Consider the following 57,671-nt stretch of genomic DNA (forward strand, 5'->3'; position numbering starts at 1 on the left):
AACTTCGAGAAGAACGTGTCGGCAGTCAGTTGCAGTTCGTCGGTCGGCTTCCACGCCACGGTACCCAGGTAGCCGGTACGGCGCTCTTCGCCGCCGTTCTGCTGGACCTGCACACCCTCGGGCAGGTATGCCTGCTGCGGGCTGTTCTTGTTGAGCTGGTAGAGACCGCCGTCGGAAGCCTCGCCCACGAACTGCTCAGCGACGTGCGGCTGATACATCTGGGCAAAACCCACGCCCACGCCCAAGGTGTTGTCGAGGAACTTGCCTTGATACGCCACGCTCAGGCGATAGCCGAGCGGATCGGCACGCGGCACGTCGTTGGCCTGGCCGTCCCAGCTGCCGCGCGCATCGACATTGAGCGTCTGGTCCTTGGTGTTTTCCAGCGGATTGGCCGTCTCCATGGCGATGGTGCCGGCCACGCCGCCTTCGATCAGCGATGCCTGCGAGGATTTGTACACCGTCGCCATGTTGATCAGTTCCGAGGGGTACTGATCGAACGCGGTGTAGTTGGTACCAGTGGTCGACGGCTGCTCGCGGCCGTCGAGCGTGGTGAGAATGAAGTCGCCCGACAGACCGCGGATATTGATCTGCGAAGCCTGGCCGGCGATGCGCTCGGCGGAAACGCCGGGCAGATGCGTGAGCGAGTCCGCAATGGACTGATCGGGCAGGCCGCCGATGTCGGCCGCCGTCACCACGTTCTGGATGGTATCGGCGTAGCGCTGGTAGTCGATCGACTTTTCCACGCTGCCGTTGAAGCCGGTCACCGTCACCGTGGACAGGCTCTTGGCCAATTGCTGCTGGCTCTTCGGGCTGCCGCTGGTCTGGTTTGCGCTGGTGGTGCTGGTCGTGCTGGTACCCGTTGTGTTGGTACCCGTCTGCTGCGTGGTGGTCTGTGCAGCGGCAACCTGCACACCAAAAGCCATGCAAAGGCCGGACGCCAATGCCACGGCAAGCACATTACGCTTGAGTTTCACGATTACTCCCCTCCCCCAAAAAATAATTGGTTATTGCGTCGTTCTTGATCGCCGGAGGTCCGTTTCCGCGCTTGGTGCAAGCGGGTTGCCCTGCACGCACGTGGCACTGCCATCGGCGTGAGTGGATGGTAGGGCGCGCATTTCAGCGCAAACCACATCGTGCATACGTATTCATAACAAGCCCCCGGAGCTGCTTATCGCAATGCAACATAACGCCCGGCCGAACTCGCAGCGGCGCCCTGAATGGCGCAAAAAAGTGCTTAATTTTAGCATTTTCATCAAACCAAAACAAAGTTGTGCGCAACGCAGCTCCGCGTATTTGCATCGATGCAATGACGCATGCGCAGCACGAATGAATACGTATGCAGGGCCCTGCGATCCGACGCAACCCAAAGGCTAAGCTGCACACCGTTCGCAGCGCAGGGCTATGGAAGTTCTGCGCCTACAGGCGGGGTTTTCAATGATCGATGCATCCTGGTGGCGCGGCGCCGTCATCTACCAGATATATCCACGCAGTTTCCTCGACACCAACGGCGATGGTGTGGGCGACCTGCCCGGCATCATCCAACGGCTGGACTATGTCGCCAGCCTGGGTGTCGATGCGATCTGGGTTGCACCGTTTTTCCGCTCACCGATGGCCGATTTTGGCTATGACATTGCCGACTATCGCGACGTCGATCCGCTGTTCGGCACGCTCGACGACTTCGATCGCCTGCTGGCCAAGGCGCACGGCCTTGGCCTGAAAGTGATGATCGACCAGGTGCTCAGCCATACTTCCGACCAGCATGCCTGGTTCAAGGAAAGCCGCGAAAGCCAGGACAACCCCAAGGCCGACTGGTACGTGTGGGCGGATGCCAAGCCAGACGGCAGCGCGCCGAACAACTGGCTGTCGCTGTTCGGCGGTTCCGCCTGGCAGTGGGAGCCGCGCCGCGGCCAGTATTACCTGCACAACTTCCTGGCATCGCAGCCGGATCTGAATTTCCATCATCCGGAAGTGCGCGCCGCAACCCTGGATAACGTGCGTTTCTGGCTGGAAAAAGGCGTCGACGGCTTTCGCCTGGATGCGATCAATTTCTGCTTCCACGACCCGTTGCTGCGCGACAACCCGCCCAAGCCGAAGGAAAAGCGCGTAGGTCGCGGCTTCAGCCCGGACAATCCGTACGCATTCCAGTATCACCACTACAACAACACGCAACCGGAAAATCTGCCGTTCCTGGGCGAGCTGCGCAGCCTGCTCGATCGCCATCCGGCCGCCGTGACGCTGGGTGAAATCTCTTCCGAGGATTCGCTCGCCACCATGGCGGAATACACGCGCAGCGGCCGCCTGCACATGGGCTACAGCTTCGAGTTGCTCAGCAGCGACTTCAGCGCGTCGTATATCCGCCACACGGTTGAGCAGCTCGAGGCGCAGGTCGACGAAGGCTGGCCGTGCTGGGCCATCTCCAACCACGACGTGGAACGCGTACTCACCCGCTGGGGCAACGGCAGCGCCTCGCCGCGGTTGGCCAACCTGCTTACCGCCATGCTGTGCTCGTTGCGCGGGTCGGTCTGCGTCTACCAAGGCGAAGAGCTTGGCCTGACCGAAGCGGAGGTGCCGTTCGAGTCCCTGCGCGACCCCTACGGCATCACGTTCTGGCCGAACTTCAAAGGCCGCGACGGTTGCCGCACACCCATGCCATGGGACGACAATCCCCACGCAGGTTTCAGCACGGCCATGCCGTGGCTGCCGATCGACGAAGCGCACAAGCTGCTCACCGTGGCGCGACAGGAAGCCGATCCGGAATCGGTACTTCACGGTTTCCGCCGTTTCATGCAGTGGCGCGCCACGCAACCCGCGCTGCGTCTGGGCAGCATCCGCTTTCTCGATGCACCGGAGCCGGTGCTGGCGTTCGTGCGCGAGCACGCTGGCGAACGGGTATTGGCGGCTTTCAACCTGGGCAAGCATTCGCAGTCGCTGAGCCTGTCGGTGGAAGGCGCTGCGTTGCCACCGCTGGAAGGCCATGGCCTGCCGCAGGGGACGCTGGCCGACGGCATACTGCAATTGCCGGGGCACGGCGTGCTGTTCGCGCGGCTCGCCTGAATCCACCGGATTTTTGAATGGGACGGACGTTTAGACGTCCCATCCACGGCAACTGGCCCGACCGCCGGCAAATATTGCCAAAGCAAACACTTACGCCTCCTCAGCAACCCTGTCGCCCCCAGCGGGAAAGAAGGGTTAAAATCCTGTAGTTCCGGCAGGGCGCACCGCATGATCCCCCATCGGACGGTTTTCGACGGCCGACTGCGACCCTGAAATCCGGCATACGACGCGCTCCCCCACGGCCACGTATCGTGCACGCCAACGCGTGCAGGGCTTAAGGTCGTGAGGGCGCCGGCGTCGCCCCCGCAATTACCGAGGAACACAGGTTTTGAACACAGCGAACGAGACGGCAGCACAGCAACGCAACCCCGGCGTCAGCGGCATGAGCCTGTATGTCCCCCAGCCCCGCGTCCCCCTGCAGGCCTGGTGCGAATGGACCGGCAATTCCTGGGACAAGGTGCAAGCCGTGGTCGGTCGCAGCTTCCGCCGGCCCGCCCCGTATGAAGACGCGTACACCATGGCGGCCACGGCCGTGCTGCGCCTGATTCGCCAATACAACCTCGATCCGCGCAACATCGGGCAGCTGGCACTCGGTACCGAAAGCAGCAAAGACAATTCCGCCGGCGCGGTGATCGTGCGCGGCATGGTTGATCGCGAACTGCAACGCATGGGCCTCCCGCGACTGTCGCGCCAGCTCGAGGTGCCCGAGTTCAAGCATGCCTGCCTTGGTGGCGTGTATGCGCTCAAGAGCGCGCTGCGCTACGTTGCTTTCGACGCCAAGGGCAAGCAGGCGATTGTGGTGTGCAGCGATATCGCCGAATACGAGCGTGGCTCCAGCGGCGAGCAGACCCAGGGGGCCGGTGCGGTGGCCATGCTGGTGGAAGCCGATCCCAAGCTGTTCGAGGTGGACCTGGCCCACGCCGGCAGCGCCTCGGATTATCGCGGCCCGGATTTCCGCAAGCCGTTCGCCCGCCATTTCGACCAGGACTATGGCCAGCGCAGCAAGCGCGCGCACGATTTCCCGGTATTCAGCGGCAAATACTCCACCTTCGCCTATCTCGACGAAACCGGCCAGGCCGTGGATGCGATGCTCGAACGCCTGGGCATCTCCGACCTCGATTTCATCAACGGCGCCGAGGGCCTGTTCTTCCACCGTCCGTACCACATGATGCCGCTGCAGGCGCTGGCCTTCATTTACGCCCGCGCCCTGGCTCGTGCACCGCAGCCCAACGCCGAATTCCAGGCCTTGTGCGGACAGGGGGGCGTCTCGCCCGAAGGCGTGGTCGAAGAATGCCGCAACAAGCCGGACCTGTTCGGCGAATTCGTGCGCCTCGGCGCCGGCGCCGACGCTGCGCAGGAGCCGCATCCGTTGACCACCAAGCTGTCCGGCGTGGTGCGCAAGAGTCCCGCCTTCCAGCAGTTGCTGGCCACCCGCGTAAAGCTGGGCACCGACTGGGCGATGGAGCTGGGCAACCTGTATACCGCTGCACTGCCGGCCTGGATTGCCGCCGGTTTCGAGCAAGCGCTGGAAAACGGCGTGGAACTGGCCAACGCCAAGCTCTATGCCATCGGCTACGGCAGCGGCGATGCTTCGGAGGCGATTCCGCTCAAAGCAGTGCCGCACTGGCGCGAGGCGGCTGGAAAGATCGGCTTCCGCAAATCCCTGGCCGCGGCCACCGACCTGTCGCAGCAGCAATACGAAGATCTGCACGATGGCAAGCACGACGTGGTGCTGGATTGCCCGCCGAGCGACCAGTTCAAGATTGCGCGCACTGGCAGCACCTATGAAGCCAGCTTCCAGGATCTGGGCGTGGACTACTACGAGTTCGTGCCCTGATTCCCCGGCCGGGACCGCCATGGCGGTCCCGGCATACACGCCCCTCCATGCGCCGGGGTGTGTCAGCCCCGGGCGCCTTTCGCTAGGGCCTGTTAGCACTATTTTCGTGGCCCGCGCCGGGAGCTGTTTGCGCGCCAGCCAAGGAAGAGTGAGGGAGTGTACGTCCGTACACGACCGAGCGATGACGTAGGATGACGGGCAAACAGACCCGGCCCGAAGGGTTGCCGTTGAGTGGCCGCCATGCGGCAGCGCGCGACACCGGCTTGGCAGCCAGCCAAGTCAGTGCCGCGCACTACCACCTGACGGCCACTCAACGACAACGCGGGCTACGAAAATAGTGCTAACAGGCTCTAGACTCCGCTCGCCACGCAAACCACGGGCCGCGCGCATCATGTTCAAACTCAAGGGCATGCTTTCGCTTCAATCCGGCGACCAGACCCTGGGCGGCGCCGACCGCATCGCCCTGCTGGCGAAAATTGCCGAGACCGGATCGATCACCGCCGCCGCGCGCGCCGTCGGCATGAGCTACAAAGGTGCCTGGGATGCGATCGACGCCATGAACAATCTGGCCGACGAGCCCCTGGTGATGCGTGCTGCCGGCGGCAAGGGCGGCGGCGGCACGCACCTGACCGAGCGCGGTCAGCGCCTGATTGAAACGTTCGCCGCACTCGAAAGCGTGCACCGGCAATTTCTCGCCCATTTCGAATCGCTGGCCGATGCTTCAGCCACCGACATCACGCTGATAAGGAGCCTCATGTTCCGCACCAGTGCACGCAATCAGCTGTCGGGCCGCGTGGTGGCGATACGCAAAGGCGTCATCAACGACACCGTCGAACTGGAACTGCCCGGCGGCGAACGCGTAGTCGCCACGCTCACCAGCGAAAGCACGCTCGATCTCGGCCTCGAAGTGGGCACCGAGGCGATCGCGCTGATCAAGGCCTCTTCGGTGCTGGTGGGGCTTCCCGATCACCGCGTGCGCCTGTCCGCGCGCAATCAATTTCCCGGCACGGTCATCCAGGTCACGCTGGGACCGGTGAATGCGGACGTGCGCATCCGCCTGGCCGGCGGCAGCGTGATGAGCGCCGTGGTCACCGTGGAAAGCGCGACGGCGCTGGAGTTGCAAGAAGGCCTGGCCGTGATGGCCATCGTCAAGGCTTCGAGTGTGATTCTCGGCACGAGTCGCTAAGGCTTCGCGGCAAAATGCCCGGCATTCGTCACGGTTATCCCCCGAAAATCGTCATATACTCGACTACATAACGCCTGCAAATGGCGCGGGGATCGTCAAGCAGATGCTTTGGGGTCGTGGATGCACCTCCATCCCGCGATGGAGCAAGCAGTATCGGCACCTGGCAGGAATCGCCTTCCTGCTGCTCGGGCTCGCGTTGCCGGTTTCCTTCGTCCGCGCACAGGCCGCTCCCACCCCGGCCAGCATTCGCGTGATGGTGGAAGGCAAGCCGCCGATGATCCTCGATCGCCACGTGTTGGCCGCGATGCCGCGCGCCAGCGTCGACACAGCAGCCATCCATCACGAACCGCCTGCGCATTGGCAAGGCGTGAATCTCGAGGATGTTCTTCAGCGTGCTGGCGCGCCAAGTGGCGAGTCCCTGCGCGGACACGGCCTGGCCACCATCGTGCGCGTCACCGCCACCGATCACTACCAGGTGGTTTTCAGCCTGGGCGAACTCGACCCGATGCTCGGCAACCAGCAGGTGCTGCTGGTCGATACGCAGGATGGCCATCCGCTGGCCAAGAACGGGCCGTTTCGCCTGGTCGTGCCCAACGACAAGCGTCCGGCGCGCTGGATTCACGACGTCTCCACCATCGAAGTCATCGATAGCCGCACCGCTACACCCTGATCCACCCGCCTTACTGCTGCGCCAACAGTGAACGTGATGTGCCATCCATTCACCGGGAGAGCCTTGCATGCGAAAGAATTGGATCATCGCCCTGGCCGCGACAGGCCTGGTCGCCACCAGCGCCGTGGCACAAGCCGACGATAGCTACGGCCTGGACAATATCTTCACCGACGGCCACGTCGACGGCGACCTGCGCCTCTACAACTTCAACCGTTGGTACGACAGCAAGACCACGCCCAACGCCAGCGCATTTTCTGTCGCGGCCTTGGTGAACGCGCAAACGGGCACCTTCTTCGGCGGCTTCAGCATCGGCGGTTCGTTCGTCACCTCCAACTCGCTGGGCACGCATTCGGACGAACTGGCCAAGATCGATACCACGCTGGCCGGCCCCAACAACTCCATCGGCGCCTTCAGCCAGGCCTACCTGCAATTCAAGCGCGACATGTTCCTGTTTCGCGGCGGCTATCAATACCTGGCCGACGACCCGTGGATGGGCAACAACGATTCGCGCATCATCCCTTCCTCGTACAACGCCTTGCTCGTGCAGGTCACGCCGCTGACCGGATGGAATCTGTTCGCCGTGCGCGAATACAGCTGGAAGAGTCGCACCTCCTACGGCATGTACCCCGACAACTTGTATTACCCGTCGAAATTCGACGGCGATTCGATGTACGGCAACAATGGCTCATTGCCGCTCCAGGCACGCACGGCACCGGGAACCTGGGAAGGCGGCACCACCTACGTAAACGGCGGCCTCAGCGCACAATTGCGCTATTACGATTTCATGAACTTTGCGCGTACCTTCTACACCGTAGACAGCTACGTGTTCCGCACCGACACGGGCTTCGATCCGGTAATCGGCGCGCAGTACCTCAGCCAGAACTACGGCTCTGACAATCGCTTCAGCGAGAACGACACCAAACTGTTCGGCATTGCCGGTGATCGCGTAAAAAGCCAGGCCATCGGCGGCGACCTTGGCGTGATGATCCCCAACGGCCGCTTCGACATTTACTACAACAAGCTCGCACGCGAAGACGGTGCGGTGGGCGGCGGCGCGCTGATCTCGCCCTTCACCACCAACTACGGCACCGACCCGCTGTTCACCACGTCGATGATCCGCGGCCTGGTCGAAGCCGGCCCCGGTCGCGCATGGAAAGGCAAATTCACCTACGACCTGTTCGACAAGAAGCTGGAACTCACGGCCGCCTATGCGAAGTACCTCACCGATTACCGCGGGCACAGCCACGATCTGTACTTCGACGTGATCTATCATCTGGACGGCTATCTGCGCGGACTGACCTTGCGCGACCGCTGGGAGCTCTCCAATGGCGGCATCGACAATCTCAACCCGACCAACCAGACCTTCGTCTATAACCGCGTGATGATCGACTACAAGTTCTAGGAAAGGCTGCGGGCCATCATGAAATTCCGCTGAGGAAGCGCGGCGAAGGCATGCCTCGCCACCTTCCCTCGATCGGATCTCGCGCCTATGATCGGCGCAATCATTTTGCGGAGTTCTTCATGCGCGCCATCCTCTTCATCATCGGCGTAGCGCTGCTGGTCGGCGGCTTGTGGGTGGTTTTCGGCCACGGCGGCTACACCCAGACCGACACCGTCTTCCAGCTCGGCTCGGCCAAGCTCACCGCCACCCATCAGAAAGCCTTTCCGGAATGGATGGGCATTGCGGGCATCGTGGTAGGCGCATTGCTCGCATTGGGCGGCATCTTCTCCAAGCGCTGACAGCTCGCCTCCGCTATCTGAAGGGGCGTGAAGGAGATGCATGGCCGCCCAGCGGCTACAATGCGCACGATGGATGTCTCCTACCTGATCGATTCGCTCAACGATGCGCAGCGCGAAGCCGTCTGCGCGCCGCCCGGCCACTATCTGGTCCTCGCCGGTGCCGGCTCCGGCAAGACGCGCGTGCTCACACACCGTATCGGTTGGCTCAACCAGGTCGAGCGCGTGCCGCCGTGGGGCATTCTCGCGGTAACGTTCACCAACAAGGCCGCCGGCGAAATGCGCGCGCGCCTGGACAACCTGATTCCGGGGGGCATCCAGGGGCTTACCGTAGGCACGTTCCACGGCATCGCGCACCGCCTGCTGCGCCGGCATTGGCGCGAAGCGGGATTGCCGGAAAGCTTCCAGATTCTGGATGCCGACGACCAGCAGCGCCTGGTCAAGCGCGTGGTCGCAGGGCTCGGCCTGGACGAAGCACGCTTTCCGCCGCGCCAGGCCACCTGGCAGATCAACAGCTGGAAAGACGAAGGCAAGCGCGCGGAAAACATCGAGCACGGCCAGCACCCGGTCACCCGCACCCTGGTGCAGATCTACCAGGCCTATGAAGATGCCTGCCGCCGTGCCGGCCTGGTCGACTTCGCCGAACTGCTGTTGCGCGCGCACGAACTTTGGTTGAAGCAGCCGGCCATCCTGGAGCATTACCAGCAACGCTGGCGCCACGTACTGGTCGACGAATTCCAGGACACCAACGCCTTGCAATATGCCTGGATCCGCGTGCTGGCCGGCCAGACCAGCCAGGTGTTCGTGGTGGGGGACGACGATCAGTCGATCTACGGCTGGCGCGGGGCCAAAGTAGAGAACGTGCAGCAGTTTCTGCGCGACTTTCCCGGCGCACGCACCATCAAGCTGGAACAGAACTACCGCTCCACCTCGAACATTCTCAAAGCCGCCAACAGCGTCATCGAGCGCAACGGCAATCGTCTCGGCAAACAATTGTGGACGGCCGGCGACGAAGGCGAGCGCATCGCCGTGTATGCCGCGTACAACGAACAAGATGAAGCGCGGTTCGTCGTCGAACGCATTCGCGAATACATCGCCGAGCATGGCGAAGCCAAGGACTGCGCGATCCTGTATCGCTCCAACGCCCAGTCGCGCAATTTCGAAGAACAGCTGATCCAGCACGATATTCCTTATCGCGTATACGGCGGACTGCGCTTTTTCGAGCGTGCGGAAATCAAGGATGCCCTCTCCTACCTTCGCCTCACCGCCAATCGTCACGACGACGCGGCCTTCGAGCGCGCCGTGAATACGCCGCCTCGCGGCATCGGCGACCGCACGCTGGATGTATTGCGCCGGCGTGCACGCGGCGAAGGCATTTCGATGTGGGAGGCTGCATTGAACGAGCTTTCCAGCAGCAACGAGCTGGCAGGGCGCGCCAAGAATGCGGTGAAAGGCTTTCTTGGCATGATCGACGGGATGGCGCGGACTTTTGCTCCCGCTTCGCAGCAGGAAGAGGGTTGGACTGAAGGGTCGCTGTTGCCCGAAGCCCCCACTTCGAACGCTCCCTCACCCAACCCTCTCCCCAGAGGGGAGAGGGCTTCAAACGCGCTGCCACTATCCGAACAGATCGATCACGCCATCGTGCAATCGGGCCTGCGCGACTTCTACGAAAAGGACAGCCGCGGCAACGCCGAATCGCGCGTGGAAAATCTCGACGAACTGGTCAACGTAGCCAGCCGCTTCGAGATGACGCCCGACGATATCGAAGCGGGCCTGAGCGAGCTCTCCGCGTTCCTGTCGCACGCCGCGCTGGAAGCCGGCGAAGGCCAGGGCGAATCGTGGGACAACTGCGTGCAGTTGATGACCTTGCATTCGGCCAAGGGACTGGAATTTCCGCTGGTTTTCCTGGTCGGCCTGGAAGAAGGCCTGTTTCCCAGCCAACGCTCGGTGGAAGACGAAGGGCGCCTGGAGGAAGAGCGCAGGCTCGCCTACGTCGGCATCACCCGCGCGCGCGAACGCCTGGTGATCACTCACGCCGAATCGCGCCGCATGCACGGCACCGAGATGCTGGCGCGCCCCTCGCGCTTCCTCGGCGAAGTGCCGCCATCGCTGATCGACGAAGTGCGTCCGCGCGTGCAGGTAAGCCGGCCGCTGTACGCCGGTCGTTTCGCCGAACCGGCACCATCGCTCAAGGAAGACCTGCCGGTGAAGCTGGGGCAGCGCGTCAACCACCCCACGTTCGGCGAAGGCGTGGTGATCAGCGCCGAAGGCAGCGGCGCGCATACCCGGCTGCAGGTGAACTTCGAAGGTGCCGGCAGCAAGTGGCTGGTTGCCGCTTACGCCAACCTCACTCCGCTATAGGAAGGGATACCGATGAGCAAGCGACACCCCATCCGCGAGAGCGCGCGACAGCTCAGCTACGTGCAGCAACAACTGGTGCAGCTCTACAAGGGCATGCCCTGGGGCCATCGCCTGCTGAAGGGCTTGTCGATGGGGCTGCAGGCCTTGGCAGGTGCCAGCCTCGGCTACGGGCTGGGGTTGCTGCTCCACACGCAGCAGGCGTTCTGGGCCGCGTTGACCGCCATCTCGGTGACCCAGCAGACGTACCTGGATACGCGCAATTCCTCCCGCGACCAGGTGATCGGCGCCGCGATCGGCGCGGCGGTCGCCATCGCGGCTACGTATCTGATCGGCGACAGCTATCTGTGCTACGGCGGCACCATGGTGGCCGTCATCATGCTGTGCTGGTGCTTCAACGTCGGCAACGCCGGCAAGCTGAGCGCCACCACCGCCACTATCGTCATGCTGGTGCCGCACGAAGGCGCGTTCTGGACAGTGGCGCTGACCCGCCTGGGCGAAGTCACCCTGGGAATCGGCTGTGCCCTGGTCGTTACCGGGGCAGCCAACTGGATCGAGCGTCGCTGGCTCAATCACTGGACTGCCGGCGACGCCTGAGGACCTGTTCAGTGTCTCGGCCCGGTCCCCTATGATGGCCCGCGTAGCCCAGACCCGAGCAGGGACCGCAATCGATGGCGAAACTGATCCCCTCCCGCAATAGCAGCCTGGCGCAGATGCAGGCGGGCGAGAAGCGCTTTTCCGAGCGTCTGGAACAGAAGCTCGAAGACGACTACCTGCTCTGGTACGACGTACCGATCGGCCCGCGCCAGACCCGGCCCGATTTCGTGGTGTTCCATCCGCGCCGCGGCCTGCTGGTGCTGGAAGTAAAGGACTGGAAGCAGGACACCATCAGCGCCGCCGACAAGACCCAGTTCACCCTGATCACCAGCCAAGGCGCCGTCAGGCAACACAATCCGCTGCTCCAGGCGCGCGCTTACGCGCTGGAAATCAAGGTGATGCTGGAGCGCGATCCAGCCCTGCGCCATCCCGCCGGACACCGGCACGAAGGCCACGTGATCATGCCCTGGGCCCATGGCGTGGTGTTGAGCAACATCAGCCGCAAGCAATTCGAAGACGGCAACCTGCAGGAAGTGATTCCCGCGCACCTGGTGATCTGCCGTGACGAAATGGTCGACACGGTCGATGCGGAAACCTTCCAGGAACGACTGTGGGCGATGTTCACGCAGGTGTTTCCCTGCGCGCTGACGCTGCCGCAGATCGATCGCATCCGTTGGCACATGTTTCCGGAGTTGCGCGTGGAATGGGGCGAAGGCCAGTTCGGCCTGCCCTATGGCGAAGACACCGATGAAAAAAAGGTCATCGCCATTCCCGACCTGATCCGCGTGATGGATACGCAACAGGAACAGCTGGCACGCTCGCTCGGCGACGAACACCGCATCATTCACGGCGTGGCCGGTTCCGGCAAGACCATGATCCTGGGTTATCGCGCCATCCATCTGGCACGCAAGCTGGCCAAGCCGATCCTGGTGCTCTGCTACAACAAGACCCTGGCCGCGCGCCTGGACCAATTGATGGGCGAGCGCGGCCTCAGCGACAAGGTGCAGGTCTACAACTTCCACAAGTGGTGCCGGAAGATGCTAGAGGCCTACCACGAACCGCTGCCGCCAGAGGGCGAGGGCTTCTTCGAGGCCATGGTCGAGCGCGTGATGGCCGCGGTGGAAGCGGGCCGCATTCCGCGTTTCCAATATGGTGCGGTGCTGATCGACGAAGGCCACGACTTCGAGCCGGAATGGTATCAGCTGATCGTGCAGATGGTCGATCCGGATACCAACGCCCTGCTCGTGCTCTACGACGATGCGCAGAACATCTACGGCAAGGCCGATCGGGCCAAATTCACCTGGAAAAGCGTGGGCGTTCAGGCGCAGGGACGCACCACCATCCTGCGCATCAACTACCGCAATACGCTGGAAATTCTCTCGGTAGCCCGCCGCTTCGCCCACGAGCTGCTCGACGAACGCGAGGGCGACAACGATGGCGTGCCGCTGATTGCGCCGGAAAGCGCCGGCCGTCGCGGTGCAGTACCCGAGTTGATCCGCACCGAAAATGCCAATGCCGAATTGCGCACCTTGATCGAGCGGCTGCGCAGCGCACGGGAACGCGGTCGCAAGCTTTCGGATGCGGCAGTGATCTTCCGCCACAAGTGGGAGGGCGAGAAAATCCAACAGGCGCTGCAAGAGGCGGGAATCGCCTGTCGCCTGGCGGACAGCATCGGCAAGCGCTCGCTGTACAGTGCCGAGGACAGCGTCAAGCTGGTCAGCATGCATTCCAGCAAGGGCCTGGAATTTCCGCTGGTGATCATTCCTTACGTGGGCGGCATGCCCAAGCCGGACCAGGATGAAGCACTTGAGGCGCGATTGCTGTATGTCGCCATGACCCGTGCCACCGAACAACTCGTGTTGATTCATCACGAGGAATCGGTATTCACTGCGCGCATTCGCGGATCGATCAACGACATCCAGCAGCAACTTGCCCCACCGCAACTGTCGGGCGCCATTTCGTAGGTCGGGTTAGCGCAGCGTAACCCGCCCTCCATGGGCAACGTTTCCACAATCAAAGCTAAACGCAGGCTCTTGCCGTGAAACCCGGCTGCCGCGAGCCGGTCCATCACTGTCGATACCCCTGTGTTTCGACAAATCATGAACAACGACGCGGAAACTCAGCCTCAGCTGCTCGATCACGACATTTGTACGCACATCTTTACCGCCTCGGCCGCCATGGTGGGCGTGTGCCTCACGGTGATCGGCATCCTTCGCGCGGTGGTTTCGCTGCGGCACACGGATGTGTTGGGTGACGATCTGCTGGCCATCAACGCCATGGCCTACCTCGCCGCCTGCCTGATGTCCTATTGGGCGCTGCGCACCCGCAGCCTGGGGCGCAATCATCGGCTGGAACGCATCGCCGATGTATTGTTTCTGGCTGCCCTGACCCTGACCGCGGTGAACGCGGCCTTCATTACCTGGGCAGTGTCCGCGTTCCACTGATCTTCCGCCGCCCTGGCCGACGCAGGGAGGGCGAAGGCCTGGAAAGCGTCGAGCGGTGACGCCCTTTCCGTCGGGCAGGTTCCCGGCCGCGTAAAAAATTTACGCGTTCTATACGCCCGCAGGGTTTTTCGCTACCCGCTTCTTATGCCCCGATCCTTACAGTGCGCAGCTGTGAGGCATTGAGTGACACCCATGGACGTTATCTACCTGCTTTTCGGCTTCGTGCTGGCTGCGGCCACGCTGGGCTTCCTGCTGCTCTGCGACCGACTGGGGCCACGCAGCTGAGCGGTCCTGCCGGACCGTGACTCTCTAACGGAGCAAATCCCATGAACTTCTTCTATGGACTGGCCGCCGTGATCGCGGTGGCGCTGACGGTCTATTTGTGCGTGGCGCTGTTGAAACCGGAGTGGTTCGAATGACTTTCAACGACTTCATCCAGATCGGCATCTATCTGGTCGTCCTGTTGCTGCTCATCAAGCCGATGGGCCGCTACATGGCGCACGTGTATGCCGACGAACCCAACCGCATCCACCGCGTGGGTGGCGGGCTGGAGCGGCTCATCTATCGCCTTTGCGGCATTCAGGCCGACGAAGAGATGGGCTGGAAGCGCTACGCGATTTCCATGCTGCTGTTCAACGTGTTCGGCATGGTGCTGACCTATGCCTTCCTCCGCCTGCATCAGTGGCTGCCGCTGAATCCGCAGCATTTCCCGGCGCTGAGCCCGGACCTGTCGATCAACACGGCGGTCAGCTTCGTCACCAATACCAATTGGCAGGCCTATTCCGGCGAATCGACGATGAGCTACCTGAGCCAGATGGCGGCTTTGGCAGTGCAGAACTTCGTCTCGGCAGCCATGGGTATTGCCGTACTGGTGGCGGTGGTGCGTGGCTTTGCCCGCAAGACCGCAAAGACCATCGGCAACTTCTGGGTGGACCTCACCCGCACCCTGCTGTACGTGCTGCTGCCGGTGTCGTTTGTGCTGGCCATGCTGCTGGTATCCCAGGGCGTGATCCAGAACTTCAAGCCGTACGTGGACGTGCCGGTGGTGCAGACCACGACGTACGCCAACCCGGTCACCGATGCGGCTGGCAATCCGGTCAAGGATGCCCAAGGCAATGCCGTCACCAAGCCGGCACAGCTCACCACGGAAACCCTGCCGATGGGCCCGGCGGCTTCGCAGATCGCGATCAAGATGCTCGGCACGAACGGTGGCGGCTTCTTCGGTGCCAACTCGGCGCATCCGTATGAAAACCCCACGCCGTTCTCCAACTTCCTGGAAATGCTGGCGATCTTCCTGATCCCGGGCGCGCTGTGCATCACCTTCGGTGAGATGGTGGGCGACCGCCGCCAGGGTTGGGCAATTCTTGCCGCCATGCTGGTGATCTTCATTCCGCTCACCATTGGTGTGACCGCCGCCGAGCAGGCCGGCAACCCGATCCTGCATGGCCTGTCGATCGACCAGCACGCCTCGGCGCTGCAATCGGGCGGCAACATGGAAGGCAAGGAAACCCGTTTCGGCATCGCTGCCAGCAGCCTGTTCACGGCCGTCACCACCGCCGCTTCCTGCGGCGCGGTGAACAACATGCACGACTCGCTCACCCCGCTGGGCGGCCTGGTGCCGATGTGGCTGATGCAGTTGGGCGAAGTGATCTTCGGCGGCGTCGGTTGCGGTCTGTACGGCATGCTCGCTTTCGCAGTGGTCGCAGTGTTCATTGCCGGTCTGATGGTGGGCCGCACACCCGAATACCTGGGCAAGAAGATCGAAGCGTACGAGATGAAAATGGCGAGCCTCGCCGTGCTGATTCCCTGCGCGCTGGTCGTGATCTGCACCGCCATTGCCGTGATGACACCCTCGGCCGTCGCCACCGTGGGCAACCCGGGCGCGCACAGCTTCAGCGAAATCCTCTACACGGTGACGTCTGCCACCAATAACAACGGCAGTGCTTTCGGCGGCCTGAACGCGAACATCCCCTTCTGGAACGTGATGCTGAGCGTGTGCATGTTCCTGGCGCGCTACACCCTGGCGATCGCGATGCTGGCGCTGGCGGGTTCCGTGGCCGCGAAGAAGCACGTGCCCGAATCGTCCGGCACGCTGCCCACGCACACGCCGTTGTTCGTGACGCTGCTTGCCAGCGTGGTGATCATCGTCGGCGCACTTACCTTTTTGCCCGCCCTGGCACTCGGCCCTATTGCCGAATACCTGATGTCGGCGCACTGATTTTTCGGCTGCTTTTATTAGGAATGTCGATTCCATGACTTCGCATACACACGCCGTCAGCTCATTCGATCGCGCATTGATCTGGAAGGCCGTCGGAGACTCGTTCCGCAAACTTCACCCGCGCTTGCAGTTCCGCAACCCGGTGATGTTCGTGGTGTTCGTCTGCAGCATCCTGACCACCCTGCTGTGGGTGCAGGCGCTGACCGGCCACGGCGAAGCGCCGACCGGTTTCATTTTCTGGGTCAGCATCTGGCTGTGGTTCACACTGCTGTTCGCCAACTTCGCCGAAGCCCTCGCCGAGGGTCGCGGCAAGGCGCAGGCAGCCGCCTTGCGCAGCTCGCGCAAGGATGTGATCGCCAAAAAACTGGCCGAGCCCAAGCGCGACGCTACCATCGTATTCACCCCGTCCAGCGAACTGCGCGCCGGCCACTTCGTGCTGGTGGAAGCGAACGAGCAGGTGCCGGGCGACGGTGAAGTGCTGGTCGGCGCCGCGAGCGTCGACGAAAGCGCCATCACCGGCGAATCCGCGCCGGTGATTCGCGAAGCCGGTGGCGACCGCAGCGCGGTGACCGGCGGCACGCGCGTACTGTCGGACTGGCTGGTGATGAAGATCACCAAGAACCCGGGCGAAAGCTTCCTCGATCGCATGATCGCGATGGTAGAAGGCGCCGCACGCCGCAAGACGCCGAACGAGATCGCGCTGACCATCCTGCTGGCCAAGTTCACGCTGATCTTCCTGCTGGCTTGCTCCACCCTGCTGCCCTACTCCATCTACAGCGTGCAGGTGGCCGGCAAGGGCAACCCGATCACCCTGACCGTGCTGATCGCGCTGCTGGTGTGCCTGATTCCGACCACCATCGGTGCGTTGCTTTCGGCGATCGGTATTGCCGGCATGGATCGCATGATCCGCGCCAATGTGATTGCCACTTCGGGCCGTGCCGTGGAAGCTGCCGGCGACGTGGACGTGCTGCTGCTGGACAAGACCGGCACCATCACGCTCGGCAATCGCCAGGCGGTGGCTTTCCATCCCGCACCGGGTATCGAAGAGCGCACGCTGGCCGATACCGCGCAGTTGGCCTCCTTGGCCGACGAAACGCCGGAAGGTCGCAGCGTGGTGGTGCTGGCGAAAGAGAAGTTCGGCCTGCGCGAACGCGAACTGGAATCCCTGCATGCCGAGTTCGTGCCGTTCACCGCACAGACCCGCATGAGCGGTGTGGACATGGGCGAGCGCCGCATCCGCAAGGGCGCGCTGGATGCGGTGGAACGTTATCTGGATGGCCAGGGCAGCCATTTGCCGCCTGCCGTCAAGCGCATGGCCGAAGACATCGCCCGCCGCGGCGCCACGCCGCTGATCGTGACCGAAGGCGACCGCGCCCTCGGCGTGATCGAACTGAAGGACATCGTGAAGGGCGGCATCAAGGAGCGTTTCGCCGAACTGCGCCGCATGGGCATCAAGACCGTGATGGTGACCGGCGACAACCCGCTCACTGCTGCCGCCATTGCTGCCGAAGCGGGCGTGGACGACTTCCTCGCCGAAGCCACGCCGGAGGCCAAGCTCAAGCTCATTCGGCAGATGCAGTCGCAAAGCCGCCTGGTGGCGATGTGCGGCGACGGCACCAACGATGCGCCGGCGCTGGCCCAGGCCGACGTGGCGGTGGCGATGAACACCGGCACACAGGCAGCGAAAGAGGCCGGCAACATGGTCGATCTGGATTCCAACCCGACCAAGCTGATCGAGGTGGTGGAGATCGGCAAGCAGATGCTGATCACGCGCGGCTCGCTGACCACGTTCTCGATCTCCAACGACGTGGCCAAGTATTTCGCCATCATTCCGGCCGCGTTCGCGACCACCTACCCTGCCCTGAATGCGCTGAACGTGATGAAGCTGGCCACCCCGCAGAGCGCCATCCTGTCGGCGGTGATCTTCAACGCGCTGATCATCATTTTTCTCATTCCGTTGGCATTGAAGGGCGTGAAATACCGCGCACTCGGTGCCGGTGCACTGCTGCGCCGGAACTTGCTGATCTACGGCCTTGGCGGCATCGTGGTGCCGTTCCTCGGCATCAAGCTCATCGACATGCTGCTCGTCTTGTTTGGACTCGCCTGAGGAGGCGTTGCGCTATGCAAACCCTGAAACTGAGTGTCTCGCTACCCGATGCTGATCACCCGCAAATGGAATTACGCGTCTCGTCCAACGATTCCGACTGCGACGTAGTGATCGAGCTACCCGTACGCGGCCAGTCCAGGGGGGAAGCCGGCAGGGCGCCTGATGCGCCCAGGACGGCGGAAGACGAATACGTGCTTGGCGGTTACGCCGGCATCTGACCAACAAAATCGGCGTCGCTTAGAGCCTGTTTGATGTCTCAGCGTAGTTCGCCTAGTTGTTGAGTCATTGCCAGGTGGTCGTGCGTGGCGCAGCGCCAGACTGGCTGTCTGGTCAAGTCACGCGCGGCCGCATGGCAATCACTCAGCAGCCAGGCGGGCTGCGGGGAGACATTAAACAGGCTCTTATCGGGCGATGCCGCCCAGTAACGCCCCGTTTGAGAGGAAGGTATGTTTTACAAGAAGGCTCTTGTCGCTTCCATTTTGCTAGCCGTCGCGCCGATGTCGCAGGTATTGGCCCAGTCGACCAACGTCAGCAGCCAGCCCGTCAGCGCTCCGCCGGCTGCGTCCGTCGTCGCGGAAAGCGGCGATTGCAGCAAAGGTTTCTTGTCGCGTTTTGCCGCTGCCTACCGCGAGGATGCGCAGCCAGCTGATCCGAATACACCTTCGCCGGCACGCCGTGCGATGGACGCCCCGCTGGACTCTCCGCCCTTCCCAAGTGCCGAATGGCAGCTGGGCGGTGTCGCGAACCCGATCGGTGTACCCGATGGAAACGACACTTATCCGCTGGAAAAAGCCCTCGGTTGCACCAAGCTGGGCAACTGGATGCAGCGTAACCACATCGAAGTCTTCGGCTGGGTCACGCCGGCGGCGAACCTGAGTACGTCCAACTCGTCCAACGCACCGCTCTCCTATAACACGCGCGCCAACCGCATCGAACTCGACCAGTTCGTCGCCACCATCACGCGCGTGGAAGATACCGTGCAGACCGATCACATCGATTGGGGTTTCGATATCTCCAATCTTTACGGCTACGACTATCACTACACCGTGACCAAGGGCGTTTTCAGCAACCAGCTGCTGAACAATCCCGCGCCGACCCAGCCGAGCAACGGCAAAATCTACGGCGACGATCCCATGCTGTTCTACGGCGACATCTATATTCCATGGGTGGCCGAGGGCATGGTGATCCGCATCGGCCGCTATCTGTCATTGCCGGATATCGAAGCTCAGTTCTCGCCGCAAAACTATCTGATGACTCACTCGATCCTCTACACCGAGGACCCGTACACCCAGACCGGCATCATGACCACGACCCGGCTGAATCAGCAGTGGACCTTCCAGATCGGCGTGAACGCCAGCAATGACACGGCGCCCTGGAACAGCTCGGCGCGACCGTCACTACAGACCTGCTTGCGCTGGGTGTCCGCCGACAATAACGACATGCTCTACCCCTGCGTGAACAATTGGAATAAATCGGACGTCAATTACAACAACGTGCAGATGTATGTGGCCACCTGGGGCCACAAGTTCAGCAAGCGCGTGCACATGCAGACCGAAGCCTATCGCCTGTACGGCCGCAACATTCCCGGTTTCGGGCCGGGCGGCACGCGAGGCGTCGCCGGCTCTTCCGAATTTGCCGGAACGGCAGGCACGTTCGGCGTTGTGAACTATCTGAACTTCGAGCTGGACAGCAACAACATGCTGTCGTTCCGCAACGAGTTCTACAACGACGAAAAGGGATACAAGACCGGCTACGCCACGCGCTACAGCAGCCACACGCTTGGCATTACGCACTACGTGACACAGGATCTGGAGATCCAGCCGGAAATCCGCTACGAGCATTCGTATGACGCCAATGCCTACAACGGCGGCAATCGCGACTATCAGTTCGTCGCCCTGCTCGACGCGATCATTCACTACTGAGGTAACCGCCATGAGCCGGTTGATTCGCAATGCCCTTTCCATGCTGATCGTGATGACCGTCATCACCGGCCTGGTCTATCCGCTGGTTGCCACCGGTGTGGCGCAAGTGCTGTTTCCGCACCAGGCCAACGGCAGCCTGATCATGCGTGACGGCAAGCCGATCGGTTCGGAACTGATCGGCCAGAGCTTCGACGACCCCAAGTATTTCTGGGGTCGTCCGTCGGCCACTTCGCCACAGCCGGACAACGGTACCGCCTCCAACGGTTCCAACCAGGGCCCGAGCAATCCGGCCCTGAGCGATGCGGTGAAGCAGCGTATCGATGCGCTGCAGAAGGCCGATCCGGATAATCACGCCGCGATACCGGCTGACCTGGTGACGGCTTCGGGCAGCGGCCTCGATCCGGAAATCAGTCCGGCTGCCGCGCAGTACCAGATTGCCCGCGTGGCACGCGTGCGCAAGTTAGGCACTGACCAGGTGCAACAACTGGTGGCGCAGTACACGCAGGGCCGTCAACTGGGTTTGCTAGGCGAGCCACGCGTGAACGTGCTGCAGTTGAATCTGGCACTGGACAAGTTGCAGGCACGTTGATTCGCTCTTCCTGCTTTTCCCTGCGAGGAGAGGATTGAGGTGAGTAGCCAATCTTGCGAAGGCGCTGCTTCAAAGCGTTTTTCCAGTCAGCGTCATCGCGAGATTGTCCCCTCATCCCAACCTTCTCCCCGGAGGGGAGAAGGAGTAAACGCAAAGAGCCCATTCATTCCCTCTCCCCGAGGGAGAGGGAGCTAAGATGTGAGCATGACCGAAGCCTCCCGTGACGCACGCGCCGACGCCCTGCTCGATGTCGTGCAGGAAGACAGCAGCCGCCGCCTGAAGATTTTCCTGGGTGCCGCACCTGGCGTGGGCAAGACCTACGCCATGCTGTCTGCCGCGCGCGAACTCAAGCGCCAGGGCATTGACGTAGTGGTCGGGCTGGTGGAAACGCACGGCCGCGCCGAAACGGCCGCCATGCTCGAAGGACTGGAGGTGTTGCCGCGGCTCACCTTGAATTACCAGGGGCGCGATTTCACCGAGTTCGATGTCGATGCGGCGCTGGCGCGCAAACCGGCAATCCTGCTGGTGGACGAACTGGCTCATCGCAATGTTCCTGGCAGCCGCCACGAACGCCGTTGGCAGGATATCGCCGAGCTGCTCGACGCGGGCATCGAGGTCTATACCGCGCTCAACGTGCAGCACCTGGAAAGCCTCAACGACCAGGTGCGCCGCATCACCGGCATCACCGTGCGCGAAACCGTGCCGGACGCGTTCCTCGATCGCGCACGCGACATCGTGCTGATCGATCTGCCGCCACGCGAACTGATCGGCCGCCTGCGACAAGGCAAGGTCTACGTACCGGAAACTGCCGCCGCCGCGCTCGATGCCTTCTTCTCGCCCACCAACCTGGGCGCCTTGCGCGAGCTGGCGGTGGACACCGTCGCTGGCCACGTCGACAGCGATCTGCGCGAGCACATGCTGGCGCGCGGCAGCGCAATGCCGGTGCGCCGGCGTGTCATGGCGGCCATCGACGGATATGCTCAAAGCGAATACCTGGTGCGCATCGCGCGCCGCATTGCAGAACGGCGCAGTGCGCCGTGGAGTGTCGTGTTCGTCGATACGGGGGCGCCGCTGGATAACGCGCGGCGCGAACGCGTCGACACCGCCATGCGCCTGGCACGCCGTCTTGGCGGCGACGCCACCGTACTGCGCGGCCATGCGATTGCCGACGAATTGCTGGTACACGCCGATCGCGAAGGCGTCGGCCAGATCATTTTGGGGCGCACGCGCGAGCGCCTGCTTGCCCGCATATTCGGCCGCTCGTTGACGCAGCAATTGCTGCGCCGGGGCGCCCATCTGGAATTGACCATTATCGCCACACCGGCGGAGCGCGTACGCGCACGCCGGCGATTGCGCCTGATGCCGGCGCGCGGGCGACGCGACGAATACATTTTCGCCACCGTGGTCACTGCGCTGGCGATCGGCCTGGCGTTCATCGCCGATCGCTATCTTTCGGTGGCCAATCTCGCCTTGATCTTTCTTACCGGCGTGATGATCGTCGCGGTGCGTACGCGCATGGCGGTGGCGATGTACACCGCCATCCTGTGCTTCATCGGCTACAACTTCTTCTTTGCGCCGCCGCGCTACACGCTGGCCATTTCCAATCCGGACGATGTCCTGGCGGTCACCCTGTTCCTGTTGGTGGCGCTGATCTGCAGTCGCCTTGCCACACGGCTGGCCAGCCAGGTGGAATCGCTGCGCGCCGCGCACGATTACTCGCACGCGCTGCTGACACTGGGCCAACGTCTCGCCGCCAGCGCCGATGCCGACGGCGTGCGCGAAGTCGGTGCTGCCGCACTGGCACACGGCCTGCGTTGCGAGGCAGCGATTCTGTCGCGCGACGTGGAACATCATCTGCAGGTATCGGCCAACAGTTCGCGCACGCTGAACATGAGCACGCAGGACATGGCCGCGGCGGAATGGTGCGAGCAACACGCCGAACCGGCCGGGCGCTTCACCGATACGCTCAACGCCGCCCGTTGCTGGATGCTGCCGCTGGGCACGGACGATCGCCATCTTGGCGTGGCCGCCCTGCACTTCGAAAACGGCAATTCGCCGGACACCGAACGGCGCAGCCTGGCGTTGGCGATGGTGCAGGATATCGGCCAGGCGCTGGAGCGTGCCAGGCTCGCGTCGGAACTGGAAGGCGCGCGCGTGCAGGGCGAAACCGAACGCCTGCGCAACGCCCTGCTGTCATCCGTATCGCACGATCTGCGCTCGCCGCTGGCGTCGATGATCGGCTCGGCCGGCACGCTTTCCAGTTACTGGGATCAATTGCCCGCCGAAGAGCGCCAGGAGCTGCTCGGCGCCATCCTCGGCGAGGGCCAGCGACTGGATCGTTATATCCAGAACTTGCTGGACATGACCCGGCTTGGCCATGGCACGCTGAAACTCAACCGCGATTGGACCGACGCGGCGGAAATCGTCGGCTCGGCCATCACGCGCCTGCGCAAACTGTTTCCCGAGTTGCGCGTGGACACGCTTCTGCCCGGCGAGACGGTGCTGCTGTTCGTGCACCCGGCACTGATCGAGCAGGCGCTGTTCAACATCCTGGAAAACGCGGCGCGCTTCTCGCCGCCCGGCGAAGCGGTGCGCGTGATCGTGCGCGTGGCGGGCGACCGGCTGTTCTTCGACGTGGTCGACCGCGGCCCCGGCATTCCGGAAGAGGAACGCGCACGCATCTTCGACATGTTCTATTCCGTGGCCCGCGGCGATCGTGCGCCGCAGGGCACCGGCCTTGGACTGGCGATCTGCCGCGGCATGATCGGCGCGCACGGCGGCAGCGTAGAGGCCTTGCCCGGCGACGGCGTTGGCACCACCATCCGTATCAGCCTGCCCCTGCCCAATCCGCCCGCGCCATGAGTGCTGCCAACCCTAGCGTGCTGGTCATCGACGACGAGACGCAGATCCGCAAGTTTCTCGATATCGGCCTGCGCGCCGAGGGTTATGACGTGCTGCTGGCGGCCAACGGCGCGGAAGGCCTGGCGCTGGCCGCCACGCGCGACCCGGATGTGATCGTGCTGGATATCGGCCTGCCCGATCGCGAAGGTCACGACGTGCTGGCCGAATTACGCCAATGGACGCAGGTACCCGTGCTGATGCTGTCGGTGCGCGACACCGAGCAGGAAAAAGTGAAAGCACTGGACGCCGGCGCCAACGATTACATGACCAAGCCGTTTGGCATCCAGGAGTTGATGGCCCGCCTGCGTGCTTTGCTGCGCAATCGCGTCGTGGGTACCGAAGCCCCGCCGCGTTATGAGGATGAGCGCCTGCACATCGACCTGGGCCTGCGCGAAGTCATGCTAGACGGCACCCCTCTGGCGCTGACGCGCAAGGAATACGCCGTGCTGGCCATGCTGGTGCGCCACGCGGGACGCGTGGTGAGTCAGCAGCAATTGTTGCGCGAGATATGGGGCGGCACGCACGTGCAGGACACGCATTACTTGCGCATCGTGCTGGGCAAGTTGCGGCAGAAGCTGGGGGATGACCCGGCCACGCCCCGCTGGCTGAAAACCGAACCCGGTGTGGGCTATCGCTTTCTTCCAGGCGGCCCTTGAACTGCGCGCCATAGTCAGCGGAACCATGGCGCGCCGCTGTGAAACACTCCTCAAGCCGACAACTTCGAGACCGCGCGCGCGATATCGTCCGCGTTGTCTACCGCATTCGCGAATGTAGGAGCATTCGGCGCTACATCCCTTTCCTGGCCTCCAGGGCGGTAAGTGGACGTATGGTTGCCACGGCCATCCAAATACCAATGATCCTTGGTACCGGCAAACGCATGACTCATCTCGTGCGTCATCGTTTCGGCAAGCGAGGAAATGTCCTTCCGTTGCACTTCATCCTTGGAGAAGATCACCTTACCGCCACCTATCGACACCGCAGCGGCCGTCGCGGGAATACCGCTCGTCGCTCCGCTCGCGAAGTCCTGAAGATCGAGATTGGCGCCACCCGCCGACTTGGTGTACTCAAGCCCGCGTAGCGTCGATTCCATGACATTCTTGATTTTCGCAAGGCCCTCCGGGGTGGCGGCAGACGGCCCGAATTGTTCGATCAGTTTCTGCATGTCCGCCGGATTATTGAGCTTGTCCAGCTTGGACAAAGCCGTTTGCACTTTCTGGATCGCCGCGTCGCAAGCTTGCATGAGTTTCAGCTTTCCAGGCTGATCGTTGCCGGACATCGCGTCAGACGTTTTCCCCTGCTGAGAAACTGGTGCCTGCGCCTGCTGCCTCGTTTGCTGAGGCGATTGGTTCCGAGGTCTGCTCTGACCTTGCGCTCCGCCTTGACCTTGCGCTCCGCCTTGACCTTGCGCTCCGCCTTGACCTTGCGCTCCACCTTGACCTTGCGCTCCACCTTGACCTTGCGCTCCACCTTGACCTTGCGCTCCGCCTTGACCCTGAGCTCCGCCTTGACCTTGCGCTCCGCCTTGACCCTGAGCTCCGCCTTGACCCTGAGGGCCTCGTTGCACCTGCTGTGGTGGCTGCGCTGAATTTGTCGCTGAAGGTGTGCATTGGCCGCAAGCGCAGCCTGCATTTGCAGCAGGTGGTGTTGCCTGCTGCTGCGTTGCGACGGGTTGCCACTCTCCTTTCGCGTCCCTCGCAAGCTCCGGCCCTCTGCCGCCCGAGGCATGATCCATCACGCGCCAAGTTTGCGTCTGCGGATTGAAGTCGGTTACCTGATAGAGCTTGTCGCCCATCTTGGCGAAGTGAAGCGCCGACTCTCCGGGTTTGCTCGAAGGAATCGTGTAGATGCCATTGCGATCGGGTTGATGGCCAGCGACCACCGATGGGGACACCTGATAGCGATCCAGCTGCGATTTCGAAGTGCCATCGCCTTGCGGCGAAGCAGTTTGTCCGGTGTTTTTTTCATGCGTGTCAACTGCGATCTTTCCCTGCCCGGCCCTCATACCACCTAAGCTCGACCCTTTATCGAAAAAATCCCCTTGCGCGTCAGCTGCGACCTTTCCCTGCCCCGCCATCAAACCACCTAAGCGCGACCCTTTGTCGGTAAAGTCCCTAAATGACTTAGTCTGGTCGGCTACAGCTTTCATCATGCCGCCCATGCGCGACAACATGCTTGACGATTCTTTCAAATTCGATGCATCAGACAATTTTGCGGCGTCAGCATGCCAGGGCGATGGATTCGGCTTGACCAAAGATCCCTGGTCAAACTGACGCGACCCCAGTCCCTTGCCATCCATGCGCTGCGTAAGCGTCAGCGCGTTATCCGCTTGAAATGTGGCGTTGCTTGAATAGCCCTTCGATAACGTATCCATCGTCACGACCTTTTGTGTAGTGACCGATAAGCTACCGAAGTCGCAAGGTCCTTGAGCATTACATATTTATGCACGACGTCCGGATAGACGAATTTCTGTCCAGAACTAAGCCGAAATGGCGCGCGCTTGAACTACACGACGAACGAACACGCGCCATCACTTCATGGATACCATCAGCGGCGCATCGGCACTGACTCGCACAACGCCAGGCCAATAACGTGCTTATCTCAACGCACTGCAAAATGCGCAACATTCCTCACGCCAAGGCACCACGCCACATACGTGGTGAGTCAACGTCGTATCGAGAGAAGCCTGGGATTGAACGCACATCCAAACCGCGCATGGCCTGCACGCCTTGTTGGGAAACCCAAGGAAAAACAGAGGGTGCTGTCGGCTGAAAACCAAGCCTGCGGCTTAGTGTCGCTTTCTGCAGGGTGCTGAATGAGCCGCCTTGGGCAATATCTGAAAAGGGGGGAGACATCCTTGTCCCAGATACATCCTGTACACCACAACCACTCGCGAAAGATCAATCAAGTGGGCAAATAAAATTTAAGTGGCTGGTGTCCGCAGAAACATCAGACCGCACTGAAATATCTAAATTAGGGATATTTCGATCAGTTGCGCAAGCGCGGCACGCCGTGCTCGTCGCGTTCCTCGATGGCGATGGGCCGCGTATCCAGACGGCCACCGATCACATTCTTGCTCGGCAATGCTTCGGTGTTTTCACCTCGTGCAATGGCGATCGCGTTGCGGTAGCAGCGTTGCGCCAGGGTGGCATCGCCCTGGCCGGTATAGGTATCGCCAAGCGCTTCCCACGCGTTGGCACTGGGTGCCAGCGCGAGCGCGCGTTCCAGATACTGATGTGCCTTGGCCCACTGACTCAGGCGCACGCACATGCGGCCCAAGGCCAGCAACAGGCCCGCATCGTTCGGATGTGCATCCTGCCAGGATTCGGCGCGGCGCAGGCGCGCCTCCAGGTCGCCGCCCGGCAGCGTGCCGTAGGTTTCGACCAGCAGCGACGACCACTCGCGCCGCAAGGCCGATTCCACTTCATCCATCGCCGGCAACTCCAACCCATAGCCAGCTGCCTTGCGTGCGTATGCATCGATGACGACCGGTGCGCGACGCTGCGTCTTGGGCAGTTGCGACCACAAAGTGTTCAACTCGGAGCCGTCGGTAGCGGCATTGATGCCTGCCACCAGTACCTGGGTCTCCAGCGTGTTGTACGCACGCGCACCGAGCACGCCGCTTTTCTGCAGCGGGCCCAATGCTTCGCGTGCGCGGCGCGTGTCGCCGCTGGCCAGTGCGGCGAGTGCATATTCACGCCAGCCGCCGGGGCTGAGATTGCCGCTATCGGCTTCCGAGGTCAGCAAGGCAAGCGCTTCGCCGGGACGTCCATCGCGACGCAAGACGCGGGCGCGCAGAACACGTGCGGCACGCGGCGCGAACTGCGCAGCCTCGTCCAGCGATTCCAGTGCGCGACTGTGTTCGCCGCGGCGCGAGGAGGCTTCGGCAGCGGCGAGCAGCGCCGGACCACGCAAGGTATCCAGGCGCGAGGCGCGACCGAGGTCGCGCTCCGCATCACCATGCCGCCCTTCCATCAACGCAACCAGGCCCTCGGCGAGGCGTTGCTGGCTGAGCCGGCGATGGCGGCGCGAAAAGGCACCGAAGGGCCAGCGAACCAGGCGCCACAACGCGGTGATGACCATCCATGCCAGCAACAGCAACACGATCGCCGCAAGCAGGCTGGTCTGCATGGTGTACCCGCGGAAGCGCACGAGCACGTAGCCCGGATCCTCCGCCACCCAATGCCAGCCGAACGCAGCCAGCGCGGCAACGATCACCAGCAGCAGAATCCATCGCCAGACCTTCATGGCTTGGTCCCGGCGGCAGGTGCCGTGGTGTCGGCACCGGGCTTGAGCACGTGCACGGCGCGCAGGTTGCGCAACTCGCCCAAGGCACCGCCCAGTTTCACCGGCATGGCCGGGGTAATCCTGGCAATCAATGCGGCAATGCCCTGATGCGCCTGTTGCACTGACGCCGACTGCGGATCGAACTGCGCCGTGAGGCTGGCATCGGCGCGCTTCAAGGCGGCGATCGCGGCGTCATCGTCCCAGGCCATCAACGCAGCCTGTGCCTGCGCCAGTTCCAAAGCTGTCATCTCGCGCACGAGGCGCGCGTCGGCGATATCGGCGAGCTGGCCGTTGCCTTGGTCGTGCTGGATGGTGATCACGCTGCGGAACGCACGGCGCAGACGCGCCCAGATGCCATCCGTTTGCGCGGTTGCGGGCTCATCCAGCGGCTTCAACGGCCATTGCGGAAGATCGCCGCGCAACTGCACGACGGCATCCAGCAGTTGCTGGCGATCGGCGGGTTGGCTTTTCATCAGCGCCTCGTGCTCGGCATCGATGCTCTGGCGTACACCGCCGAAGGCACTGTCGGTCACGCCGGCCAAGGTCTGGCTGGCCAGTGCGTAAGCTTGCGCTGCGCCCTGCGCATCGTGGAACAGCGTGTAGCGTTCGGTGCCCATGCGCAGCAGCGATTCGGTTTCATCCAGGCGCATGGCGTCCTGCCCGGACAGCGTCCTTTCCGAGAGCTTGCCGACGGCTTCTTCCAGGTCGCGTACGCGCTGGTCCTGCGCGAGCAGTTCTTCGCGCAAGGAGCGGTTGACCTGGTCGGCATCGTTCAAACGCTGCAGCAACGTGGCGCTTTGGTTGGTGCTGCCCGACAGCGTGTGCTCGACAGCGTTGACCCGCTCTTCCAGATTGGCGGCGGTGCGCAAGGCTTCGGCATCGATGTGCGCGAGCTGCCATTGCCGCCAGGCGACATAGCCCACACCGACGACGGCGATAAGCGCAAGCAGCAAAGCCAGCGCCAGCGTTCCGCCGCTGGAGCGGGCGGGTGTGGGCGGCCGACTGGCACGCGTTGGGTCGGAGGAGGCGCCGGCGGGCGCGGGGCTGCGTTCGGGGGTGAGATCGTCCTGGCTCATGGGCGCATGCTAACAGCCCGCGCGGCCCGCTTCGTGGCGTGCGCGTGAACAAACCTCCGCGGCCATCGCCAGCAGATCGGCCTGATTGGCCGAGGCTGCCACCTGCCAGCGCTCGAAACCCGCCGAGCGCGCCTGTTCGGCGAGGCGTTCGCTACTGACGATGACCATGGCTGCGCGCAATCGCAGGCGTGCCTGCCCCGACAGTTGCTGCATCAGGTGCTGCAACGCTTCGCCACTGGAAAGCAGCATGCAGGCCGTGGCAGGCAATTGCAGCACGGCTTGCAGGTGACGCCGGTTCAAACGGGGCGCGGTGCGCTCGTAGACGTGTACTTCGCGCACTACGGCACCGCGCGTGGCCAGCTGCTCCTGCAACAAGCCACGCCCTCCCGGGGCCGTGATCAAAGCCACGTGCCGGCCCTGCAACGGCTGCGCGCCGAGCAGATGCAGCACGCCTTCGCTGTCCTGGCGCGCCGCGGCAGGAATCTGTGCCGAGATACCGTGCCGCCGTAGCGCACGGGCCGTGCCCTGTCCGATCGCGATGACCATGCCTCGCGTTACCAGCGGCGCCAACGCCATCGCGTAACGCACCGCGGCGGGACTGGTGAAAATGAGCACGTCATCGTTCTGTGCGTGCTGCCACGGCTCCAGCGCAAGGGGTTGGGGAATCGCCCGCAGCGACAGGCCCGGCAGCAGCAACGGCACGCCTCCTTGCCTGCGTATCCGTCGCGCCAATGCCCCCGCCGTTCCGGCCGGCCGGGTTACGACTATCGTGCAACCGGCCAAGGGACCGGCAGCATCGGCTGGCATGGGAGGCTGGACACCGGATTCCATGAAGGCAGGACCAGGGGAGATGAAACCCGAGTCTAGGGCCTGTTAGCACTATTTTCGTGGCCCGCGCCGTGAGCTGTTTGCTCGCCAGCCAAGGAAAAGTGAGGGAGTGCACGTCCGTACACGACCGCGCGATGACGCCGCATGGCGGCCACTCAACGACAACGCGGGCTACGAAAATAGTGCTAACAGGCCCTAGCACCTACACTGTTCGCTTCCCCTCCCCTGCAACACGATCACTGGATGGACAACATCGATCAACGAGCCGCAGCCCAGGCGCTGGTGGCCTTTATCCGCGAAGGCATTCCGCTCACCCGCGCCATGGCGCTGGAATTGGGCGACTACGATGGCGAACGACTCATTCTGGTCAGCCCGCTGGCCCCCAACGTCAACGACAAGGGCTGCGCCTTTGGCGGCAGCCTGGTCAGCTTGATGACGCTGACCGGATGGGGACTGGTCGAACTGGCCCTGCGCGCCCGCGGCGAGGATTGCGACGTGTTCGTCGGCACCTCCTCGGTGCGCTATCTCAGCCCGGTCTGGGGCGATTTCCAGGCCCGGGCCATACCCGCCGAGGACGCCAACTGGGAAGTTTTCTTTGCCACCCTGGCCAGTCGTGGCCGCGCGCGCATCGAAGTGACGGCCGAAGTCCCCGGCGAAGACGGCAAGCCGGCGGCCACGCTTGCGGCACAGTTCGTGGCGAAGCGCCGCGACACTGCGGCACAATGACCGGATCTGGGAGGGAGTCGATACCTATGCGCCGTATTGCCGGCCTGATTCTGTTTTTGACGGTGCTGCTGTTGTCCGGCTGCGCCACCGACAAGCGCAGCGACGCCCTTTCGCGCACCATGATCGAATACGCCAACGCCGTGCGCTGGGATGGCTTCGAGGCGGCCGAGCGGTTCGTCGATCCCAAGGTGCGCAACGCGCACCCGCTTACCGACCTGGACCTCGCACGCTTCAAGCAAGTCCAGGTCAGCGACTATGACGACGGCAACGGCCCGATCCCGGTCAGTCCGAACGAAATCCGCCAGGTGGTGCACATCAGCCTGACCAATATCCATACCCAGTCCGTACGCACCATCGTGGACCACCAGACCTGGCACTACGACCAGGAAAAGAACCACTGGTGGCTGGAAACCGGGCTTCCGGACATCACCCAAGGCAGCGACTGAGCCACCCCGCCGCCCCTGCGGCGAACTCACGGGCAACTCGCCTATAATTGGCGTTTGCCTGCCAACCGCCCGGCCTTTTCATGAACGATTTCCTGCACAAGCTGCCCGAGTTCCTGCGCAACCACCTCGAGCTGTCATTGGCGCTCGTTGCGCTGGTGATCGCCCTGATCGTCACCGAGATCATGGTGCTGCTGCGCAAGTACAAAGGACTCACCCCGGCCGGACTGACCCAGCTGATCAACCGCGACAACCCGCTGCTGATCGACCTGTCCGCCATCGCCGATTTCGAAAAAATGCACGTGCCGGGCGCCAAGCACGTCGCGATGAGCCAGTTCGACCCGGAACACAAGGACCTGGTCAAGGCCCGCGAATTGCCCGTCGTGGTGATGGACAAGGACGGCCGCACCAGCGATGGCGCCGCACAGCGCCTGGTCAAGGCCGGCTTCACCCGTGTCTACACGCTGACCGGCGGCGTACTGGCCTGGCAGGCAGCACAGTTGCCGGTCGCCAAGGGCAAGAACTGAGCGACAAGGAATGGCACTTGTAGGTCGGGTTAGCGAGGCGTAACCCGACAATATCGCACCAGAACGTCGGGCTACGCTTCGCTAACCCGACCTACGAACCGATCAAGCCTCACTGAGGCCCGCCCGCCCGGCAAGAATCTGCGCCAGCACATCCGGCGCGTAATCGAACGAGTCGTAATACAGCCGGTCTTCCGGCAGGCCCGCTTCGACAAACAGCGTGCGACCCGCATCGATCATCGCGGGCGGTCCGCTCATGTAGACATCGTGATCGGAAAGGTCCGGTTGGTCCTCCAGCACCGCTTCGTGCACCAGGCCGGCCCGCATGCCCGCGGCCAGCGCCTGTTCCGGATCGGACAGCACGGCGTGGAAGCGCAGGTCGTGCGCGCGGGCGGCCCACGTCTCGGCCAGCGTCCGCAGGTATAGATCCTCCGGATTGCGTGCGCCCCAGTACACGTCGATGGAGCGCCGCGTACCCAGCTCCATGAAGTGCTCGAGGATCGCCTTCACCGGCGCAAAACCGGTGCCGCCGGCCATGAACACCATCGGCCGCTCCGAATCCTCGCGCGCCACGAACGTACCCAGCGGGCCTTCGATGCGCAACGCGTCGCCTTCTTTCAGCACTTCGCTGACCCACGAGGTGAAGCCGCCACCGGCGACGTGACGCACGTGCAACTCGATGGCACCGTCGGCCTGCGGCCCGTTGGCAATGGAAAAGGGGCGACGGCGGCCTTCGTCCAGCAGCACGTCCAGGTATTGCCCCGGCAGCCAGTTCAAGCGCAGTTCGCCCGGCGCAGGCTGGAGTTGCAAGCCGATCACATCCGGCGCCAGCTGCCATTTGCGACTCACCTGCACGGCCAGCTGGCGGCGCGCGATGTCCTCCACCGATGTCACCTCGCGCGCTTCCAGCAGCAGATCGCTGGCCGGCACTGCCTGGCACAACAGCACGGCGTGACGCACGCGGTCCTGCGCATTCAGCGCGGTAGGCGGATTGCGCGGGTATTCGCAACGGCCTTCGACCAGGATGGCCTTGCAGCTTCCGCATACGCCGGCGCGACAGGAGTACGGCAGTGCGATGCCGGCGCGCTGCGCGGCTTCCAGCACGGTTTCCCCGGGCTTCACCTGGAAACGGCGGCCGGAGTTCTTGAGAGTAACGGTGTGCACAATGAATGGCTCTGGGCGATCCCGCATTGTCGCCGCGGTGGCGGTCGGCGGACAATGCGGGCTTACGCCACGAGTATCAAGCCATGCGCATCTGGAAACAGGACACCGACCTCGCCCGACTCAACGGGTGGAGCAAAAACACGCTGATGGAGGCGCTGGGTATCCGCTTGACCGCCGTCGGCGACGACTGGTTGCAGGGCACGATGCCGGTGGACGCCCGCACCCACCAGCCCTATGGCCTGCTGCACGGCGGAGCCTCCGTGGCGCTGGCCGAAACCCTGGGCAGCACCGCGGCCATGCTCGTGCTGGACCCCGAAAAGGAGCGCGCGGTAGGCCTGGATATCAACGCCAATCACATCCGCGGCGTACTAAGCGGCACCGTCACCGGCACGGCCCGTCCCCTGCACGTGGGACGCTCGACCCAGGTATGGGAAATCCGCATCGAAGACGAGGCCGGCAAGTTGGTATGCATCTCGCGCCTGACCATGGCGGTAGTGCCGGCCACGGCCGTGGGTTCGCGCTGATGCACAGAAACGTGGCTCGCCCTCCCCGGCAGGACAGGGAGTAAAAGCGCATGCCCGAAGAAACCCCTTACGCCCGCCTCACGCCCGACCTGGTGCTGGACGCGATCACCGCCTGCGGACCTTGGCCGGACGGGCGGCTGCTTGCTCTGAACAGCTACGAAAACCGCGTCTGGCAGGTCGGTCTGGAAGACGGCGCGCCGGTGATCGTCAAGTTCTATCGCCCCCATCGATGGAGCGATGCCGCGATCCTCGAAGAACACGCCTTCGCGCAGGAACTCGCCGATGCGGAGCTGCCGGTGGTCGCGCCGCTTCGTTTTGCCGGACGCACACTGCTGCATCACGACGGCTTCCGTTATGCCTTGTCGCCGCGCCACGGCGGCCGTGCGCCTTCGCTGGAATCGGCCGATCAACTGGAATGGCTGGGACGCCTGATTGCGCGCATGCACAGCGTCGGCGCACGCAGCACGTTTGCACATCGAGGACGGATCGATCGCGACACGCTCATCGTGCAGCCGATGCGTGCCGTGCTTGCTTCCAGCCTGCTGCCCGCATCGTTGCATGAACGCTATCGCCAGGCAGCCGAACGCCTGGACCGGCTGGTTGCCGCGCGCTTCGATGCAGTCGGCACAGTGCGCACGTTGCGGCTGCACGGCGATTGCCATCCCGGCAATGTTCTGTGGACCGATGCCGGGCCGCATTTCGTGGATCTCGACGACGCGCGCATGGGCCCGGCCGTGCAGGATCTATGGATGCTTGCGCACGATGAACGTGCCATGGAAGCATTGGTGGAAGGCTACGCATCGATGCGCGACTTCGACTACACCGAACTGGCACTGATTCCCGCCCTGCGCGCCATGCGGCAAGTGCACTATGGGGGATGGATCGCCGCGCGCTGGCACGACCCGGCCTTTCCTCAAGCGTTTCCGTTCGCCGGCGAGCCGCGCTGGTGGGAACAACACATTACGGACCTGCACGAGCAGGCGGATGAACTCGAATAAATTTTTGCTGGAGTGCTGAATGCGTCAAATCCTGTTTCGCCTGATCGGTATCCTCGAAGTCGCCGGCGGTTTCTACGGCATGGCCATCGTGCTGCCGCGCCTGCTCGCATTTGGTCCGCTGCGGATGGCGGCTTTCGGGTTGATCGAGTTCGCGATATACGCCTTCGTGCTGGTGGCCGGCGTGCTGCTGCTGGAAAACAGCGAGCGCGGCATCCGCTTTTCGAGCGTGGCGCAGTTGCTGCAACTGCCTTTGATCGCTACCCCGATCTTCAGCTATGCCCTGCACTGCGGTGCCTGCATCGATCTGTACGCGGCGCTGCACTTCCCCACCCGGCCGGAACTTACCTGGGCCTTCGGCAGCCAGCGCTTTGCCCTGGAATTCCACGGCCCGGGCGTTCCCCGCCTTGGCGTGAACGTGCTGGCCCTGCTGTCGTGGCTGGTGCTCAAACTGCGCTGAGCCGCACGTGGCCTGCTCAAAATCGGGGCTCAAGCGGGCACTGCGGTTATCATAGGCGGATGAACAGCCCCGCCGAACTGCCCGTTATCCGCCTGAAATCCGATCGTACGCCTGGCCATCCCTGGGTCTGGTCGGCCCAGGTGCACAAGCCCGAGTCACGCATTCCTCCGGGCAGCGTGGTCGACGTGATCGACGCCAAGAACCGCTTCGTCGGCCGCGCCTTCTGGAATGGGCATGCACGCATCGCGTTGCGCCTGCTCACTACGGCTGCCGATGAACCGATCGATGCGCAGTGGATCGCCGCACGCATCGATCGCGCGGTGCAACTGCGCCGCGAACTGCTGACGCTCGACACCGTCACCGATGCGTGGCGCGTGGTGCACAGCGAAGGCGACGGACTCTCCGGCCTGATCGTCGACCGCTACGCCGACATCCTGGTCGTCGAATACTTCGCGGCGGGCACGTGGAAATTCCGCGATGCGATCCACGCCGCACTGCTGCGCCACTTCCCCGGCGCGCGCCTGTACTGGTTTGCCGAAACTCACGTGCAGAAGCAGGAATCGTTCGACTGCCGCGCCATGGAAGCCCCCACCCCGGTGGAAGTGCACGAACACGGCCTGCGTTTTCACGCTGCGCCCGGGTACGGCCACAAGACCGGCTTCTTCGCCGACCAGCGCGAAAACCGCCGCCGTTTTGCCGAACTCGCGCGCGGCCGGCGCGTGCTGGACCTGTGCTGCAACGCCGGCGGCTTCGCCGTGCATGCCGCAGCGGCGGGCGCCAGCGAGGCGGTCGGCGTGGACATGGATGCCGGCATCCTGGAAATCGCCCGCGCCAACGCCCAAGCCAACGGCGTAGCCGTGCGTTTCGAACAGGCCGACATCTTCGAATGGCTGCGCCAGGCGGTTGCCCGCGGCGAGCATTACGATGCGGTGATCCTCGACCCGGCCAAGCTCACCCGCGACCGCACCAAGGTGCTGGATGCGCTGAAGAAGTATTTCGCGATGAACCGGCTGGCGCTGGACGTGATCCCGCCCGGCGGCCTGCTGCTGACCTGCTCCTGCACGGGACTGGTAAGCGAAGCGGACTTCCTGGAAATGCTGCGCCGCGTGGCGCTCAATGCCGGCCGCGAAATCCAGATCCTGGAAGTGCGCGGTGCCGGCGCGGATCATCCAGTACGCACCGATGTACCGGAAAGCCGTTACCTCAAGGCGGTGTTCTGTCGCGTCGACTGACGCGACAGCGCGCTCTAATCGCGCTTTCCCAGCCGCCAGGCCAGCACCAGCACATAGGCGAGCAGCCAGAACGCCACCAACAGAAAACACGCATTGCGCATGACCAGTGCGTAGCCCAACAGCGATACGTCGACAAACCCGTACGGATAGGTGCCGATCAGCACACCGCGTATCAGCACATAAACGAAATACGCCACCAGATACAGGCTCCACCACAACGGCGCCGTCCAGCGCAGCGCCATGCCGCGCAACGCTGCCAGGCTGTAGATAAGAACCAGTATCGGCACAGCGTAATGAAGCAGCACATCGGCCACCAGTTGCAGGCCCTGCGGCTGCCACACGTGGCGGAGCAGCACGTAATAGGCGATGCCTACGAAGGCGATGCTTGCCGTGATCCAGCCCACTGCCGCCGGCCGCACAAAAAACCTTCCGGGCGCGGAAGAAGGTGCGAGCAACGGCAGCGTTACCGCCACGCAAACCAGCCAATTGGTGAGCACGGTAAAAAACCCGAAGTAAATCACGAGCCCCTGCCCCAAGGACTTTCCATTCCCCGCGGCGTAGCGCATCGACAGATAGAGCTGCAGCAGCACGGCCACCCAGCCGAGTATCGCGATGAGCGCCAGCAGCGGGCGGGCCTTGATGTAGGTCGGAGTCATCGTGATTCCCTTGCGGATAAAAGGCGGCCTCGTTCGTCAAATCCCGGCCGTTCGTCGCCCGGCGATCGCTGCTTGTCGCGAGACGATCTCAAGCCATGACACGGTAGCGCGTAAACTGTACCCGGCTATCCCTGGAATCGCCCATGCCCCCGATCGACATCCTGCTAGTCCTGGCCGTCATTCTTCTGATCCTGCAGGTGCTGATCCTGCTGCGCGGACGCGGCGATGCCGGCCTGCACGCGCGACTGGACGCGATCAAGGACGACAACCGCCACCTGCGCGAAGCACTCGCACAGGAGCAGCGCGCCGGACGCGGCGAACTCAGCCAAGCCTTGCAGCAATTCCGCAGCCTGGTGCAGGAACAGCTCGATGCCACCGCCGCACAACAGCAGGAACGCATCGGCCTGTTCGGCCAACGCCTGGAGTTGCTTACGGAGCGCACCGATACCGGCATGCAGGCGCTCGCCCAGCGCCTGGCCGAAGACGCCCGCCGCGGCCGCGAAGAACTGGCCGCCACCTTGGCTCGCCTGGGCGAACAGCAACAGCAGCAACTGCGCGATCTCGCCGAGAACAACGAAAAGCGCCTGGGCGAAGTGCGCACCACGCTGGAAGCCAAGCTCGGCGCCATCCAGCAGGACAACGCCACCAAGCTGGAACAAATGCGCGCCACGGTGGACGAAAAGCTGCAATCGACGCTCGAAACGCGCCTTGGCCAATCCTTCAAGCTGGTTTCCGAACGATTGGAAGCCGTGCAGCGCGGCCTCGGCGAAATGCAGTCGCTGGCCAGCGGCGTGGGCGATCTCAAGCGTGTGTTGAGCAACGTGAAGACGCGCGGCATCCTCGGCGAAATGCAATTGGGCGCTTTGCTGGAACAGATGCTTACGCCTGACCAGTACGACGCCAATGTCGCCACCGTGCCCGGCTCCGCCGACCGCGTGGAATTCGCCATCCGCCTCCCCGGCAGCGACCGCGACCACCAGGTGTGGCTGCCGATCGACGCAAAGTTTCCCAGCGAGAATTACGAACGCCTGCTGGAAGCCCAGCAACAGGCCGACGCGGAGGCCGTCGAGCGGGCCGCACTGGCACTGGAACGCCACATCCGCGAAGAGGCCAAAACCATCCGCGCCAAGTACATCGCGCCGCCGGCCACCACCGATTTCGCCATCCTGTTCCTGCCTACCGAAGGCCTGTACGCCGAAGTCATCCGCCGCCCCGGTTTGTTCGAAAGCCTGCAGCGCGAGCAGCGCGTCACCATCGCCGGCCCCACGACACTGTCGGCGCTGCTCAACAGCCTGCAGATGGGCTTCCGCACGCTGGCCATCCAGCAGCGCAGCAGCGAAGTGTGGCAATTGCTCGGCGCGGTGAAGAACGAATTCGGCAAGTTCGGCGAAGTGCTGAAAATGGTACGCAAGAAACTCGACGAAGCCGGCAAGCACATCGACGCCACCAGCGTGCGCACGCGCGCCATCGAGCGCAAGCTGCGCGAGGTGGAATCATTGCCCGGCGAACAGGCCCAGCAGTTGCTGGGCGATACGTCCATCGGCGATGAGGAAGCTGCCGAGGACTGACGTACCTGGGCAGGTTGGGTTACCCCCGGATCAAGTCCGGGGCAACCCAACCTATGACCCGCGCTTAGCTCAACGCGTGGGCAGCGGCTTCGGCGATGAGCGCGCCATCCGGCCGCACGCCCGTATAGAGCACAAACTGCTCCACCGCCTGCAACACGATCACCTCGGCGCCGGTAATCACCGGCTTGCCAAGCGAGCGCGCCAATCGGATCAGCGGCGTCTCCGGCGGCAATGCCACCACGTCGAACACGACCGTTGCGCGCTCCACATCCACGCGATCAAAAGCCAGCTGGTCCGCTTCGGGACCTTCCATGCCAATCGGCGTCACGTTGATCAACAACGCTGCGTCCAAGCCTGAGGTATCTGCCGCCCACGAGAAGCCGCAGGTCTGCGCCAGCTTGCGTCCCGCCGCTTCATTGCGCGCCACGATGTGACCCCACTTGAACCCGGCATCGCGAAACGCGCACGCCACCGCCTTGGCCATGCCTCCGCTGCCGCGCAAGGCAAGCTTCGTCTCCGGCTTGAGGCCATGGCTGTCGATCAACTTGCGGATGGCGATGTAGTCAGTGTTATACGCGCGCAGATGCCCTTCGTCATTGACGATGGTGTTGACCGAGGCGATCGCCTCCGCCGACGCGTCAAGCGTATCGACCAGCGGGATGCACGCTTCCTTGAACGGCATGGAGACGGCACAACCGCGAATTCCCAGCGCACGGATGCCGCCGATCGCCGCTGGCAGGTCCCGAGTGGTGAAGGCCTTGTAGACGTAGTTCAAGCCCATAGCCTGGTACAGGAAATTCTGAAAACGCGTACCGAAATTGCCAGGCCGGCCGGACAGGGACATACACAGCCGGGTGTCGCGATTGATGGAAAGAGACATCGGAAAAGCTCTAACAGTATGAAAAGAAAGCGCTTGGAGTTCGGCCATGCCGCCCCCACATTGCTGCGACCCTACCACCTTCACGCGGGCGCTACACTTGTAGGCCTGAACCGCACCAAGGAAACCGCATGAGCGAGCAGCACCCGCCCACCGACGTCACCCGCGAGCAGGCCGAAGAAGCGGTGCGCACCCTGCTGCGCTGGGCCGGTGAAGATCCGCAGCGCGAAGGCCTGCTGGATACGCCCCGGCGCGTGGTCAAGGCCTATGGCGACTGGTTCAGCGGTTACCAGGTGGATCCGGGCGAATACCTGCGCCGCACCTTCGAAGAAGTAGCCGGCTACGACGAGATGGTCGTGCTGCGCGATATCGAGTTCGAAAGCCACTGCGAACATCACATGGCGCCGATCATCGGCCGCGCCCACGTGGGTTACCTGCCGACCAACCGCGTGGTCGGCATCAGCAAGCTGGCGCGCGTGGTGGATGCCTATGCACGCCGTTTCCAGGTGCAGGAGAAAATGACCTCGGAAATCGCCCGCTGCATCCAGGAAAACCTGCATCCCGCCGGCGTGGCCGTGGTGGTCGACGCCAGCCACGAGTGCATGACCACCCGTGGCGTGCACAAGCGCGGCGTGTCGATGATCACCAGCCAGATGCTCGGCGCCTTCCGCGAGGACGCCCGCACCCGCGCCGAATTCCTCGATTTCATCGGCATCCACGGCGCGCGCCGCTGATGCGTATCGCCGCCGTCGCACTGTGCCTGGCGCTGCCACTGGCGGCGCTGGCGCAGGGCACGGCATCCGGACTGTTCCAGGCCATGGACAGCAACGGTGACGGCCGCGTAAGCGAAACCGAATACGTGGCCTATATGAGTCAGGGTTTCTATCGCCTGGATCGCAATCACGACGGCATTCTGGAGCCGGACGAACTGCCCGGCGGTCGCGGCAAGGCCGTGACCCTGCAGCAATGGCAGAACGATCTGCGCAAGGAATTTCGCAAGCTCGACCGCCACCATCACGGTTATCTGACGGAGCAGGAACTGATGCAGCCGCCGCAGTGAGCGCGCCGCGGTTTACGTGCTGCGGCAAGCGAGAGTGTTAAGCGCATGTCTGCGCTCCTGGCCAGGTGCGACGCTTTGTGCAAACGCAGCCCATGCCAAGTCACCCACCATCGGCTATCGTTGGGACTTTGCTCCTTTCAGCAGGCCGTCGGCGCCCCCGCATGGATTCCGCACCGAACCCCAACTCTTCCCGCCACAAAGCCGCATTCGCCTTTATCTTCGTCACGGTGATGCTGGACATGCTGGCCTTCGGCATCATCATTCCCGTGCTGCCGCACCTGATCGTGGATCTGATCGGCGGCAGCATCGCCAAGGCGGCGGTGTGGACCAGCGCGTTCGGCACCGTGTACATGCTGATGCAGTTTGTGTTCTCGCCGGTGCAGGGCACGCTGTCGGACCGCTTCGGGCGTCGCTCGGTCATCCTGATTTCCAGCTTCGGCCTCGGCGTCGATTTCATCGTGATGGCCCTGACACCGGTGATGTGGTTGCTGTTTTTCGGCCGCGCCGTTTCCGGCATCTGCTCGGCCAGCTTCTCCACCGCCAACGCCTACATTGCCGACATCGTGCCAAAAGAGAAGCGTGCTGCGGCGTTCGGCGCGATGGGCGGCGCATTCGCCCTCGGCTTTGTCGTGGGACCGGCGCTGGGAGGCTTTCTCGGCCACATCAGCCTGCGCCTGCCGTTCTGGGTAGCGGCCGGGCTGTCGCTGGTGAATTTCTGCTACGGCTTCTTCGTGCTGCCCGAATCGCTGCCACTTGAACGGCGCACCAAGCGTTTTGAATGGCGGCATGCCAACCCCTTCGGCGCACTGCTGTTGCTGCGCCGCTATCCGCAGGTATTCGCCTTCGCGACGGTGCTGTTCCTGATCAACCTCGCACAGTTCTCGCTCAATTCCACCTACGTGCTCTACACCGACTATCGCTATGGCTGGGGCCCGCAGGCCGTGGGCTACACGTTGGGCCTGGTCGGCCTTTGCAGCGGCCTGGTGCAGGCAGTGCTGGTACGCCAACTGATGCCGAAGCTGGGCGAGCGCCGCCTGATCATGCTGGGTCTGCCGCTGTGTGTGGTCGGCTACCTGTTCTTCGGCCTGTCATCCGTGGGCTGGATGTTCCTGCTCGGCATCCCCTTCCTGTGCTTGGGCGGACTGGCCGGACCGCCCTCGCAGGCACTGATCACCCGACAGGTGGATCCACACGAACAAGGTCGCCTGCAAGGTGCGCTGAGCAGTCTGGCCAGCCTCGCCGGCATCTTCGGCCCGGCCGTGTTCGCCAATCTGTTCGCCTTGTTCATCAGCGACCACGCGCCGGCCCATCTCCCCGGCATTGCCTTCGTGCTTGCCGCGTTGCTGATCAGCGCCGCCACGATGCTCGCCAGTTACGCCATCCGGCACCTCCATCCGGTACAGCCTGGCGAGAATCCCGCCACCACGCATGGCGCCGAACTTTCCCCCGTGACGGACATCGTCCATCACGAGCCCCTTGCCAACGATCAACCGGAGTCATTCCCATGAGCATCTCCATGTACCAGGCTTCCGTGCCCGTGTTCCTACGCGCACTCAACAACCTGCACCACGTGCTGAAAGCGGGCGAAGCCCACGCCAAGTCCAGGAATGTCGAGGACTCGGTAATGCTGAACACGCGACTGATCCCCGACATGCTGCCGCTGGTCAAGCAGGTACAGATCGCCACCGACATGGCCAAGAACGCCGCCGCGCGCCTGGCCGGCGTGGACCCGCTGAAGTTCGAAGACAACGAAACCTCGTTCCACGAACTCTACAGCCGCATCGAACGCGCCATCGACTACATCAAGGGTTTCAAGCCCGAGCAGATCGACGGCAGCGAAACGCGCGCCATCACCCTGCAAATGCGCCGTGGCGAGATGCACTTCGAAGGGCAGTCCTACCTCCTGCACTTCGTCATCCCCAACGTCTTCTTCCACTGCACCACGGCGTACGACATCCTGCGCTCGACAGGCACGAACATCGGCAAAGAAGACTACCTCGGCAAGCCCTGAGCTGATTGACAAGCTTTACTGACGAACGGCGCGGCTCAGTCCGCGCCGTTTTTTTCACATCATCACGTCGATGGTCTTCCGGTCACCTGACGTGGCGCGCGCACGTGCCCACATCAGTTTCAGACGCATCCCATTGCGACACCTGTTTACCGCGTATTACTAATGTACTCCCGGTTACCGAAGTCATCTGCTGATTCGTAACCGCAGCAGGGAGCCGCCACATTTTTGCAAGAACCGGACCCATCGTCCGGCGGGCAGCCTTTGCCTGAATGTGCTTCGCATGAATGTGGCGTCGCCAAAAAAATCACGACCAGGGAGATACGAGATGAAAGTAGGGAATCACCGGCGGCACGGCTACAGGTTGCTGGCGTTGGCGTGCGCGACAACTTTCGGTTTCACGGACGCCTCAGCCCAGTCCACCACCGGCAGCATCTCTGGCCAGGCACAACCCGGGACAATCATTACGGCGACCAGTGATACGGGAGTAACCCGCAAAGCAACCGTAGGCGACTCCGGACGCTACACCATCAATACCCTTCCGGTAGGCAGCTACACGGTGACACTGCAGCGCGACGACACAACGGTCGATTCGCGTGACAAGGTGCAGGTCGTGGTGAACTCCAACACCGAAGTGTCGTTTGCGTCGGAGGTCAATGCAAAATCCCTCCAGGCAATCAGCGTCAACGCGTCGGCCATTCCACGCATCGATGTATCTACCGTCGACTCTCGCACAGTCATAACGGCCAAAGAACTCGAGCGACTTCCCATTGGACGCACGGCGGAAGCCATCGCCACGCTTGCCCCAGGTGTCGTCGCCGGCAGCAGCTATTTCGCAGGACCGACGGGCAACGCACTCGTATCCTTCGGCGGTTCATCTGTTTCCGAGAACGCGTATTACATCAATGGATTCAACAGCACAGACCCACTCAATGGACTCGGCGGCATCGGCCTGCCCTACGGCGCCATTGATCAGCAAGAGACCTTCACAGGCGGGTATAGCGCGAAGTATGGGCGCTCGACCGGCGGCGTGATCAACCAGATTGGCAAGCGGGGCACCAATGAGTGGCATTTTGGAGCACAGGTCCAGTGGACACCAGGCTCACTAGCATCCGACCCAAGAAACATGTATTACCCGAACCGTCCTCTGCCTGAAGGTTACGGCTATGCCGATGGCACCTTGCCAGGAACCCTCTTTCGATCTCGGCGAGACAACACCAGCACCATAGCGACCTATGATGCTTATCTTGGCGGCCCGTTAATCAAGGACAAGCTGTTCCTTTTTGCCGCGGTGGAAGCGCAAAAGCAAAATGGACAATCAACCTCAAGCATCGCCTCCTCCCAGCCTGCCATCACCAACTACACCTACCAGCTACCCAAGCGTTACGTGAAGCTCGATTGGAACATCAACGATAGCAATATCCTCGAATTCACCAACGCATCCAGCAAGAACTCCTACAACAGCAACCTCTATGCGTACGACTATGCCACCGCCCAACGAGGGGCATTGTTTGGCCACGACCTTTCCACAAAAACAGGATCAGACATATATAGCGGGAAGTTCACCAGCTATATCACGGACGACCTTACCTTCTCAGCGACATATGACGTCAACAGGGCAATCGACTACAGCGAAGTTTCCGGTGCAAATACCAGCCTTCCTTTTCTCAGCGGCGTAACCCTTCAGGACCCTGCCATTACGGGTGGCAGTCCGATCCGCAACGGCATCACCACCTCAAGCGTAAAGTCCCCCAATGCCCATTACAGCAGTCGCGGCCTGCGAATGGACCTTGAATACAAGCTCGGCAGCCACTTGCTTTCGGCAGGCATCGATAACATCAACAGCTCTGCCCATGATGAGGGACAGCAAGTCTTTGGCCCCGGATACGCGTGGGTCTACGGCAAAGTTGCGGATCCAAGCAAGCCTATAAATCCCGACTACGGCGTGGGCGCACCTGGCGGCAGCGGCTATTACGTCTACCGGTATATCTATACCACCACGACCAGCATGTCCGTGGAACAGAAGGCGCAATACATCGAGGACCACTGGCAAATCAACGATCATTGGCTGCTAAACATAGGCTTGCGGAACGATCAGTTCACCAACTACAACTTTGCGCACCAGTCCTTTGTCCACAACACCAATCAATGGGCACCACGGCTTGGTTTCAGTTGGGATGTTCTCGGCGGCTCCACCTTCAAGGTTTTTGGCAACCTCGGCCGTTACTACCTCGCCCTACCCAATAGCGTGGCGGAACGAGCCGCGTCCGGCTCCACCTATACGACGGAATATTTCACCTACTCAGGCATTGATCCGTCCAGCGGAGCGCCAACGGGCCTCAAGCCGCTCGGGCCAGGGCCGGTCTCCGCCAATAATGAATATGGGCAAGCACCGAATCCCAAGACGGTCGCAGCCAAAAACCTGCGCTCCCAGTACCAAGACGAGGCCATCCTAGGCTTCAATAAAACACTCGGCAACGATTGGCTCTATGGAGCCAAGATCACCGTGCGCAAGCTTCAAACCGCTATCGACGATGTATGCGACACGGACAGGTTGGTGCAGACGGCCATTGCGCAAGGCGTTGATCCCGATACGGTCGACATCCCGGAAGGTTGCCTGATCTTCAATCCTGGAAGAACGAATACCTTCCTGCTGCCCAACAGCAATGGCAATGGTTTCAGCGAAGTCACCATGACCAATAGCGATTGGGGCTTCACCAACAACGCCAAGCGCAAGTATTACGCGCTTGATCTGTTCCTCGAGCATCCGTTCGATGGCAAATGGCAAGGTCGGATCGACTACACCTTCTCGCGTAGCTATGGCAATACGGAAGGTCAGGTGCTTTCCACTATCGGACAGGACGATGTTTCCAAAACGCAAGACTGGGATTTCTGGCAGCTGATGGAGTACAGCAACGGCGTTCTGTCCAATGATCGCACCCATCAATTCAAGGCATACGGCTCGTACCAGATCACTCCGGAGTGGCTGATTTCAGGCTCCTTGCAAGTCACATCCGGAGCTCCGAAAGTTTGCCTTGGTTACTATGGTTCCGACGATTCAGACCCTGTCCTCTATCGTTCGAGCTATCACTATTGCGCAGGGAAACCCACTCCCCTCGGAAGCCTTGGTCGCCTTCCGTGGACCAAACAGCTCAATCTTGGAGCAACTTATCGACCGGCTTTTGCAGACAACAAGCTCGCACTCAATCTGGATATCTTCAATGTACTGAATGATCGCAAGCCAACCGTTCTGGACGCCACCTATGAGACAGCCCCTTACACGGTATCCAACACCTATGGCATGCCGCTGTATCTGCAAACTCCCCGTTATGTGCGGCTGTCCGCCTCGTACGACTGGTAGATCAATCCACAAGGTCAGGGCCGACACCATCGGCCCTGACCTTGATAGTCATTACGCTCAGCCACATTTAGGGAGTTTCTACCTTACCTAGGTACTCGGTCATGTCACAGACGCCTGCTCTAAAAATCGACTTCGTCTCCGACGTAGTCTGCCCTTGGTGTGCCATCGGCCTGAAATCGCTGGAACAGGCGTTGAAGAATCTGGATGGCGAGATCCACGCCGACGTGCATTTCCAACCGTTCGAACTCAACCCCGACATGGTTCCCGACGGCGAGGACGTGGCCGAGCACCTCGCCCACAAGTACGGCAGCACGCCCGAACAGATGACGAAGAACCAGGAAGGCATCCGCCAGCGCGGCGCAGCGCTGGGCTTTACCTTCAACATGGATAAGCGCAGCCGCATCTACAACACCTTCGACGCACATCGCCTGCTGCATTGGGCGGAGCAGGAAGGCAAGCAATACGCATTGAAGGAAGCGCTGCTGAAGGCTTATTTCGGCGGCGGCGAGAATGTCGGTTCGCACGATGTGCTCGCGCGCGTAGCCGGAGAAGTAGGACTGGATGCCTCGAAAGCTCGCGCCGTGCTGGACAGCGACCAATTCGCCAAGGAAGTGCGCGAGCAGGAGCGGTTCTATCAGTCGCAAGGTATTCGCGCGGTACCCTCGGTGATCATCAACGGGCAGTATCTGATCCAGGGCGGGCAACCGCCCGAGGCCTTCGAGCAGATCCTGCGGCAGGTGGCAGGTGAGGCCAAAGCCACTTCCTGAGCGCACAATCCACACGTTCGTCGCCCCGGCGCAGGCCGGGGCCTGGTGACTTTGGCGGTATCCAAGCCAGCGCAAACGGTCCAAGCCGGGACGACAACCCGCTAGGCACAGCTCGAGGCGGGCTTTCCAGGCCGGAAATGTGGCCAATGGACCACGCATGCAGCGGTTTCGGGCCGGCTCTGAGACAATAGCCCGCCGTTCCATCCGCCCCGCCCTGCATGCTGCGACTCACCGACATCAAGCTGCCGCTGGACCACGCCGAAGAGGCGCTGGCGGCGGCCATTCGCGCCAAGTTGCACATCGGTGCCCAGGCGATTCGCAGCTATGGCGTTTTTCGCCGTGGGTATGACGCGCGCAAGCGCGGGGCGATCCAGCTGATCTATACGCTGGATGTGGATGTGGCCGACGAGGCCCAGTTGCTGCAACGTTTCGCGGACGATCCGCACGTGCGCCCCACGCCCGATACCAGCTACCGCTTCGTAGTTTCACGCGACATCCCTGCCGCGGAGAGCGAAGATCAAAAATCGGCCATCCATGGCCGAACTGTTCAAAAAGAGCTGCATTCCCACCGGCCGGTCGTGATCGGCCTGGGGCCCTGCGGCCTGTTCGCCGGCCTGCTGCTGGCCCAGATGGGGTTTCGCCCGATAATTCTGGAGCGCGGCAAAGCCGTGCGCGAGCGCACCAAGGACACCTGGGATCTTTGGCGCAAGCACAACCTGCATCCGGAATCGAACGTGCAGTTCGGCGAAGGCGGTGCGGGCACGTTCTCCGATGGCAAGCTGTACAGCCAGATTTCCGATCCGAACCACTATGGCCGCAAAGTTCTCACGGAATTCGTGAAGGCAGGCGCGCCGGAAGAAATCATCTATGTAAGCAAGCCGCACATCGGTACCTTCCGCCTGGTGACGATGGTGGAGAACATGCGCAACACCATCGAATCGCTGGGCGGCGAGATTCGCTTTCAGCACCGCGTGGACGATCTGCTGGTGGAAACCGATGCGCAAGGCACCCGTCACGTGCGCGGCGTAGGCCTGGCGAACGGGGAAACCATTCGCACCGATCACGTCGTGCTCGCGCTGGGCCACAGCGCACGCGATACCGTGGAAATGCTGCACGAGCGCGGCGTGTACCTGGAAGCCAAGCCATTCTCGATCGGCTTTCGCGTCGAGCATCCGCAATCGATGATCGACCGTGCACGCTTCGGCCCGCAGGCCGGCCATCCGTTGCTGGGCGCCGCCGACTACAAGCTGGTGCATCACTGCCGCAACGGCCGTTCGGTCTACAGTTTTTGCATGTGCCCCGGCGGCACGGTGGTGGCCGCCGCCAGTGAGCCGGGCCGCGTGGTGACCAACGGCATGAGCCAGTATTCGCGCAACGAACGCAACGCGAATGCGGCGATCGTGGTGGGCATCGATCCGGCCGATTTTGTGCCTTACGACGGCAGTGGCAGTCCCCTCGCAGGTATTGCACTGCAACGTCATTGGGAAAGCCGCGCCTTCGAACTGGGCGGCGGCACGTATGACGCACCCGGCCAGTTGGTGGGTGACTTTATTGCCGGCCGCGCATCCACGGCATGGGGCGAGGTGCAGCCTTCCTATAAGCCCGGCGTGCGCCTCACCGATCTTTCGCACGCCTTGCCCGACTACGCCGTCGAGGCCATTCGCGAAGCGATGCCGGCGTTCGACCGCAAGATCAAGGGTTTCGGACGCGCCGACGCGATTTTTACGGCCGTCGAAACGCGCACCTCTTCGCCGGTGCGCATTCGGCGCAACGAAGACGATTGCCAAAGCCTCAATACGCGCGGACTGTTTCCCGCCGGCGAAGGCGCCGGCTATGCCGGCGGCATTCTTTCCGCAGGTGTCGACGGCATTCGCGTCGCCGAGGCGGTGGCGTTGAGCATCACCGGCGCAGCCCATGCTGACTGACGCACTCAAGGACCGCATCCGCGACACGTATGCGCGCATCAAGGATGGATTGCCCGGCTTTCGCGCACGCCCCGCGCAGCTGCGCATGATCGCCGAGGTCGCCAAGGCGTTGGCGCAAGCCGGCGGCGCTGCGGTGATCGAAGCTCCTACCGGCACCGGCAAATCCATGGCCTATCTGGTGGCCGGCGCGGAAGTGGCGAAAGCGCAAAAAAAGAAACTGCTGATCGCTACCGCCACCGTGGCCTTGCAGGAGCAGTTGGTCGAACGCGACATTCCGCTCTACCTCAGGCTCAACGGCAGCGAAGCGAAGGTGGCATTGGCCAAAGGCCGCGGCCGTTACCTGTGCCCGCGCAATTTGCGTATGGCCGGCAACAGCCTGGGCGACAGCGGGCAGATGGGATTGGGCTTCGATGCAGATCTTGCCATGTGGAGCAAGCCACCGGCCGAGCGCGACAAGCAGGTGATGCGCAAGCTCACCGATGCCTTCGACCGCAACGAGTGGAACGGCGACATGGATGCCGCGCCGGAAACGCCCGGCGACATGCTGCGCGCCATGATCACCACCAGCGCAGGCGGTTGTACCGGCCGGCGCTGCGGCTTCTTCATGACCTGTCCGTTCTTCGCGGCGCGCCGCGCCGTGGCCGATGCGGACATCATCGTCGCCAACCAGGACCTGGTGCTGTCCGATCTCACCTTGTCCAGCGGCGAAGAGAGCTGGGGCGGCGTGTTTCTGCCCAAGCCGGAAGAAACCGTGTATGTGTTCGACGAAGCGCATCACATGCCGAACAAGACCATCGACCGCGGTGCGTCGGAAGTTCCGCTGGGGTTTGTCGTGCGACAGATCAGCCGCCTCGGCCGCCAGGTTCACGCGGCGTATTCGCTGACCGACAAGGAAGTGATCGGCAAGCTCACGCTGGATGTCGGCGACGAAAAACTGCAGGAACTCAGCGACGCGCTCGAAGCGCTGGAGAAAGAAATACGCCAGTCGTGGTTGCCGGACCCGGGCGAAACCGAGCCGATGTATCGCGGCTCGCTGGGGCAGCTGCCGGAGAACTGGGTTCATCACGCCAGCATGCTGTATGTCGCCACTGCGGAGATCCAGCGATGGCTGACCGCGGTGCGCCGCACGGTCACCGAAATGAGCGAAGGCGGTCCCACGCAGGAAGCCTTGTCGCGCGAACTGGGCATGGCACTGGAACGCCTGGACCGTCAGGTGCGCACCTGGCGCGCGTGGTCCAGCGATGACCCGGAGCACGCACCGCCGCTGGCGCGCTGGGTAACCCTTTCGCAAGACCAGCAACTGGTTTGCCATGCTTCGGCGGTGTCGGCCGGCGCCCTGCTGCGCAATATTCTCTGGGATAACGCCAGCGCCGCCGTGATGACCTCGGCCACCTTGAGCGCGGGCGGCAATTTCCGCGGCTTTGCCGATGCCGTGGGCCTGCCCGACGACGCCATCACCATCAGCCTGCCCTCGCCATTCGATCTCAGCGCGCAGGCGCGCCTGGAAGTGCCGGCCATTTCCGCATTGCCCGATGCGCGCGAACAGCATGCGCAAGAGATCACCGATTGGCTGGCCGAACATCTGGATTGGGATGCCGGCAACCTGGTGCTGTTCACCTCGCGCGCAAAGCTTGAGCGCGTGTTGCAGCGCCTGCCCATCGACAAGGTGCGCAAGGTGCGCGCGCAAGGCTCGCTGGGCAAAACGCAGCTGATCGCCGAACACACCGCCGCCATCGAAGCCGGCAAGGGCAGCACCTTGTTTGGCCTGGCCTCGTTCGGCGAAGGCCTCGACCTTCCCGGCAAGCTGTGCGAAACCGTGGTGATTACCCAGCTGCCCTTTGCGGTGCCTACCGATCCGGTCGGCGCCACCTATGCCGAATGGCTGGAATCGCGCGGCCGCAATCCCTTCATTGAAGTGGCCGTGCCCGAAGCCACGCGCCTGCTCACCCAATACTGCGGCCGACTGATTCGCAGCGAAACCGATCGCGGCCGCATCGTACTGCTGGACCGCCGTGTCGTTACGCGGCAATACGGCAGTCAGATGCTAAAAGCCTTGCCACCCTTCCAACGCGTGATCGAGCGTACTGCATGAGCATCATCCGTCTGCGTGAGTGTCCCGCAACACCCTGGAAAAACGGCATGGGTCGCACGCGCGAGCTCGCCACCCATCCTGCCGGCGCGGGCATGGACGATTTCATCTGGCGCGTAAGCGTGGCTGAAGTCGACAGTGCGGCGCCGTTTTCCGCGTTTCCGGGCATCGATCGCACCATCGCCCTGCTCGACGGCGCCGGCCTGACCATGACACTGGACGACGGGCGCACGCACGCGCTCACCACACCGTTCGCACCGTTTGCGTTTCCCGGTGAAGCGCAAGTAGCGGTCACGTTGCACGGCGGCGCCACGCGCGATTTCAACTTGATGCTGCGGCGCTCGCACGCGCAGGGCGAGTTGGTGGTGTGGGACGAACCGGGGCGACAAGTGGTGGACGATGCCGTGGCGCTGATCTACTGCGCCAAGGGCCACGTGGATACCGCCGATGGGCGTTTGCAGGCGGGTGACGCCTGGCTGCCCACCGCATCCACCGGGCGCGTCACTTTGGATCCGGGAACATTGGCACTTGTCGCGCGGGTGGAATTGCGCGGGAATTAGTGCGCTTGGATAACGCCCTCTCCCGCCAGGGAGAGCTACAAAGCTCAATAGCTACGAGGGTTCCACCATGTCCGTGCTGGTCCTCGGCCTGATTCTCTTCCTGGGCCTGCACTCCATCCGCATCTTCGCCAACGATTGGCGCAACCGGCAGATCGCGCGCGTTGGTCTCAAGCCCTGGAAGGGCGTATTTGCCATCGGCGCGATCATCGGCCTGGTGCTGATCATCTGGGGCTTCGGCCTGGCGCGGCAGCATCCCGTGCTGATCTATGCGCCGCCGGAGTGGCTGCGCCATCTCAACGGCCTGTTCATGCTGGTCGCGTTGATCCTTTTCTTCGCGGCGCGCGTGCCCGGCAATCACTTCAAGGCCAAGCTCGGACACCCGCAGGTGCTGGCGGTGAAAACCTGGTCGTTCGGCCACCTGCTCGCCACCGGCATGCTGCACGACCTGGTGCTGTTCGTGCCGTTCCTGATCTGGTCGATCGTGCTGTTTGCCGTTTCGCGCCGCCGTGACCGCCTGGACGGCACGACTTATCCGGCTGGAACGCTCAAGGGCGATATCGTGGCCGTGGTGATGGGCGTGGCGGTCTGGGCGCTGTTCGCGTTCTGGCTGCACAGCCTGCTGATCGGCGTCAATCCGATGAATTGAACGGGGGTGCCGGCAGTCATCTACGCCGGCCATCCTGGGTGAGCTAGAGTCACGCCTACTGATCTGATGGCGTGGTGAGACCCATGGTCGGCTTTCTGCTTTGGTTGGTGTTACTGGTGTTCTGCTGGCCGCTCGCGTTGCTGGCGCTGGTGCTGTATCCCATCGTGTGGCTGTTGCTGCTGCCGTTCCGCCTGTTGGGCATGACGGTTACCGCCGTGTTCGCATTCCTGGGCGCCATGCTGATGCTGCCCGCCCGCGTGCTGCGCGGACGCCCCATCTAGGGCCGGTTGGCACCAGGCCTCTTTGCATTTGCAGCCCGTAGGCGCAGGATGGGGCGCTGTCTCGCCGCGGACCCGCATTTTGCAAGCCATCGATACGCTCACGCCCTGCCCTTGCGGCAACGATGCCGGCTACGCGCGCTGCTGTGGGCCGCTGCACGAAGGGGCTGTCGCTCCTACGGCCGAGACGCTGATGCGTTCGCGTTACAGCGCCTACGTGCTCAAGCGCGAGGATTATCTGCTCGCCACCTGGCATCCGAGCACGCGCCCGGCCAGTCTAAAGCTGGCTACGCAGCAACCTGCGCCGAGCTGGCTGGGCCTGGATGTGAAGCGGCACGAGGAAGATGGCGAGCACGCCATGGTCGAGTTCATTGCGCGCCTGCGCTACGGCGGCGGCAAGGCCCAGCGCATGCATGAAATCAGCCGTTTCGTGCGTGAGCAGGGGCGCTGGTATTACCTGGACGGGCAGTTTCCGGAAAGCTGAAACGGCGCGCCGCCTTTTCCAGCGTCGGGACCTTCAAGGGCAGTTCGCTTTCACCTTCGAAGCGACCGTTCGGCCCGAAGCGCCGCTCCACGATCAGCCCTTTGCCGTCATAGCCGATCGCCACGATGGTGCTCGCGCGCGTGCCGTACTCCGATCCGTGGATGAAGGCTGACGACAGCCAGCGCTCGCGCTCCAGGCCCACACCGGTATCGGGCAACACCTCGTCCGCGGCCTGCTCCGTATTGGCCAGCGCGCGGAACAACGGGGCGAAATCCACTTCGTGGCCGGCGTCCAGCCAGGCCTGCAGGCGCGTCATCAGCGCCTTGGTCTTGGGCCAGGGCGTGTTGAAGTCGGCATTGGAAAGACCGTGCACGCCAGGCGTGACCGGCTGTGCGCGTGCCGCGGGGCGGTTGCCGATATAGAAACCGTGTTCGGCATCGAAGGTGAGCAGGTTGAAGGGGCGATAGTCCATCGCACCCTCGAGCAGGGTCTGCGCGTGCCCGGCCGCATCGTGCGCACCGGCAAGGTAATCGGTGGCTAGCAGCCCGCGAGACGTGCCTCGCTGCGGATCCCGCGGGTCGCGCACGTTGGTCACGACGCAGCAGCGCCCGGTTTCGGTCACGCCGAGCCAGGTACCGCCGGCTTCCAGATCGCGGCCGCCGATGACCGGCAGTTCGTCCCAGCGCGACAAAGGGGCACTCGGCCGCGCGTGGAATTCATCGCGGTTGCCCGCCAGCAGGAGGCGCCAGCGTGGGTGGGTATGCCAGGCGAAGGCGATCAGGCACATAGGGAGGAGGATTTTAACTCAACCGCGCCCAGCGCGCTGCCGCACCGCCTCGGCCCAGCGATGGGCGACCCGCGGCGAGGTCATGCAGACGGTTTGGTCCGTGACCGTGGTCACCGCGCGCTCCAGCAGCTGGATATCGGCCTCGTGCTGGCGGGCGACGTGCGGGTCTTCGAAAAAGATCGCGCGCTGGCAGCGGCGTTCCAGCACCCGGTCGGCGATCTGCGCGTCCCCGCCCATCGGCCCGCTCTTGTAGCGCTCCACCCAATTTCTGTCCTGCGGCCAGCCGCGGCTCCAGGCCAGCTCATTCAATTGCTGCCCGGTGGTGCCAGTGCCTACGCGATGCGCAAAACGCGAAAGCACGTCGAAATGATCGGCGGCGTAGGCCATCATCTGCGGCTTCATGGCATCGTGTGCGATCAGCGCAATCGTCTGGCTTTCCAAGGCATAGAGGTCGTCGGCACCCGGGTCCGGCGCAAAGCCGGCGTGGATGCGCTCGCTCTCGATCCAGTCCCGTGCCGAGGCCACGGTGGAAATGAATGCCTTCTGGTGAATCACGCATTGGCGCTTCAACGCCACGGCCTCCGGAAACGTGGAGGAAGGGTCCACCGGATTGATCAGGTAGATGGCGCCATCCAGCGTTCGTCCGGGCTCGGGCATGCCCACCACTTCAGCCACCAGCTTCATCAGGCCGCCTTCGTGGCCATAGGGATAGCGGATGAGACCTGGATAATCGGCCAGCAGGCCGACGCGGAGGATCGCCGCGTAGGTGCGCCCCACCGCGTGCAGGCTGAGCTGCAATTCGCGAATGCCGCGCTCGGATGCTCTCAGCCAGCGAAACAGCGCCGCGTCGTCGTGATCGTGATGAATCGCGTTGGCGGCCAGCCCCATGCGCATGCGCTTCCCCTCGAATGATTTAGCCAAAGAACCAATAACACACCGCAATCGACGCCAGCACACCGGCCAGGTCGGCAAGCAGGGCGCAGCCCACCGTGTGGCGCACACGGCGAATGCCTACCGCGCCGAAATAGACGGCCACCACGTAGAAAGTGGTTTCGGTGCTGCCCTGCACCGTCGCGGCCAGCAGCGACGGAAAACTGTCCACGCCGGAATGATGCATGGTTTCGATCATCATCGCGCGCGCCGCACTGCCTGAAAACGGCTTCACCAATGCGGTGGGCAGCGCATCCACGAAACGCGTATCCAGGTGCGCGTGCTGCGCCAGCCAGCGAATGCCGTCCAGTGCGAAATCCAGTGCGCCGGAAGCGCGCAGCACGCCCACCATGCAAAGCATCGATACCAGATAAGGCAGCAGATCCTTGGATACGTCGAAGCCCTGCTTGGCGCCATCGATAAAACTCTCGAACAGCGGCACGCGCTTGTACGCACCCGCACAGAGAAACACGATGATGATGCCGAACAGCGCCAGATTGCCAAGCAAGGACGACAGCGAAGCCAGCACCGTGGCGGACAGCGAAGCGAGAAACGCCAACAACCCCGCCAGCACCAGTCCGCCGCCCAGCAGCCACGCCAACACCACCGGATCCCACAGGCGCAGCCGCTGCACATAGGCCACGGACAACAGCCCGACCAGATTGGAAGCAAAATGCGCCAGCAGAATCGGCAGGAACACCAGGGTCGGATCGTGCGCACCGGCTTGCGCGCGGTACATGAACACCATCACCGGCAGCAATGTCAGCGACGACGCATTCATCACCAGAAACAGAATCTGCGCGTTGCTGGCCGTGGTGTCGGAAGGATTGAGCGTCTGCAACTCGCGCATCGCGCGCAGGCCGATCGGCGTGGCGGCGTTATCCAAACCCAATGCATTGGCGGCGAAGTTGAGCGTGATCAAACCGATCGCCGGATGGCCGCGCGGCACCCCGGGCATCAGGCGCGCAAACAAGGGGCCGAGCAGCCGCGCCAGCCCGTCGACCAGCCCGGCTTTTTCGGCAATGCCCAGAAAGCCCAGCCACAAGGTGAGCGTGCCGAACAGCATCAGCATCAATTTGACGGACAGGTCCGCCATCTCGAACAGCGACCCTACGATGGCGGCAAAAACCGCTTCGTCGCCGCCGATCAACCAGCGCGCGAGCGCGGCCAGCGCAGCCGCGATAAAGAAGCCGAACCACAGGCGGCTCAGCATGCGCGAAGGATGAGGTCGGAGCGGACGGGCATGCCTGCATTGTCGACGACAAAGCGGCGGCTAGCCAGCGCCATCCCCGCATAAAAAAACGGCGCACCGGATAACCGGTACGCCGTCTGGAATGCTCGATTCGAAACCCTGGATGGAGCCGCCGCAGCCGAATCCGGTTGCGGCGTATCCGTCGTCAGGCTTAGAACTTCACCTTCACGCCCACGTTGAAGAAGCGACCGATCACGCCGGCCATGTCGTAGGTGGGGTTGTAGTTCACGGCTGCGTAGTTGGCCGGATCGATCGGAGCCTTGCGGCCGAACACGTTCATGATCGAAGCGGTCACTGCGACGTGCTTGTTGATGTCGTAGTTGCCGGTCAGGTCGAAGTCGAGGAACGAACTGATGTAGCAGCTCGACGGCAGCGCCGCACCGGTCACCGTGTTGGTGTACAGGCAGCCCGGGCCGACGTCCGCGGCGGACATCTTTTCGCCGCTGGTGTAGTAGAACGTGCCGGTGATGGTGGTCGGACCGTAGGTGAAGCTGTTCGCCCACGAACCGCGTACACGCGGCGTACCTGCACCCGACGAGGTTTCGTACGGACCATTGGTGCCGACGAACTGCTCCACGGTACCGTTCGGCAGCGTCTGCTTCCAGGTGAAGATGTCGGTGGTGTTGAGGTCGCTGTTCCAGTGGACGCCGTAGCCGATGTCCTGGTCGTACTTGATTTCCAGGTCCACGCCCTTGGTCAGCAGCGAGTTGGCGTTCATGTACGGCGCTTCGACGATCAGCGGACGCGCCTGTGCATTCGGGTACTGCGGGTCCGGAATGTCGGCGATGACCTGGGTACCCGCCGGCAGCGGCTGGCCGGCGAAGTATGCCGCCAGGGCAGACGCCGGGTCCGCCTGCACGATCACGTCGGTCTTCTTGATCTGGTAGTAATCCAGCGACAAGCTCAGATTGTGCAGCGGCTGGAACACCGTGCCGAAGGTGAAGCTGGTCGACTTCTCCGGCTTGATGTTCGGATTGGCCAGCGACAGCACGCCCAACGTGTACGGCTGCACGTAGCCGTTGTTGCCATGTGCGTTAGCGAACGACTGCGGCGGGTTGAAACCGATGAAGCCTTCCGCTTCGGACGAACCGTCTTCGGCAAAGCTCGGCGCACGGAAGCCCTTCGAGAAGGTGCCGCGGACCGCGATCATTTCATTCGGCTGCCACTTGAAACCCACCTTCGGCGCAAAGTTGTTGCCGAAGTCGGAGTAGTGGTCGAAACGGCCCGAAGCGTCGATTTCCAGCGACTGCAGCACCGGAGCGTCGAATTCGACATACGCACCGGAAACGTTGCGGCTGCCGATGGTCTGGGCCAGGCCCAGGCCCTGGTACAGGCCGCCCGGGTTGAGCTGCGGCGCATTCTGCGCTTCGTGACGGATGTCCACGCCGGTGGCCAGGCCGAGCGAACCGCCGGGCAGGTCCCACAGCTCGCGGTCAGCGCGGAAGTCGATCGAATCGAGATCCGTGGTGGCCTGGCTGGCCAGGCGCGGGGCCAGTGCCGACAACACCGAGGCCGAGTTGGTCGACGGGTTGACGAAGTTGTAGGCGCCCGTGCTGACGTCGCTCATCAACTGGTCGTAGTTGACGAAGCCGAAATTGTGGATGTCCAACCAGGTGTGGTTGAGCACCACCGAGGTGTCCAGATGCCAATCGCCAGCCGTGGTGGCCACGTCGCCGGTGAGGCGCACGTTGTGGTTGGTATCGTCGAACTGGCCCTGGCTCGGCAAGTCGCCGAAAGCGTAGTTGATCAGCGCGTACTGACCGGCAGAGGCGTACGGATCGTTCGGGTTGAGCTGACCGTTGGCGAGCGTCGGCGGCAACGCGATGCCGTTGGTGTTGTGCTGGAAGCCCGACTGGATCTGGGCCGGACCGGCGGCGTTCGTCGAGAGGGTTTCCGTCTGGAAGTAGCTCGCGTCGAGGTAAGCAGTCGTGTTCTCGTCCAGCTTCACGGTGAAGCGGCCGGAAATGCCGCCGCGCTTCACTTCCGGCTCAATCTCGCCGTACTGGGTGATGAAGTTCTGCGTGCAATACTGGCCGCCGTTGTTGACCAGCGTGGAGCGCGGGCCGCAACCATTCGGGTTCAGCACCTGGTACTGGCCACCCGTAACCGGCGTGACCACACCGTTGATCATCTGGCCCGGGAACACCGAACCGTAGACCGAACCGGAGTTGATGCCCGGCTGACCCGGCAACTGGTTGTTGCCACCGATGCGGCTCAGGTCGTTGGTGTTGTACGGGAAGCCGCGATCACGATTGTAGATCGGGCTGTCCTGCTGGTATTCGATGTTGAGGTAGGCGTTGTGGCCGTCTTTTTCCAGATCGCCGGAACCGGCGAGCAGGGTGACGCGACGGGTGAAGCCGCCGCCGTGCTGCGAGGTGCCGGCCTGTGCCGAAGCCTCGACGCCCTGGAAGCTCTTCTTCAGGATGATGTTGACCACGCCGGCAATCGCGTCGGCGCCGTACAGCGACGAGGCGCCGTCCTTCAGCACTTCGATGCGCTCGACCGCGTTCATCGGGATCGAGTTGAGGTCGACGAACGAACGCTCGC

The 57,671-nt window shown here is 62.9% G+C and carries 50 protein-coding genes (2 of these 50 only partly in view); 38 read left to right on the forward strand and 12 right to left on the reverse strand.

Annotated features, from left to right (window positions below; all coding sequences use genetic code 11):
• Positions 1 to 974, reverse strand: the start of a protein-coding gene (locus ISS99_RS06445) for a TonB-dependent receptor (RefSeq protein WP_204630781.1). 1,912 nt of this gene lie to the left of the window's left edge; 974 of the gene's 2,886 nt are visible here — the first part of the coding sequence; the start codon lies at positions 972 to 974; the stop codon falls past the left edge of the window.
• Positions 975 to 1,434: 460 nt separating this feature from the next.
• On the opposite strand from ISS99_RS06445, the gene ISS99_RS06450 reads away from it, so the two are divergent.
• The 18 genes from ISS99_RS06450 to ISS99_RS06535 all read left to right on the forward strand — a co-directional run bounded on the left by ISS99_RS06450 (position 1,435) and on the right by ISS99_RS06535 (position 24,276).
• The gene (locus ISS99_RS06450) at positions 1,435 to 3,054 is read left to right on the forward strand and encodes an alpha-glucosidase family protein (protein ID WP_204630782.1); all 1,620 of its coding nucleotides are present in this window, start codon (positions 1,435 to 1,437) and stop codon (positions 3,052 to 3,054) included.
• A gap of 328 nt (positions 3,055 to 3,382) precedes the next feature.
• Positions 3,383 to 4,891 carry a hydroxymethylglutaryl-CoA synthase family protein gene (locus ISS99_RS06455; RefSeq protein ID WP_204630783.1) on the forward strand — a complete coding sequence of 503 codons (1,509 nt, stop codon included), beginning with the start codon at positions 3,383 to 3,385 and terminating at the stop codon, positions 4,889 to 4,891.
• A gap of 391 nt (positions 4,892 to 5,282) precedes the next feature.
• Entirely contained in the window at positions 5,283 to 6,077 is a 795-nt protein-coding gene (locus ISS99_RS06460) for a TOBE domain-containing protein (protein ID WP_204630784.1), read from the forward strand.
• A 103-nt stretch (positions 6,078 to 6,180) separates the two neighbouring features.
• Positions 6,181 to 6,747, forward strand: coding sequence for a molybdopterin-dependent oxidoreductase (locus tag ISS99_RS06465; protein ID WP_204630785.1), 567 nt, complete (start codon positions 6,181 to 6,183; stop codon positions 6,745 to 6,747).
• Positions 6,748 to 6,814: 67 nt separating this feature from the next.
• Positions 6,815 to 8,149, forward strand: coding sequence for a hypothetical protein (locus ISS99_RS06470; RefSeq protein WP_204630786.1), 1,335 nt, complete (start codon positions 6,815 to 6,817; stop codon positions 8,147 to 8,149).
• Positions 8,150 to 8,268: 119 nt separating this feature from the next.
• The gene (locus ISS99_RS06475; protein WP_204630787.1) at positions 8,269 to 8,487 is read left to right on the forward strand and encodes a hypothetical protein; all 219 of its coding nucleotides are present in this window, start codon (positions 8,269 to 8,271) and stop codon (positions 8,485 to 8,487) included.
• 69 nt (positions 8,488 to 8,556) lie between these two features.
• Positions 8,557 to 10,845, forward strand: coding sequence for a DNA helicase II (locus ISS99_RS06480; protein ID WP_204630788.1), 2,289 nt, complete (start codon positions 8,557 to 8,559; stop codon positions 10,843 to 10,845).
• Between the two features lie 12 nt (positions 10,846 to 10,857).
• The gene (locus tag ISS99_RS06485) at positions 10,858 to 11,439 is read left to right on the forward strand and encodes an FUSC family protein (protein WP_204630789.1); all 582 of its coding nucleotides are present in this window, start codon (positions 10,858 to 10,860) and stop codon (positions 11,437 to 11,439) included.
• Between the two features lie 74 nt (positions 11,440 to 11,513).
• Positions 11,514 to 13,403 (forward strand): DEAD/DEAH box helicase, encoded by a 1,890-nt coding sequence (locus tag ISS99_RS06490; protein ID WP_204630790.1) that lies wholly within the window; start codon positions 11,514 to 11,516, stop codon positions 13,401 to 13,403.
• Positions 13,404 to 13,538: 135 nt separating this feature from the next.
• Positions 13,539 to 13,883, forward strand: coding sequence for a hypothetical protein (locus ISS99_RS06495; RefSeq protein ID WP_204630791.1), 345 nt, complete (start codon positions 13,539 to 13,541; stop codon positions 13,881 to 13,883).
• Positions 13,884 to 14,209: 326 nt separating this feature from the next.
• Positions 14,210 to 14,302, forward strand: a complete 93-nt coding sequence (gene kdpF / locus ISS99_RS06500) for a K(+)-transporting ATPase subunit F (RefSeq protein ID WP_115496368.1) — start codon at positions 14,210 to 14,212, stop codon at positions 14,300 to 14,302.
• The gene (gene kdpA, locus ISS99_RS06505) at positions 14,299 to 16,101 is read left to right on the forward strand and encodes a potassium-transporting ATPase subunit KdpA (RefSeq protein ID WP_204630792.1); all 1,803 of its coding nucleotides are present in this window, start codon (positions 14,299 to 14,301) and stop codon (positions 16,099 to 16,101) included. The genes kdpF and kdpA overlap by 4 nt, the downstream gene beginning before the upstream one ends.
• A 34-nt stretch (positions 16,102 to 16,135) precedes the next feature.
• Positions 16,136 to 18,208, forward strand: coding sequence for a potassium-transporting ATPase subunit KdpB (kdpB, locus tag ISS99_RS06510; protein ID WP_204630793.1), 2,073 nt, complete (start codon positions 16,136 to 16,138; stop codon positions 18,206 to 18,208).
• 14 nt (positions 18,209 to 18,222) lie between these two features.
• Positions 18,223 to 18,426 (forward strand): hypothetical protein, encoded by a 204-nt coding sequence (locus ISS99_RS06515; protein ID WP_204630794.1) that lies wholly within the window; start codon positions 18,223 to 18,225, stop codon positions 18,424 to 18,426.
• Positions 18,427 to 18,654: 228 nt separating this feature from the next.
• A complete protein-coding gene (locus ISS99_RS06520; protein WP_204630795.1) occupies positions 18,655 to 20,130 on the forward strand; it encodes an outer membrane beta-barrel protein in 1,476 nt (491 codons plus the stop codon).
• Between the two features lie 10 nt (positions 20,131 to 20,140).
• On the forward strand, positions 20,141 to 20,719 hold the full coding sequence (gene kdpC / locus ISS99_RS06525) for a potassium-transporting ATPase subunit KdpC (protein ID WP_204630796.1): 579 nt from the start codon (positions 20,141 to 20,143) through the stop codon (positions 20,717 to 20,719).
• Positions 20,720 to 20,923: 204 nt separating this feature from the next.
• The gene (locus tag ISS99_RS06530) at positions 20,924 to 23,581 is read left to right on the forward strand and encodes a sensor histidine kinase (protein WP_204630998.1); all 2,658 of its coding nucleotides are present in this window, start codon (positions 20,924 to 20,926) and stop codon (positions 23,579 to 23,581) included.
• Positions 23,578 to 24,276, forward strand: a complete 699-nt coding sequence (locus ISS99_RS06535) for a response regulator (protein WP_204630797.1) — start codon at positions 23,578 to 23,580, stop codon at positions 24,274 to 24,276. The genes ISS99_RS06530 and ISS99_RS06535 overlap by 4 nt, the downstream gene beginning before the upstream one ends.
• A 50-nt stretch (positions 24,277 to 24,326) precedes the next feature.
• On the opposite strand, the gene ISS99_RS06540 is transcribed toward ISS99_RS06535, so the two are convergent.
• The 4 genes from ISS99_RS06540 to ISS99_RS06555 all read right to left on the reverse strand — a co-directional run bounded on the left by ISS99_RS06540 (position 24,327) and on the right by ISS99_RS06555 (position 29,787).
• Positions 24,327 to 25,991, reverse strand: coding sequence for a M35 family metalloendopeptidase (locus ISS99_RS06540; protein WP_204630798.1), 1,665 nt, complete (start codon positions 25,989 to 25,991; stop codon positions 24,327 to 24,329).
• A 614-nt stretch (positions 25,992 to 26,605) separates the two neighbouring features.
• The gene (locus tag ISS99_RS06545; RefSeq protein WP_204630799.1) at positions 26,606 to 27,865 is read right to left on the reverse strand and encodes a heme biosynthesis HemY N-terminal domain-containing protein; all 1,260 of its coding nucleotides are present in this window, start codon (positions 27,863 to 27,865) and stop codon (positions 26,606 to 26,608) included.
• A complete protein-coding gene (locus ISS99_RS06550; RefSeq protein WP_204630800.1) occupies positions 27,862 to 28,980 on the reverse strand; it encodes a uroporphyrinogen-III C-methyltransferase in 1,119 nt (372 codons plus the stop codon). The genes ISS99_RS06545 and ISS99_RS06550 overlap by 4 nt, the downstream gene beginning before the upstream one ends.
• Positions 28,981 to 28,989: 9 nt before the next feature.
• A complete protein-coding gene (locus ISS99_RS06555) occupies positions 28,990 to 29,787 on the reverse strand; it encodes a uroporphyrinogen-III synthase (protein ID WP_204630801.1) in 798 nt (265 codons plus the stop codon).
• Positions 29,788 to 30,051: 264 nt separating this feature from the next.
• Here ISS99_RS06555 and ISS99_RS06560 point away from each other — a divergent pair, with 264 nt between their 5' ends.
• The 3 genes from ISS99_RS06560 (at position 30,052) to ISS99_RS06570 (ending at position 31,504) form a co-directional block, all read left to right on the forward strand.
• Entirely contained in the window at positions 30,052 to 30,534 is a 483-nt protein-coding gene (locus ISS99_RS06560; RefSeq protein ID WP_204630802.1) for a YiiD C-terminal domain-containing protein, read from the forward strand.
• A 26-nt stretch (positions 30,535 to 30,560) separates the two neighbouring features.
• The gene (locus ISS99_RS06565; protein WP_204630803.1) at positions 30,561 to 30,980 is read left to right on the forward strand and encodes a hypothetical protein; all 420 of its coding nucleotides are present in this window, start codon (positions 30,561 to 30,563) and stop codon (positions 30,978 to 30,980) included.
• A gap of 80 nt (positions 30,981 to 31,060) precedes the next feature.
• On the forward strand, positions 31,061 to 31,504 hold the full coding sequence (locus ISS99_RS06570; RefSeq protein ID WP_204630804.1) for a rhodanese-like domain-containing protein: 444 nt from the start codon (positions 31,061 to 31,063) through the stop codon (positions 31,502 to 31,504).
• Positions 31,505 to 31,606: 102 nt separating this feature from the next.
• Here the strand turns inward: ISS99_RS06570 and ISS99_RS06575 are convergent, their stop codons facing one another.
• Positions 31,607 to 32,665 (reverse strand): 2Fe-2S iron-sulfur cluster-binding protein, encoded by a 1,059-nt coding sequence (locus ISS99_RS06575; protein WP_284343778.1) that lies wholly within the window; start codon positions 32,663 to 32,665, stop codon positions 31,607 to 31,609.
• 83 nt (positions 32,666 to 32,748) lie between these two features.
• On the opposite strand from ISS99_RS06575, the gene ISS99_RS06580 reads away from it, so the two are divergent.
• Genes ISS99_RS06580 through ISS99_RS06595 form a run of 4 tightly spaced genes read left to right on the forward strand, consistent with a single transcriptional unit; the run spans position 32,749 to position 35,876 of the window.
• A complete protein-coding gene (locus tag ISS99_RS06580) occupies positions 32,749 to 33,189 on the forward strand; it encodes a hotdog fold thioesterase (protein ID WP_204630806.1) in 441 nt (146 codons plus the stop codon).
• Between the two features lie 50 nt (positions 33,190 to 33,239).
• Positions 33,240 to 34,187 (forward strand): serine/threonine protein kinase, encoded by a 948-nt coding sequence (locus ISS99_RS06585; protein ID WP_204630807.1) that lies wholly within the window; start codon positions 33,240 to 33,242, stop codon positions 34,185 to 34,187.
• 19 nt (positions 34,188 to 34,206) lie between these two features.
• A complete protein-coding gene (locus tag ISS99_RS06590) occupies positions 34,207 to 34,644 on the forward strand; it encodes a hypothetical protein (protein ID WP_204630808.1) in 438 nt (145 codons plus the stop codon).
• Between the two features lie 59 nt (positions 34,645 to 34,703).
• On the forward strand, positions 34,704 to 35,876 hold the full coding sequence (locus ISS99_RS06595) for a class I SAM-dependent rRNA methyltransferase (protein ID WP_204630809.1): 1,173 nt from the start codon (positions 34,704 to 34,706) through the stop codon (positions 35,874 to 35,876).
• Positions 35,877 to 35,890: 14 nt separating this feature from the next.
• Here the strand turns inward: ISS99_RS06595 and ISS99_RS06600 are convergent, their stop codons facing one another.
• Positions 35,891 to 36,532 carry a Pr6Pr family membrane protein gene (locus ISS99_RS06600; RefSeq protein WP_204630810.1) on the reverse strand — a complete coding sequence of 214 codons (642 nt, stop codon included), beginning with the start codon at positions 36,530 to 36,532 and terminating at the stop codon, positions 35,891 to 35,893.
• A gap of 143 nt (positions 36,533 to 36,675) precedes the next feature.
• On the opposite strand from ISS99_RS06600, the gene ISS99_RS06605 reads away from it, so the two are divergent.
• The gene (locus ISS99_RS06605; RefSeq protein ID WP_204630811.1) at positions 36,676 to 38,100 is read left to right on the forward strand and encodes a DNA recombination protein RmuC; all 1,425 of its coding nucleotides are present in this window, start codon (positions 36,676 to 36,678) and stop codon (positions 38,098 to 38,100) included.
• 64 nt (positions 38,101 to 38,164) lie between these two features.
• On the opposite strand, the gene ISS99_RS06610 is transcribed toward ISS99_RS06605, so the two are convergent.
• Complete coding sequence (locus ISS99_RS06610; protein WP_204630812.1) at positions 38,165 to 38,980, reverse strand: shikimate 5-dehydrogenase; 816 nt, start codon at positions 38,978 to 38,980, stop codon at positions 38,165 to 38,167.
• 128 nt (positions 38,981 to 39,108) lie between these two features.
• Between ISS99_RS06610 and folE the strand changes: the two genes are divergently transcribed.
• The 12 genes from folE to ISS99_RS06670 all read left to right on the forward strand — a co-directional run bounded on the left by folE (position 39,109) and on the right by ISS99_RS06670 (position 52,155).
• Positions 39,109 to 39,711 carry a GTP cyclohydrolase I FolE gene (folE, locus tag ISS99_RS06615; RefSeq protein ID WP_204630813.1) on the forward strand — a complete coding sequence of 201 codons (603 nt, stop codon included), beginning with the start codon at positions 39,109 to 39,111 and terminating at the stop codon, positions 39,709 to 39,711.
• Positions 39,711 to 40,037 (forward strand): EF-hand domain-containing protein, encoded by a 327-nt coding sequence (locus ISS99_RS06620; protein ID WP_204630814.1) that lies wholly within the window; start codon positions 39,711 to 39,713, stop codon positions 40,035 to 40,037. The genes folE and ISS99_RS06620 overlap by 1 nt, the downstream gene beginning before the upstream one ends.
• A 161-nt stretch (positions 40,038 to 40,198) precedes the next feature.
• Positions 40,199 to 41,545: a TCR/Tet family MFS transporter gene (locus ISS99_RS06625; RefSeq protein ID WP_204630815.1), complete on the forward strand. Its 1,347-nt coding sequence runs from the start codon at positions 40,199 to 40,201 to the stop codon at positions 41,543 to 41,545.
• Positions 41,542 to 42,048 carry a DUF1993 domain-containing protein gene (locus ISS99_RS06630; RefSeq protein WP_204630816.1) on the forward strand — a complete coding sequence of 169 codons (507 nt, stop codon included), beginning with the start codon at positions 41,542 to 41,544 and terminating at the stop codon, positions 42,046 to 42,048. Before ISS99_RS06625 ends, ISS99_RS06630 begins: the two co-directional genes overlap by 4 nt.
• Positions 42,049 to 42,373: 325 nt before the next feature.
• Positions 42,374 to 45,406, forward strand: a complete 3,033-nt coding sequence (locus ISS99_RS06635; RefSeq protein WP_204630817.1) for a TonB-dependent receptor — start codon at positions 42,374 to 42,376, stop codon at positions 45,404 to 45,406.
• Positions 45,407 to 45,507: 101 nt separating this feature from the next.
• Positions 45,508 to 46,173 (forward strand): DsbA family oxidoreductase, encoded by a 666-nt coding sequence (locus ISS99_RS06640; protein WP_204630818.1) that lies wholly within the window; start codon positions 45,508 to 45,510, stop codon positions 46,171 to 46,173.
• A gap of 218 nt (positions 46,174 to 46,391) precedes the next feature.
• Positions 46,392 to 48,098 (forward strand): NAD(P)/FAD-dependent oxidoreductase, encoded by a 1,707-nt coding sequence (locus ISS99_RS06645; protein ID WP_204630819.1) that lies wholly within the window; start codon positions 46,392 to 46,394, stop codon positions 48,096 to 48,098.
• Entirely contained in the window at positions 48,088 to 50,190 is a 2,103-nt protein-coding gene (dinG, locus tag ISS99_RS06650; RefSeq protein ID WP_204630820.1) for an ATP-dependent DNA helicase DinG, read from the forward strand. The genes ISS99_RS06645 and dinG overlap by 11 nt, the downstream gene beginning before the upstream one ends.
• Positions 50,187 to 50,747 carry a HutD/Ves family protein gene (locus tag ISS99_RS06655; RefSeq protein ID WP_204630821.1) on the forward strand — a complete coding sequence of 187 codons (561 nt, stop codon included), beginning with the start codon at positions 50,187 to 50,189 and terminating at the stop codon, positions 50,745 to 50,747. The genes dinG and ISS99_RS06655 overlap by 4 nt, the downstream gene beginning before the upstream one ends.
• 67 nt (positions 50,748 to 50,814) lie before the next feature.
• Complete coding sequence (locus ISS99_RS06660; protein WP_204630822.1) at positions 50,815 to 51,393, forward strand: NnrU family protein; 579 nt, start codon at positions 50,815 to 50,817, stop codon at positions 51,391 to 51,393.
• An 83-nt stretch (positions 51,394 to 51,476) separates the two neighbouring features.
• Positions 51,477 to 51,674, forward strand: a complete 198-nt coding sequence (locus ISS99_RS06665) for a hypothetical protein (RefSeq protein ID WP_204630823.1) — start codon at positions 51,477 to 51,479, stop codon at positions 51,672 to 51,674.
• 79 nt (positions 51,675 to 51,753) lie between these two features.
• Positions 51,754 to 52,155: a YchJ family protein gene (locus tag ISS99_RS06670; RefSeq protein WP_204630824.1), complete on the forward strand. Its 402-nt coding sequence runs from the start codon at positions 51,754 to 51,756 to the stop codon at positions 52,153 to 52,155.
• Here ISS99_RS06670 and ISS99_RS06675 read toward each other — a convergent pair.
• The 4 genes from ISS99_RS06675 to ISS99_RS06690 form a co-directional block, all read right to left on the reverse strand.
• Positions 52,091 to 52,942, reverse strand: coding sequence for an NRDE family protein (locus ISS99_RS06675; RefSeq protein WP_204630825.1), 852 nt, complete (start codon positions 52,940 to 52,942; stop codon positions 52,091 to 52,093). The two genes, ISS99_RS06670 and ISS99_RS06675, sit on opposite strands and share 65 nt — an antisense overlap.
• An 18-nt stretch (positions 52,943 to 52,960) precedes the next feature.
• Positions 52,961 to 53,836 (reverse strand): methylglyoxal synthase, encoded by an 876-nt coding sequence (locus ISS99_RS06680; RefSeq protein WP_204630826.1) that lies wholly within the window; start codon positions 53,834 to 53,836, stop codon positions 52,961 to 52,963.
• 19 nt (positions 53,837 to 53,855) lie between these two features.
• On the reverse strand, positions 53,856 to 55,085 hold the full coding sequence (locus tag ISS99_RS06685; protein ID WP_204630827.1) for a nucleoside recognition domain-containing protein: 1,230 nt from the start codon (positions 55,083 to 55,085) through the stop codon (positions 53,856 to 53,858).
• A gap of 190 nt (positions 55,086 to 55,275) precedes the next feature.
• Positions 55,276 to 57,671: the 3' portion of a TonB-dependent receptor plug domain-containing protein gene (locus tag ISS99_RS06690; protein ID WP_204630828.1), read on the reverse strand. Its footprint extends 421 nt past the window's final position; only the last 2,396 of its 2,817 coding nucleotides appear in the window; the start codon falls outside the window, past its right edge; it ends in the stop codon at positions 55,276 to 55,278.

Origin of the sequence: Dyella mobilis, from assembly GCF_016904945.1 — a bacterium.
GTDB classification, from domain to species: Bacteria; Pseudomonadota; Gammaproteobacteria; order Xanthomonadales; family Rhodanobacteraceae; genus Dyella_B; species Dyella_B mobilis.

Bases quoted from the DNA above. Each gene is read 5' to 3' on its own strand.
- ISS99_RS06450 (WP_204630782.1), top strand. From the start codon at position 1,435: ATGATCGATGCATCCTGGTGGCGCGGCGCCGTCATCTACCAGATATAT.
- ISS99_RS06460 (WP_204630784.1), top strand. From the start codon at position 5,283: ATGTTCAAACTCAAGGGCATGCTTTCGCTTCAATCCGGCGACCAGACC.
- ISS99_RS06465 (WP_204630785.1), top strand. From the start codon at position 6,181: ATGCTTTGGGGTCGTGGATGCACCTCCATCCCGCGATGGAGCAAGCAG.
- ISS99_RS06470 (WP_204630786.1), top strand. From the start codon at position 6,815: ATGCGAAAGAATTGGATCATCGCCCTGGCCGCGACAGGCCTGGTCGCC.
- ISS99_RS06475 (WP_204630787.1), top strand. From the start codon at position 8,269: ATGCGCGCCATCCTCTTCATCATCGGCGTAGCGCTGCTGGTCGGCGGC.
- ISS99_RS06480 (WP_204630788.1), top strand. From the start codon at position 8,557: ATGGATGTCTCCTACCTGATCGATTCGCTCAACGATGCGCAGCGCGAA.
- ISS99_RS06485 (WP_204630789.1), top strand. From the start codon at position 10,858: ATGAGCAAGCGACACCCCATCCGCGAGAGCGCGCGACAGCTCAGCTAC.
- ISS99_RS06490 (WP_204630790.1), top strand. From the start codon at position 11,514: ATGGCGAAACTGATCCCCTCCCGCAATAGCAGCCTGGCGCAGATGCAG.
- ISS99_RS06495 (WP_204630791.1), top strand. From the start codon at position 13,539: ATGAACAACGACGCGGAAACTCAGCCTCAGCTGCTCGATCACGACATT.
- kdpF (WP_115496368.1), top strand. From the start codon at position 14,210: ATGAACTTCTTCTATGGACTGGCCGCCGTGATCGCGGTGGCGCTGACG.
- kdpA (WP_204630792.1), top strand. From the start codon at position 14,299: ATGACTTTCAACGACTTCATCCAGATCGGCATCTATCTGGTCGTCCTG.
- kdpB (WP_204630793.1), top strand. From the start codon at position 16,136: ATGACTTCGCATACACACGCCGTCAGCTCATTCGATCGCGCATTGATC.
- ISS99_RS06515 (WP_204630794.1), top strand. From the start codon at position 18,223: ATGCAAACCCTGAAACTGAGTGTCTCGCTACCCGATGCTGATCACCCG.
- ISS99_RS06520 (WP_204630795.1), top strand. From the start codon at position 18,655: ATGTTTTACAAGAAGGCTCTTGTCGCTTCCATTTTGCTAGCCGTCGCG.
- kdpC (WP_204630796.1), top strand. From the start codon at position 20,141: ATGAGCCGGTTGATTCGCAATGCCCTTTCCATGCTGATCGTGATGACC.
- ISS99_RS06530 (WP_204630998.1), top strand. From the start codon at position 20,924: ATGACCGAAGCCTCCCGTGACGCACGCGCCGACGCCCTGCTCGATGTC.
- ISS99_RS06535 (WP_204630797.1), top strand. From the start codon at position 23,578: ATGAGTGCTGCCAACCCTAGCGTGCTGGTCATCGACGACGAGACGCAG.
- ISS99_RS06540 (WP_204630798.1), bottom strand. From the start codon at position 25,991: ATGGATACGTTATCGAAGGGCTATTCAAGCAACGCCACATTTCAAGCG.
- ISS99_RS06545 (WP_204630799.1), bottom strand. From the start codon at position 27,865: ATGAAGGTCTGGCGATGGATTCTGCTGCTGGTGATCGTTGCCGCGCTG.
- ISS99_RS06550 (WP_204630800.1), bottom strand. From the start codon at position 28,980: ATGAGCCAGGACGATCTCACCCCCGAACGCAGCCCCGCGCCCGCCGGC.
- ISS99_RS06555 (WP_204630801.1), bottom strand. From the start codon at position 29,787: ATGCCAGCCGATGCTGCCGGTCCCTTGGCCGGTTGCACGATAGTCGTA.
- ISS99_RS06560 (WP_204630802.1), top strand. From the start codon at position 30,052: ATGGACAACATCGATCAACGAGCCGCAGCCCAGGCGCTGGTGGCCTTT.
- ISS99_RS06565 (WP_204630803.1), top strand. From the start codon at position 30,561: ATGCGCCGTATTGCCGGCCTGATTCTGTTTTTGACGGTGCTGCTGTTG.
- ISS99_RS06570 (WP_204630804.1), top strand. From the start codon at position 31,061: ATGAACGATTTCCTGCACAAGCTGCCCGAGTTCCTGCGCAACCACCTC.
- ISS99_RS06580 (WP_204630806.1), top strand. From the start codon at position 32,749: ATGCGCATCTGGAAACAGGACACCGACCTCGCCCGACTCAACGGGTGG.
- ISS99_RS06585 (WP_204630807.1), top strand. From the start codon at position 33,240: ATGCCCGAAGAAACCCCTTACGCCCGCCTCACGCCCGACCTGGTGCTG.
- ISS99_RS06590 (WP_204630808.1), top strand. From the start codon at position 34,207: ATGCGTCAAATCCTGTTTCGCCTGATCGGTATCCTCGAAGTCGCCGGC.
- ISS99_RS06595 (WP_204630809.1), top strand. From the start codon at position 34,704: ATGAACAGCCCCGCCGAACTGCCCGTTATCCGCCTGAAATCCGATCGT.
- ISS99_RS06600 (WP_204630810.1), bottom strand. From the start codon at position 36,532: ATGACTCCGACCTACATCAAGGCCCGCCCGCTGCTGGCGCTCATCGCG.
- ISS99_RS06605 (WP_204630811.1), top strand. From the start codon at position 36,676: ATGCCCCCGATCGACATCCTGCTAGTCCTGGCCGTCATTCTTCTGATC.
- ISS99_RS06610 (WP_204630812.1), bottom strand. From the start codon at position 38,980: ATGTCTCTTTCCATCAATCGCGACACCCGGCTGTGTATGTCCCTGTCC.
- folE (WP_204630813.1), top strand. From the start codon at position 39,109: ATGAGCGAGCAGCACCCGCCCACCGACGTCACCCGCGAGCAGGCCGAA.
- ISS99_RS06620 (WP_204630814.1), top strand. From the start codon at position 39,711: ATGCGTATCGCCGCCGTCGCACTGTGCCTGGCGCTGCCACTGGCGGCG.
- ISS99_RS06625 (WP_204630815.1), top strand. From the start codon at position 40,199: ATGGATTCCGCACCGAACCCCAACTCTTCCCGCCACAAAGCCGCATTC.
- ISS99_RS06630 (WP_204630816.1), top strand. From the start codon at position 41,542: ATGAGCATCTCCATGTACCAGGCTTCCGTGCCCGTGTTCCTACGCGCA.
- ISS99_RS06635 (WP_204630817.1), top strand. From the start codon at position 42,374: ATGAAAGTAGGGAATCACCGGCGGCACGGCTACAGGTTGCTGGCGTTG.
- ISS99_RS06640 (WP_204630818.1), top strand. From the start codon at position 45,508: ATGTCACAGACGCCTGCTCTAAAAATCGACTTCGTCTCCGACGTAGTC.
- ISS99_RS06645 (WP_204630819.1), top strand. From the start codon at position 46,392: ATGCTGCGACTCACCGACATCAAGCTGCCGCTGGACCACGCCGAAGAG.
- dinG (WP_204630820.1), top strand. From the start codon at position 48,088: ATGCTGACTGACGCACTCAAGGACCGCATCCGCGACACGTATGCGCGC.
- ISS99_RS06655 (WP_204630821.1), top strand. From the start codon at position 50,187: ATGAGCATCATCCGTCTGCGTGAGTGTCCCGCAACACCCTGGAAAAAC.
- ISS99_RS06660 (WP_204630822.1), top strand. From the start codon at position 50,815: ATGTCCGTGCTGGTCCTCGGCCTGATTCTCTTCCTGGGCCTGCACTCC.
- ISS99_RS06665 (WP_204630823.1), top strand. From the start codon at position 51,477: ATGGTCGGCTTTCTGCTTTGGTTGGTGTTACTGGTGTTCTGCTGGCCG.
- ISS99_RS06675 (WP_204630825.1), bottom strand. From the start codon at position 52,942: ATGTGCCTGATCGCCTTCGCCTGGCATACCCACCCACGCTGGCGCCTC.
- ISS99_RS06680 (WP_204630826.1), bottom strand. From the start codon at position 53,836: ATGCGCATGGGGCTGGCCGCCAACGCGATTCATCACGATCACGACGAC.
- ISS99_RS06685 (WP_204630827.1), bottom strand. From the start codon at position 55,085: ATGCTGAGCCGCCTGTGGTTCGGCTTCTTTATCGCGGCTGCGCTGGCC.